Source organism: Streptomyces sp. NPDC026417 (assembly GCF_055567695.1).
The window spans coordinates 86,872-142,483 of the sequence record NZ_JBVHPY010000003.1 but is presented as its reverse complement, the minus strand read 5'-3'; the positions used below and the strand labels follow the sequence as shown (position 1 = coordinate 142,483).

The window sequence follows — 55,612 nt, the reverse complement described above, 5'->3', positions numbered from 1 at the left end:
GCCTTCAGGGTGATGTCCGCGTGCGCGTGCCGGGCCAGCAGATGGCGGGCCGCCCGCAGGATGGCCGCCTTCGTCGTCTCCGCGTCCCGGCGCGGCGATGCGGTCGGCGCGAGGCCGGAGGGCGGGGTGGTCATGGTGCTCATGCTCCTTCGAGTGCCTCGTCCTCCCGGGGCTCACCGGGGGCCGGTGCCCTGCGGCCGCGGGCGGCTGCGGTACGGCCGCCCGTCCGCCGCGTGTCGCCGGCCGCGGATCCCGCCGGGTCGACGGGAATGGTCAGCGCGGCGGCGCAGGCCACCAGGGCGACGGTACCCGCCATCGCGAAGGCCAGCAGGTAGCCGTGCAGGGTGGGGACCGGGACCCCGCCGAGCGGGCGGGTGTGGTGGACGAGCACGGCCGCCACGGCGGCACTGCACACGGCCTGACCGACCGTGCGCATCAGGACGTTGACGCCGTTCGCGGATGCGGTCTGCCCGGCCGGTACGGCGCGCAGGATGAGCGTCGGCAGGGCGGAGTAGGCGAAGGTCGTGCCGGTGGCGACGACGGTGGCGCCCAGAATGATCACCCAGACGTCGCGGCTGTCCGCAATGCGTATGACGTAGCCGAGGGCGATGACCGCCGCTCCGAGGGCCAGCGTCACCCGGGGGCCGCGCGCGGCCGAGATGCGGGCCGAGACCGGCGAGAGCAGGAGCATGGTCACGCCGCCGGGCAGCAGGCACAGACCGGTCGCGACGATCGACAGCCCGAGCCCGTAGCCGGTGGCCTCGGGGGCCTGCACGAGCTGTGCCGTCACCAGGGAGTTGGCGTAGAACGCGAAGCCGGTCAGGAGTGCGGTGAGATGCGGCAGGGCGACGCGCGGCCGGGCGGCCAGCCGCAGGTCCACCAGAGGCCGCTCGGTGCGCCGCTGCTGCACCCACCACGCCGAGAGGATGACCGCGCAGGCGGCGAACAGCCCGAGGATCGTGGGACTGCCCCAGCCCCACTGGCCGCCTTGCGACACACCCAGCAGCAGGCAGACCAGGCCCGCGGCCAGACCGAGCGCGCCGAGCGTGTCGAAGCGCCCGGGCTCGCGGACCGGCGACTCGCGGACGGCCCACCAGGCGAGGGCGAGGCCCGCCGCCCCGAGCACGCTGGTCGCCCAGAACATCATGTGCCAGTTCGCGTACTGGACGATCAGCGCGGCGAGGGGCAGACCTAGGGCGGCGCCGATCCCGACGGTGGAGCTCATCAGCGCCACGGCCGAGCCGGTGCGCTCGGGCGGGAGTTCGTCCCGCAGGATGCTGATGGAGAGGGGCACCACGGCCGCCGCCGCGCCCTGGAGGGCACGTGCGGTGATGAGCACGCCGATGTCCGAGGTCAGGGCGCACAGCACCGACCCCAGGGTCATCAGGGCCAGCGCGGCCAGCAGGACCCGCCGTTTGCCGTACATGTCCCCGGCGCGGCCGAGCACCGGGGTCAGGACGGCTCCGGAGAGCAGGGTCGCGGTGACCGTCCAGGACACGGCGCCAGCGGAGGCGCCGGTCAGACTCGGGAGGTCGGGCAGCAGCGGCACGACGACCGTTTGCATCACGGCCATCAGGATCCCGCCGAAGGCCAGCACCGGGATCGTCAGGCGGTCCCGGACACCGCGCACGTCGCCTGCCGTCATGAACACTCCAGAGCTCGGCACGGAGAAAGGAGGTGAATGGCAATTCACCTTATCGAGTGAATCGCCATTCACCTAGTGCGCCCGTCCGGCAGAGGTGCACCCGGTGCCGTGGCCCGGCGGGCACCCCGCGCCCTGCGCAGGCCGCCGGACTCGGCCACGCGGCGGCCCGGCGGCTCCCCTCAGCGCCCGGAGCGGGCCTGCACCGTGCGGGCCAGCCGCGGTCCGAGCCACCGCTTGAACCGGCGCAGCGTCTCCAGCTGCCCGGCGGCCCGGTCGATCCGGTAGTAGAGCTGCGGCGGGACGTACGGCAGCAGCGGCGAATGCCGCTGTCCGAGCAGGGCGAACATCTGCGCGGGCGGGAGGTTGATGTAGCGCGGCAGGTTCTCGTACCACTGGGCACTGTGCCGGGCGGCGCTCTGGACGGGCAGCAGGGCCGCCTTGCGCTCCCGTTCGTACCGGGCGAGGGCAGGCGCCGGGTCGGCGTGGGCCGCTCCCCGGGCGGCGTGGGCACCGAGGGCCGCAGCCAGCGACATCGCGTCCTCCAGGGCGAGGGTGGTGCCCGCACCGATGGAGTAGTGGGTCGTATGGGCGGCGTCACCGAGCAGGACGAGGTTGTCGCGGTACCAGGTCCGGTTGGTGAGCGTGCGGAAGTTCAGCCACTGGGCGCTGCCGTCGGCCTGCGCCCGCCCGATGAGCCCGTGTCCGTCCAGGAGATCGGCGAACAGCTTCTCCAGCAGGGCCAGCCCGTCCGCCTCGCTCAGCCGGTCGAGCCCGAGGCCGGTCCAGGTCTCCGGGGAGCACTCCACGACGCAGGTGCTGCGGTCCTCACCGAAGGCGTAGGCGTAGCACCAGATCCAGCCGTGCCCCGTCTCGACGAAGGCGAAGGTGAAGGCGTCGAAGACCTTGGTGGTGCCGAGCCAGATGTAGCGGTTGCGCCCGAGCACGATGTCGCTGCCGAAGTGTGCGGCGTGCCGCTCGCGCAGCCCGCTGTTGACCCCGTCCCCCGCGACGACGAGGTCCGCCTCCGGGAGGGGGTCGTCGGCGGCGATCTCGTGCGCGAAGTCGATCCGCACGCCCAGGGACGCCGCCCGCCGGGCGAGGAGGTCGAGCAGCCGGTGCCGGCCGATGCCGAACCCCTCGTCGCCGTGATGCACCGTCGTCCGGCCGCCGACGTGGGCGACCCCGTCGCTCCAGCGGACCGAAGCGTCGGCGACGGCGCCCGCCGATGCGGGGTCGCCCTCGTGCAGCCTGTCGAGCAGACCGCCCCAGTACGTCACACCCCAGCCGTAGGTGGATCCGGCCGGGTTCCGCTCGTGGACGGTGATGTCGTGGGACGGGTCCCGGAGCTTCATCAGGATCGAGAAGTACAGGTTTGCGGGTCCGCCGCCGACGCACGCGATCTTCACGCGCACTCCCCTTTGGTTACGCACGAGTGTGGATTGGTCACGAAGAGTAGCAGCGGAGGGCGGGCGGTCCGCGGGGCCCGGGAAGGGGGTCAGGCGTACGAGCCCCCACGTTCCCGCGGGTCGTTTCCATTCCCCCAGAACGGTGACCACCCGGGGGACCGCCGGGCGTACGATCTCGGCCTCGCCCTCGACCGGCACCAGGAGGTACCGCCATGCGTTCGCCCGTCGCCCCCGTCCTGGCCGCGTTCGACGAGCCGGTGCGTACCGGCGAGAGCCGGGTCGCCGTCCGGCGGCTGGATCTTCCCGAGTCAGGCCTGGAGGTGGGGGCCGCCCGGACCCCGGCGGGCGAGCCGGTCGAACTTCCCGACGGATCCGAGGCCCTGGTGATCGTGCTGGACGGCCACGGCCTCCTGCGTTCGCCGGGCGGCGGCGAGGAGGTGGCAGCGCACACCGCGGTCTGGCTGCCCCGGAACTCGGACGGCCGCCTGTACGCGGGCCAGTCGGGCATGTACTGCCTGACGGTCCGCCCCCGCACGTCCGGGGTCCCGGCCCCGGCACCGACGGCCGCCGAACCGTCCGCGGGCGGCGAGCCCGCCTGCCTGCTGCGCCAGGTCTGCGCCGAGTGCGGACGCATGGCGACGGAGAGTGACGCCCGCTTCTGCACCCGCTGCGGCGCCGCCCTGTCCGACTGAGACAGCCGCACCACCGGGCCGAACGGGCCCCCGCACGCCCGAACTCCTCCGCTTTCCCGTCAGTCTTCGCACGTGAGGCGCACCACCTTCACCTCCCGCCTCCGCAAGATCCTCGGCGCGCAGACGGCCGCGCGGGAGGTAACTTGCCCCCGCACGCCCCCGGCGGGCCCGAAACGGGCAAGATCATCCTGGTTCAACCTTGCACGACATGTGGGTGATTGTCCGGATCGGAGCCAACCGGGTCCCGGCGATTTCTCCCGCTCTCCGTCCCACCGATAGGCATGCCGGGTCAGCAATCAGAGCTGCTCCAGGAGGACTTGACATGCCCGAACTCACCCGTCGCCGGGCACTCGGCGCCGCGGCCGCTCTCGCCGCTGCGGCCGGATCACCGGCCGTCACCGCCCGGGCCGCATCCGCCGCCGGACACCCCGGCCACGGCACGGGACCCGAACCCTTCGACGAGGTCTACCGGGGCCGCCGCATAGAGGGCCGTCCCACCGGAGGCGGGCATCATCACGGCTCCGCCTACGGCGTGTTCGTCGACGGTGCGGAACTGCACGTGATGCAGAACGCGGACGGCAGCTGGATCAGCGTCGTCAGCCACTACGACCCCGTGCCCACACCGCGCGCCGCGGCCCGCGCCGCCGTCGTGGAACTGCAGGGGGCGCCGCTGATCCCCTTCGTCCCCGCCGCTCACTGAACCGCCCGCGACCAGACCGGAAAAGACCCGCTCATGACCGTTCGCAAGAACCAGGCCGCCCTGACCACCGACGAGAAGCGGCGCTTCGTCGACGCCGTCCTGCGCCTCAAGCGCAGTGGCCGCTATGACGAGTTCGTCACGACGCACAACGCCTTCATCCTCGGCGACACCGACAACGGCGAGCGCACGGGCCACCGGTCACCGTCGTTCCTGCCCTGGCACCGCAGATTCCTGCTGGAGTTCGAGCAGGCGTTGCAGGCGGTGGACTCCTCCGTCGCACTGCCGTACTGGGACTGGAGCACGGACCGTTCGCCCCGCTCCTCCCTGTGGGCCCCGGACTTCCTGGGCGGTACCGGCCGCAGTCTGGACGGCCGGGTGATGGACGGCCCCTTCGCCGCGTCCGCGGGCAACTGGCCCGTCACCATACGTGTGGACAGCCGGACCTACCTGCGGCGCGCCCTCGGCGGCGGCACGCGGGAACTGCCGACGCGCGCCGAGGCCGAGTCCGTGCTCGCCATGCCGACGTACGACACGGCCCCCTGGAACAGTTCCTCCGACGGCTTCCGCAACCACCTGGAGGGCTGGCGGGGCGTCAACCTCCACAACCGGGTGCACGTCTGGGTGGGCGGCCAGATGGCGACCGGCGTCTCCCCCAACGACCCGGTCTTCTGGCTCCACCACGCCTTCATCGACAAGCTGTGGGCCGACTGGCAGCGCCGGCACCCGGGTTCGGGCTATCTGCCCGTCGTCGGGACGCCGAACGTCATCGACCTGAACAAGACGATGAAGCCGTGGAACGACGTGCGGCCGGCCGATCTGCTGGACCACACGCCGCACTACACCTTCGACAGCGCCTGAGCTCGGCGCGGGCTCCGCACTCGGCCGGAAGCGGAACGCGGGGATTCGCATCGGATGCGTCGGGTACCCGCGTTGACGCGTCCGGGTGGTCCGGGCGCACGTCCGACGAGGAGGTAACCCGTGTCACAGGTCGAGGAATCCATCGAGGTCGGCGTCCCGGTTCACACCGCCTACAACCAGTGGACCCAGTTCGAGACGTTCCCCGAGTTCATGAGCGGCGTCGAACGCATCGAGCAGCGCACGGACACCCTCACGCACTGGGTCACCAAGGTGGACGGCGTGAGCAAGGAGTTCGACGCGGAGATCACCGAGCAGATCCCGGACGAGCGGGTCGCATGGACCACGGTCGGCGGAGAGGCCAAGCAGGCCGGTGTGGTCACCTTCCATCACCTCGGCGAGGGCCGGACGAAGGTGATGCTGCAGATGGAGTTCCAACCGGAGGGCCTCGCCGAGACCGTCGGCGACAAGCTCGGCGTCGTGAAGCGCCAGACCAAGGGCGACCTGGAGCGCTTCAAGAAGTACATCGAGTCCCGCGGACTGGAGACGGGCGGCTGGCGCGGCTCCGTGGTGTGAGCCGCCCCCTTCCGTCCACGGCCGGGGCCGACCCCGTGCGCCACGTGCGCACTCAGGCGTCGGCCTCGGCCGTACGGCACTCCGGGTGGCCCCAGCCCTGCGCGTTCTTCGCGATGGGCTCGCCCGCCGCATAGGAGCGGCCGCAGACGCAGCGGCCGGGGAACTTCGCCTTGATCGTCCGTGCCGCGCCGCCCGTTCGGCCCCCCGCGCCGCCCGATCGGGCGGACTTGGCGGTGGGACGGCGGCGGGGAGCCCCGGCCGTGGGCGTGTCCGGTGACGGCGGCGGCTGCGGGGACCCGAGATCGCTGCCCGCGGGCTCCTGGACGACGGCCGCCTGGCTTGCGGCGCGGTCCGCGAAGTCGTTCAGGGGGTCGCCGTCCACCTGGTGCGCGGGCACGTAGCGGAATTCGACGGAGCGGCCGTCGAGCAGCGCGTCGATCCGCGCGACGAGTTCCTGGTTGGCGACCGGCTTCCCGGCGGCCGTCTTCCAGCCCTTGCGCTTCCAGCCGGGCAGCCAGGTGGTCACGGCCTTCATCGCGTACTGGGAGTCCATCCGGATCTCCAGCGGGACGTCCGGGTCGACAGCCGTCAACAGCCTTTCCAGCGCGGTGAGTTCGGCGACATTGTTGGTGGCCGTGCCGAGCGGGCCGGCCTCCCAGCGGGTGGGGGTCTCCGCGTCGTCGGCGACCACCCAGGCCCAGCCGGCGGGTCCGGGGTTCCCCTTCGACGCCCCGTCACAGGCGGCCACAACACGTTCAGGCATGCCCCCGATCATGCCACGCCCCGGCGGGCGCTCCGGGCCCGGGGCGCCCGGCCGGAGCGCCGTTCCCGGCGATCAGCCGCTGTCCGAGGGGCGCCGCGGGCAGGACGTGCTCGCCGTCGCGGTGGCCGGCCACCAGTCCCCCGTCCCGCGGGACGCCGATCTGGTGGCTGACGCCGGGCAGCGAGATGCCCGCGGCACGGGCGACCTCGGAGCTCGTCCGGGCCCGCGGCCCGGTCACCGCGTTCAGCACCGTGGCGCGGGTGCGGCCGAGAAGCCCGTTCGAGACCGTCCCCCGCGGTGCGGGCACGGCCGACGGAGGCTCGGCCATCGGATGGACGAGGAACGGGTCGCCGCCGGGGTCCGCGAGTGCGGTGGGCCGCCGCCAGCAGATATAGCCGGGGACGAGGAGCAGGCTGCATCCATCCCGATGGAGATCACGCCGGACGGGGTAGTCCACTTCGAGCACCGGCGGCCCGCCGGGCCGAGACCGTCCGGCAGGGCCCGGGTGCCGCCGTCGAGCAGCGCGAACGTGCGCAGGTCCACGTCGGTGACGACCGCGCTGCGGATCTGCGGCCCGTACGGCTCCAGGAGGGCCCGGAGGAGCGGCCCGGCGCGCGGGTCAGCAGCCTGAGGCCCGTCCGAGCCGGGTCGGCCGAGCGGGACGGCCCAGTCGGGGCCGGACGGCCCTCGGCCGGCCTCGACAGCTCCCGGACCGTTCGCGTGCGCGGCGTCGCGCGCACCTGGTCGAGGCCCGCCGCGAGGCCCTCGCCGGTGACGGGCGGCGTGAGGAAGTCCGGGATGCGTCCGGCGGCGGGAATCAGTCGGCGTAACGGGCGCAGGGCACGGTCCGCGGTCCCGTCGACGGCGAGGCGGGCGCGGGTCCGCGGCGCCAGTGGCCGAATCCGAGCGGCCCCTGCCCGCCTTCCGAGCGGCAGACGGCGCACACGAGTTCCCGGAGCGGATCGGGCTGCCGGGCGGCGCGCACGTTCCGCAGATCGCGCGGGGTGAAGTGAATGCGGAGCACGCGGTGTCTTCCGCTCCCGGTCCCCGTGGGCGTGTGCCGCCCGGAACGGGCGCGGCCGCAGGAGGAGACGAGCAGCCGCTCCGCACGGTTGCCCGCATGAGGCGAACCCGGACACGCCGACAGGCCGTTCCGCAGGCTGAGGAACCGTCCGCGGCGTCCGCAGGAACGGCCGTCCGAGCCCGGCCGGCCGAGCGGGACGGCCCGGCCGGGGAAGGGCCGGGCCTCGGCCCACGGCACGGTCGTGCGGAGCAGTGCCGGGACGTCTCCACACGGCGGACGGCCCGGTCAGGAGACGTCGGATAGCTTGGGCATCTCGCCCTGCGTCGTCTTGACGTCGATCACGGTGAAGGCCGCCCCCTGGGGGTCGCTCAGCGCGGCGAAGCGGCCGAAGGGGCTGTCCATGGGGCCGAACCGCAGGACTCCGCCGCGGTCGGTCGCCTTCGCCACCGCCGCGTCGCAGTCCTCGACGGTGAAGTACACGTTGATGTACGGAGGCACCTCCGGCGGGAAGTCGTCCGTCATCCGCATCCGGCCCAGCACCGGATCCTCACCCACCCGGAAGATCCGGAAGTCCATCTGCTCGTCGTCCATCTGCTGAGCGCGGTACGGGAAGACGGCCGGGAAGAACGCGTCCGACTTCTCCGGCTCACGGGTGAACACCTCGGCCCAGCAGTAGGCGCCCGGCACCGCGACCGCCTCGAAGCCCTCGTGGACCCCGCCCTGCCACACACCGAAGACGACACCGCTCGGATCGCGGGCCAGCACCATGGTGCCGAAGTCGCCGACCTGCATCGGCTCCATGAGGACCTCGCCGCCGTTGTCGCGGATCTTCTGGGCGGTGGCGGCGGCGTCCGGCGAGGCGAGGTACAGGCACCAGGAGGACTGGCCCTCCTGCCCGGGCATCGGCGGCACGACGGCGGCCACCGCCTTCCCGTTCGCGTACGCCTGCGTGTAGTTGCCGAACTCGGACGACGACTCGCCGAACGTCCAGCCGAGCACGTCTCCGTAGAAGCTCTTGGCCCCTTCGACATCGCCGAACATCGCGTCGGCCCAACACGGTGTTCCTTCAAGCTGTACGGCCATGACGTCGACCTTCTCCGATTCGCTGGATGGTTTCGCTCCTCACGCTAGCCAGCCCGGGCCCGTGTCGCGCGCCGAGCGCGGCGACCTGAACGAGACTGGGGCAGCACGGGGAGAGAGCACGGGCGGTCGTCGACGGGACGGGACAGTGATGATGCACGCGTGGGAGGTGGCCCGGCCCGGGCCGATCGAGCAGGAGCCGCTGCGCTTCGTCGAGAAACCGGTTCCGGTACCCGGAGCCGACGAGCTTCTGGTGCACGTTCGCGCCTGCGGGGTGTGCCGGACCGATCTGCATGTCAGCGAGGGCGACCTGCCCGTGCGCAGGCCCGGGGTGACACCGGGGCACGAGGTGGTCGGCGTGGTGGTGGCCACCGGGGCGGCCGTGAACGGCTTCGCGGAGGGCGACCGGGTCGGCGTGGCGTGGCTGCGGAGCGCCGACGGCACATGCGCGTACTGCGTCCGCGGGGCGGAGAACCTCTGCCCCGCTTCCGCGTACACGGGGTGGGACGCCGACGGGGGCTACGCCGAGTACACGACGGTGCCGGCCGCCTTCGCCTACCGCCTGCCGCGGGACATCGACGACGTCGCCCTCGCGCCCCTGCTGTGCGCGGGCATCATCGGCTATCGCGCGCTGCAGCGGGCGTCGCTCCCGCCGGGCGGCCGCCTGGGGCTGTACGGCTTCGGGGGCAGCGCCCATCTGTGCGCGCAGGTGGCGCGCGCCCAGGGCGCCACCGTGCACGTCCTGACGCGCGACGCGGCCTCGCGGCGGCTGGCACTCGAACTCGGCGCCGCCTCGGCCGGGGGCGCGGACGACGCTCCCCCGGAGCCCCTGGACAGCGCGATCCTGTTCGCTCCGGTGGGCGACCTGGTCCCGGTCGCGCTCCGCGCGCTCGACCGCGGGGGTGTCCTGGCGGTTGCGGGGATCCATCTGAGCGACACACCGCCGCTGCACTACGAACAGGAGCTGTTCTACGAGAAGGAGCTGCGCAGCGTCACGTCCAACACCCGGGCGGACGGACGCGAGTTCCTGACGCTGGCCGCGCGGTACGGCGTCCGGGCCACGACGCACGCCTACCCGCTCTCGCGGGCGCAGGAGGCACTGCAGGACCTCAAGGCGGGCCGCTTCGAAGGGGCGGCCGTCCTGGTGAACGACCTGCCGCACCGGCACTGACCGCCCGGCGCCCACCGGCCGGTGCCCGTACGGCGGAGCGGCGCCTGCACCGTTCGAGGCCGGCCCGGTCCCGCGCGGACCGCCCGCGCCTCGGGCACCGGGGCCCAACGGTCCGGCACCAGGGAGAGGCGAAGACCCCGGCATCCCCTGCGCGCCGGCCGCATCGCCGAACGGGGGGACGCCACGCCGACGTCGACGGCCACGCCGTCGCCCGGGCGGTGCGCGCCCGTCCGCACGGCGACCGGATCCGGCTCATCGCCGTCTCCGCGTTCAGCCGGGGTGCCGACCGCGGTGAGTCACGGGCCGCCGGGTTCGACGCCGCCTGGCCAGGCCGCTGCCGCCGGCGGAGCTGCCGGACCTCCTCGCGGAACCCGCACCCGGCGCGTGAGCGTCACAGGGTGCCGAGGTCGACGGCCGCCGCCATGGCCGCGTAACCGGCGTCGTTCGGATGCAGATGGTCGCCCTCGTCGTAGGCGGGCAGGATGCGCAGCGGGTCGGCGGGGTCGCGCACGGCCCGGTCGAAGTCCACGACGTGGTCGAACAGTCCGCCGGTCCGGATGTAGTCGTTGACGGCGAGGCGGGTGGCCTCCAGGGTCTCGTCGTAGACGCGCCAGCCCTTGAAGGGGGTCAGGGTCGCCCCGACGACCTCGATGCCGTGGGCGTGCGCCTGCCGCACGATCTCCCGGTAGGCCGCCGTGATCGCCGCGGGGTCCGTCTGGTGCGGCTCCTGCTGGATGTCGTTGATGCCCTCCATGAGGACGAGGGTGCGGACGTCCGTCCGCGAGAAGACGTCCTCGTCCAGCCGCTCCAGCGCCTTCACCCCGAAGCCGCCGCCGTCCCGCAGCAGCCGGTTGCCACTGATGCCCGCGTTGAGCACCCCGAGCTGCCGGTGACGCGGCAGCTTCTGCAGACGGTCGGAGAGCAGATCGGGCCAGCGGTGGTCGGCGCCCTCCGTGGACCCGTATCCGTCCGTGATGGAGTCGCCGAACGCGACCACCGCGCCGCGGGCCGGGGGGTCGAGGACGTCGACACCCGTGACGTAGAAGCGCTGCCGGCTGGTCGCGGTGAACGCGGCTCCGGACACGTCCGCGGCCCGGTCGGCCGCCCTGGCCACGTACGCGACCTGCCGGGCCAGCGGGTGCACGGTCTGCAACGCCGGCACCCGTGGGAGATGGGCACTCACCAGCAGGTCGCTGTCGGGCGCCACGTCCAGCCGTACGGGCTCGCTCCGCACATCCTCGCCGGGCCGCACGACGTCGCTCCCGAACGTCACGCGGCGCACCGTGCCGGGGACGGCGTCGGCCCCGGCCGCCCGGACCGCCACCGTCACCCGGCCCAGGGCCAGCGGTTCGGACCCGAACGCGTTGGACAGCCGGATGCGGACGCGTGGACCTCCGACGCTGACGTGCACGACCTGGCGCAGCGAGTCACCCGAGGCGACCTCGGACGTGGAGGCGCCCACCACGGCCGGTGCCTGCCACGTGCCCACCCAGCCGTGCGCGGAGGCCGCGGCGGCCGGCGCGGGTGCGGCCGGCGCGGGTGCGGCGGATCCGAGGACGAGCGCGAGCGGCACGAGAAGCGCCTTGGCGCCTTTGATCACGGCGTTCACCCCTGACTGGGACCTGGTGCAACGGCGCCGGGCGGACAGGGGCATTGGATCGGAGGACGGGGCGACCCGTCAACGACGAGAACCCGACACGTCCTCGGCCACGGAGGGCGGGCGGTACACCTGGCCGACGCGGCCCTTTCCCCTCGTGCCGTGGCCCGTTCCCGCCCGGGAGAGCCTTTCGGCGGACGGCGCGGGAGTGGCCGGATGCGGAGGCCGCTCATCGTGGAAACGGCCGGACGGACCGCTGCCGGAGACGGGCCGCACCGCGCTGCACCGCGACGACGACCCGCTGCACTTCTGCCGCGCACCGACGACGTCCCCACCGAAGCCGTGCCCGGTCCGCTCGCCCGGGATCGCCCGGATCGCGCGTGCGAACATCCGGGTGGTCGCCGGTCTCGCGCGCGCTGACGGGGTGGAGGCCGCGTGCCTCAGCCGGGTGGGCCTTGGCGGGTGTCCGAGTCCCGCGCCGCCACCGCACCGGAAACCGGGTCCTCGGCGGGGCCACCGGCCGGAATGCCCGGGACGGCGCCGCCCTGCAGCCGTTCCAGGTCGTCGGGGCGCACCTGGATGACGATCACGGCGATCAGCGCGGCCACCACGGCGAGCACGGCCGCGACGACGAACGCACTGGAGATGCCCGAGGTCAGCACCTGGTCGCTCCAGGGTGGTGGGAGCTCCCCGGTGCGGCGGAACTCCAGGCGCTGGGCGGGGGTGGCCTCGGACATGAAGTTCCGGATCTGATCGGTGGCCTCGTTCCGGCTGGCCGTGCCGAAGACGGTGACCAGCACGCTCAGCCCGAGCGAGCCGCCCACCTGCTGGGTGGCGTTGAGGATGCCGGACGCGGCGCCGGACTCCTGCGGGGACACCCCGGAGACCGCCATCAGGGTCAGCGACACGAACTGCATGCCCATGCCGAAGCCGAAGACCAGCATGGGGCCGAGGATGCTGCCCAGGTAGGTGCTGTCGACATCGGTCAGCGTCAGCCAGCCGAGTCCCAGGGCGGCCAGGATCGAGCCCACCGCCATGAACGGTTTGGGTCCGAACTTCGGCAGCAGCTGCGAGGCGACGCCCGCACCGACGGCGATGATCGCGCTCACCGGCAGGAAGGCGAGGCCGGCCCGCAGCGGGCTGAAGTGCAGGATGTTCTGCACGAAGAGGGTCAGGAAGAAGAACATGCCGAACATCGCCGCGGCCAGGGTCAGCATCATCCCGTAGACACCCGCGCGGTTGCGGTCACGGAACATCCACAGCGGCGTGATGGGCTGCTTCGAGCGGCGCTCGTTGACGATGAACGCGGCGAGCAGCACGACCGCGGCCACGAAGGCGCCGACGGTCACGCTGTCGGTCCAGCCGTCCTCGGAGGCGCGGATGAAGCCGTAGACGAGCAGCACCATGCCGAGTGTGGACGTGAAGGCGCCGAGGAGGTCGAAGTGGCCCGGGTGGCGCTCCGACTCGCGGATGTAGCGGGGGGTCGCGAGCACGATCAGCAGGCCGATGGGCACGTTGACGAAGAGGACCCAGCGCCAGTCGAGCCACTCGACGAGGATGCCGCCCGCGAGCAGGCCGATAGCGCTGCCACCGGCCGAGACGGCCGCGAACACGCCGAATGCCCGGTTGCGTTCCGGGCCTTCGCGGAAGGTGGTGGTGATCAGCGCCAGCGCCGTCGGGGACGCGATGGCTCCGCCGACGCCCTGGAGCGAGCGCGCCGCGAGCAAGTGCCAGGCCTCCTGGGAGAGTCCGCCGAGCAGGGAGGCGAACACGAAGAGCAGGACGCCGAAGACGAAGACTCTGCGGCGGCCGAGGATGTCGCCCAGCCGTCCGCCGAGGAGCAGCAGGCCGCCGAAGGTCAGCGTGTAGGCGTTGATCACCCACGACAGGTTCTCGGTCGAGAAGCCGAGCGAGGTCTGGATGTGAGGAAGAGCGATGTTCACGATGGTGATGTCGAGGACCACCATCAGCTGGCACGAGGCGATGACGAGGAGTGCGATACCGCTGCCGTGGCTCCGCTCCGGGGCCTGGGCAGACGTCGGGGGTGTCGGTTGTGCGGCCGTCATGGAATCACCGTGCGTCGCAGGTCGGCGTGGGGCGCCGACGTTCACTTCCCCAAGGTAAGCCCGGGTCTCCCGGGTCACCAGTCGATCAACGGGGCGCGTGCAGCGGGCCCGGACGGCGCGGGTACGCGGGTCGTGGGGGTGCGGGGACGCGGGGCACGGGTGGCGGGGAGGGTACCCCGCCACCCGTGGTGGTCCGGCCGCGGCGCGTGGTGCGCTACGGCAACAGGTTGATCTTGAACGTGGACGTCGTGTTCCGCACGTCCTGGGCGTTGCCGCTCATCTTCAGGTTGTGGAAGGTGACTTCACCGACGGCGGGACCCTGCCCTGCCTCCGGCATCTCGTTGGCCCAGAGGCCGAAGCCGGACTTGGCGTCGTACGCGTCGCCGCTCTTGCGGGCTCCGGTGATCGTCACGTCCGTGAGCACGGTGTCCTTGATCGGGAACTGCGGCTGTCCTCCCACGTAGTTGGTCTGGAACATGATCCCGCTGTAGGTCGGATCGACGATGTCGACGTTGTTGACGCGGATCCCCTGGAAGACCTTGGAGGCGGAGAACATCCAGATGCCGGGGAAGGTCTGGGAGCCCCAGAAGTGGCCCCCCGCCCGGACGATCGAGATGTTCTCCAGGGTCGTCGGAGCCGTGCCGAAGCCGTTCATCGGGTAGCCGAAGTCGAGCGAACTGACGGTGATGCCGGAGTAGACCAGCGTGTCGGCGATGTGGATGTTGCGGAAGGTGTTGTCGTACCCGCCGTAGACGGCGATGCCCGCCGCGCGCCAGGTCAGGATCGACGTGAGGTTCTCGTACAGGTTGTTCTTCTCGTCGGCCCCGCCCGCGTCGATCGCGGAGAAGAGAGCGAAGCTGTCGTCGCCGGTCGCCCGCGCCTCGTTGTTGACGACGTGGTTGTCCGTGCTTCCGTTGGTCATGTTGATGCCGTCGGCGAATATGTCGCGGATCCGCGAGTTCTTGATGGTGATGCCGTCGGTGTTGGCGCCCCAGTAGAGGCACACCATGTGTTCGTTCCAGATGTTGTCGATGGTGATGTCGGAGACGTTGGAGAAGTCGAACACCTTGCCGGGGCCGTCGATGCGCGAGGTGTAGTTGCCGAAGTACGCGAAGCCGGCGAACGACGAGCCCTTGGCACTGGCCTCGGCCCGGAAGCCGATGTCGGTGTTCTCCTGCGAGGACGGGGCGTGGAAGCGGGTGTACCAGGGCCCCGCACCGACGACCTTGACCGCCTTGCCGTAGACCTGGAACTTGCTCGACGTCTCGTAGTCACCGGCCGGCAGATACACGCCGACGAGCTTGCCGGTGGTGTCCATGCGCACCTTGTCGAGCGCGTTCTGCACGTCCTGGTGGGAGAAGCCGGCGGGCACGGTGTACGTGGCCGGGTCCGGGTTGGGGAGCGCCGAGGTCTGCTCCAGGCTGACGAAGTCGATCGCGTACCTGGAGTCGTTGGCGGCGTCCTTCTGCAGCCGTATCCGGCTGCCCGCCGGGACGGTCTGACCGAGCATCAGGTTCGCCTCGTCGTAGATGTGCCGAGGCGATCCCGAGCCCGGGGAGTTGCCCGGTGCGGTTTCCGCGCCGTACAGCCAGGCGTACTTGGACGTCAGGTCGACGGCCTTGAGGAACTTGCCGTCGACGTAGACGTTCAGGGTGGAGTTCGTTCCGCCGCCTCCGGCGGAGTCCGGGATGGAGAAGCGCGTCACCAGGGTGTTGGCGGCGGCCTTGGTGGTCCATTCCACGTAGTTGCCGGTGCTGTTGAGGGTGACGGCCTTGCGGCCGGAGGCCTCTCCGGCGATGTCACCGACCGTGCGGTTGGGTCCGACGGTCTGGGCGCCGCCGCCGGTGGTGCCGTCCTCGGCCTCGTACATGTCGTACGGCATGTTGGCGCCGCGGCCGACGAACAGGGGTTGGCTGGTGGTGTTGTTGTCGCGCTTGACCGGAAGTTCGTTGGCGTCGGCCGCGACCACCGTCTTCACGGTGAACTTGCCCTTGCCCGCGGTCCAGGTGCCGAGTTTGACCGCGGGTGCGGTGTCGCCGGCCGCGATGACGCCGTCGTGGGAGCCGGTGAGGGTCTTGACGGTGGCACCGGACGAGTCGAGGACGGTCAGTGTGATGCCGTGGCCGCCGCTCGCCGACGCGACCGTGCCCTGGTTCTTCAGGGTGACGGAGAAGGTGACGGTGTTGCCCTCGGCGGGCGCGCTGGGCGACCAGCCGACGGAGGAGGCCACCAGGTCGGAGCTGGAGACGGGTTTGACGACGAGGGAGGTGGGGCTGGTGTAGGAGTTGTTCCCCTCGTTCTGCTCGACGACCTTGTTGCTCGGGTCGGCGACGGCACCGACCTGGTAGGTCCCGGCCTCGCGGGCGCCGATGTCCGCGGTGGCCGTGGTGGAGGCGCCGGCGGCCAGCGTGCCGACGGCGGCCGTGCCGACCTTGGTGCCGCCCAGCCGGAACTCGACGTCGGTGGCATCCGACGCGTCCGTGCCGGTATTGCGCACGGTCGCGGTCAGCTTCACCGCATCGGACTCGACGGGGCTCGCCGGCGTCGAGGTGATGCCGGTGATCTGCAGGTCCGGGTTCGGGGCCGGGGTGCCGAGGACCTGGAATTCGGCGACCTGCCCGGCGGAGGAGCCCGAGTTGGCGGTGAACACCAGCTGGACGTCGGCGACGCGGCCGGTGACGGGGATGCGGACGGTGTTCCCGCTCGCCGGGTCGAAGGTGTAGTCCCGGGCGGCGGACAGGCTCGTGAACGAGGCGGCCTTCTGCTCCCGCCCGAGGACCTGGATCCGCTGGGTCCGTGCCGCCCACGCGGCGTCCGGACTGAGCTTGAGGACCACCGTGCCCACGTCGGCGTTCGCGCCGAGCTTCACCGTGAGGCTGTTCGGGTAGCTGCCCGGCCCGCCCTCCCAGTAGGTGCTGGTCCTGTCGTCGTTGGCGTTCTCCGCGACGAATGTGAACACACTGGAGGAGGCGGTGATCGGCTTGCCGACGGCGAGGTTCACGTCGTCGCTCGTGGAGCCGTTGCGCGTGACCCTGTTGCTGTCGGCGGACTGGTTGCCGGCCGCGTCCTTGGCACGCAGGTGGTACGTCACGGTCGCCGACGCGGGCTGGGCGTCGGTGTAGGTCGTGGTGTCGCCGTCGAGGCTCTTGCGAAGCGTCCCGTTGGCATAGAGGTCGTAGCCGGTGACCTTGACGTTGTCGGTGGAGGGCCGCCAGGTGAGCCTGACCTGGCCGCTGGTGGCCTCGGTGAAGGCCAGGTCGGCGGGCGCGGTCGGGGGCTGGGTGTCGCCCGAATCGCCCTTGCGCGTGACGGTGTTGCTGTCGGCGGACTGGTTGCCCGCGGCGTCCTTGGCACGCACGGAGTACGCGACGGTCGCCGAGGCGGGCTGGGTGTCCGTGTACGTGGTCACGTCGCCGGCGACGGAGGTGCGCAGCTCGCCGTTGGCGTAGACGTCGTAGCCGGTGACCTTGACGTTGTCGGTGGCGGCCTTCCAGGTCAGTTTGATCTGGCCGGCAGCCGGCTCGGTGTAGGCGAGGTCGGCGGGTGCGGTCGGCGCCTGGGTGTCGCCCGTGGTCGGCCCGTAGACCTCGAGTTCCGACAACTGCCCGGCGGGCTGGCCTGTGTTGGCCGTGACGAGTACCCGGACGAAGCGCGTCGTGACGGCGTTGAAGGCCAGGCTCTGCGTGAGGTCGTTCGCCTCGTTGAAGTCGTAGCCCTTGGAAGCGGTGAGGTCACTGAAATCCGAGCCGTTCGTGCTGCCCCGGAGTGTGAGCGTCTGGGTTCGGGCACCCCAGCCGGACGGCAGACGCAGCACGACGCGGTCGACGCGCACGGACGAGCCGAGGTCGACCTGGACCCACTGCGGGAGTTCGCCGTTCCGGCTCTCCCAGTAGCTGGCCCGGTTCCCGTCGCCGGCGTTCGCGGCCACATAGGTCTGCGTGCTGCTGCTCGCGGTGAACTGCTTGCCCGCGGCGAGGTTCCCGGAGGAGTCACTGGCGCCGTGCACCTCCAACTCCGAGAGCTGCGCGGCGGACCAGCCGGTGTTCGCCGTGATGCTGATCCGCACGAAGCGGGCCTGAGTGGCCGGGAAGGCGATGGTCACGGTGTTGCCGGCGCTCGGTGTGAAGGCGTACGACGCCGAGGACTTGATGGTGTCGAAGCCCGTGCCGTCGCCGCTGCCCTGGACCGCGAGCGTCTGGCTCCGGCTCTCCCAGGCCGCGGGGAGCTTCAGAACCACCTCGTCGATCCGGGTGGCGGCGCCGAGGTCGGCCTGCACCCACTGCGGGAAGCCCGAGCCCGAACTCTCCCAGTACGTGGCCGCGTTGCCGTCGGTCGTGTGCGGTGCTCCGTACTCGGTCTTGGAACTGCTCGCCGTGGCGCTCTTGCCGGCGGCGAGATTGGGTCCGCCGGCCGCCGTCGCGGTCGCGGTCAGCGCGGGGAGCCCGATGAGGGCGAGCGCTGTGGTCAGCAAAGCGGCCAGCAAGCGGCCTCTCCAACGGTGTCTGGTCATCCTTCTCCTGCCCTGGAGCGGTGTCACGGGGGGACGCGGAAGTGCACAAGAGAGCAAGGATCGCTTTTTTGCGTTCAGTTGTTGGAGAATTGCATGGTGATGTTGCTCAGTCCACAGTCAGTGCGGAGATAGTTGCCCTTTCTTGTTGAGCAGGACACAAGGGCGTTCCGGGGAGCAGACGGCGCCCCCCGCCGCGTGCACTGCGCACCAGCCCGGGAAGTAAGCGCTTGCCCTTGACACCCGTACCGAGGAGGACGACCTCGATGGCGTTGCCGGAAAGGCCACTTGACCACCACTACCGGGGCGAACACCCGGTCCGCACGCTCGCCTACCTGTTCCGCGCCGAACGCCGTCGCCTGGCCGCCGCGTTCGTCGTCTTCACCGTCGAGCACAGCCCGGTCCGGCTACTGCCGCTGATCACCGCGTCGTACTACGGCGTCCGGGACCTCACGGCCGGGGACGTCGTCATGCTCAGCGCGTTCCTCACCACGCTGACCAACTCGACGACGACGCTCGGCGCCCTGGCACCCTTCATCACCAAGGGACTGGAGTCCGTGCGCTCGGTCGGCGAGGTGCTGCAGGCACCGGAACTGGAGGACAACGCGGGCAAGCGGGAACTGCGGTCGCTGCGCGGCGCCGTGACCTTCGAGAGCGTCGGGTCCGTCTACGACCAGGACCGGGCTGCCGAGCGGGACTTCCCTTTGCGGGTCTCCCCCCGGTGAGACCGTCGCGCTCGTCGGCGCCTCGGGAGCGGGCAAGTCCACGGTGCTCAGCCTCGTCATCGGTTTCATCCGCCCCACGTCGGGCCGGCTGCTGCTCGACGGGACCGACATGAACTCCCTCGACCTGCGCACCTATCGGCGCTTCGTCTCGGTGGTGCCCCAGGAGTCCATCCTGTTCGACGGCACGGTACGGGAGGACGTCGCGTACGGGATGGACGACGCCGAGGTGCGCCGGGCGCTGCGCGACGCCAACACCTTGGAGTTCGTCGACCGGCTCCCCGAGGGACTCGACACCGTGGTGGGCGAGCACGGGGCCCGCCTCTCGGGCGGTCAGCGCGGGCGGCCGGCCATGGCCCGAGCACTGATCAGGGACCCCCGGGTGCTGATCCTCGACGAGGCCGCCTCGGCGCTGGACACCCGGTCGGAAGCGCTGGTGCAGCAGGCCCTCGCCCGGCTCATGCAGGGCCGGACGGCCTTCGTGGTGGCGCACCGGCTCTCCACGATCCGGGGCGCGGACCGCATCGTCGTGATGAGCGACGGGGCGATACGGGAGAGCGGTTCGCACGAGGACCTGCTGAGCCGTGGCGGTGCGTACACGGCGCTGCACGGCGGTCAGGGGGTGAAGCCGATGCGCAGGGCACGGACCGTCCGGGCGTGACCCGGCCCGCCGACCGCCGACGGGGACGGGCGACGGGCTCGGCCGGGGCGCCGGGTGTCACTCCCCGGCGTAGGCCCTGTCCAGCGCGGCGAGGTCGATCTTGCTCATCCCGTACATGGCCTGGGTGGTACGCGCCGCCCTGGCCGGGTCCGGGTCGCCGATCATGTCGATGAGACGGGACGGGAACACCTGCCAGGACACGCCGAACCGGTCCTTGAGCCAGCCGCAGGGACCGGCCTCGCCGCCGTCCTCGATGAGGCGGTTCCAGTAGTAGTCCACCTCCTCCTGGTCGGCACAGGGGATCTGGAAGGAGATGGCCTCACTGAACGTGAACTGCGGGCCTCCGTTCAGGCCCACGAACTTCTGTCCGTTGGCCTCGAACTCGACGACCATCACCGACCCGGCGGGCCCGGGGCCCGCCTCGGTGTAGCGGCCGACCCTGCCGAGGCGGGAGTCCTTGAAGACCGAGACGTAGAAGTCGGCGGCCTCCTCGGCCTGGCCGTCGAACCACAGGCATGTGACGAGTCCGTCGGTGGACATGCGGTACCTCCTCGGGCGGGAACCTCTTCACCTCTGTCGACCGATCCTCGTCCGAAAACTCATCGGCGGCGCGGGGAGCACCTGGCGCGGCGGGCGCCGCGTGCCCCCGTTCGGGTCACCCGGCCGCGTCCCGGGAGGTGATCCGCACGGCGGGGTCGAGGCACCAGTGCAGGACCGATGGCCAGCCGCCGTAGCCCGCGTCGAGGTCCAGATGGGACCCGCCGCCGATCACGTCGGTGTCCAGGCCGAGCGGCTCCCCGTAGACCGCGGCCGCCCCGCCGGGGCAGTACGGATCGTCGTCCGCGGCGACCAGACGGCTCACCTCGGCGGCGGACGCCAGCTGCGCGGCGGTGGCCCCGGCCGGGGCGAACCCGGCCACCGCGTCGTGCCGCGCCAGCACCTCGGCGGACGGCGGTGCGACCAGCAGGACGCGGTCGGCCCGGACCGCCCCACGGGCTGCCGCGTGCAGCCACACCAGAACGGCGAGGCTGTGGCAGACGACGACGCGCTCGGTGCCGGGGCCGTCCCGGGGTGCGTCGAGCAGGGTCCGCAGCCGGGCCAGCCACACCTCCAGGTCGGGGTGGTCGGGGTCGGGCAACTGCGGGTAGTCCACCGGGCTGCCCCGGTCGGCCAGTTCACGGGCCAGCCAGTGCTGCCAGTGGCCCGCCGGCCGGTGGTTCCGCCAGCCGTGCAGGATCAGGAAGGAGGCGGGGGCGGGGGTCGCGGTCATACGGAGGATCGTCGACGCCCGGGGCTCATCAGGTCCAGTTAATCTTTGTGGATGGAACCGGTAAGCGGTGGCTTCACCGTGGACCTGCGCCGACTCGGCACGCTGCGGGAGCTGGAGCGGCGCGGCAGCCTGGCGAGAACAGCGCAGGCGATGCGTCTGACACCCTCCGCGGTGTCGCAGCAACTCGCGGCGCTCTCAGGCGAGTTGGGCGTGCCGCTGGTGGAGCGGCACGGGCGCGGCGTCCGGCTGACCGGACAGGCGCGGGTGGTGCTCCAGCATGCGGACCTGATCGCGGCCCAGCTGGAGCGCGCCCGCGCCGACCTCGCCGCCTGGAGCCACGGCCGGCGCGGCACCCTGACCGTCGGGGCGTTCTCCAGCGCGATCTCCGGGCTCCTGCCCGTCGCGCTGGGCGAGCTGGCGCGCACGCGTCCGGACATCGGCATCGCCGTCGTCGAGGCCGAGCCGCCCGATCTGTTCACCCGGCTCGACGTGGGCGAGATCGACGTGGCGGTGGCCGTGGACTTCGCCGCCGCTCCCCCGTCCACCGACCGGCACTACGCGCGGACCGACCTGCTCGCCGACGTCCTCGATGTCGCACTGCCCGCCGGTCACCGCCTGGCGGAGGCGGACCGCGTACCCCTGCGGGAACTCGCCGCCGAACCCTGGATCGTCGGGGACGCGCACAGTTGCTGCGGCGCGGTGACCCGGTCGATGTGCGCGGCCGGGGGCTTCACGCCGGAGATCCGGCACGCGGTGAACGACTGGCAGTCGCTGGCGGCGCTCGTCGGGGCGGGACTCGGGGTGGCCCTCGTGCCGCGTCTGGTGCAGCCGCTGCACCGGCCGGGGGTGGTCCTGCGGGCTCCCGAGGGCCGGCCGCCCACTCGACATGTCTTCGCGGCGGTCCGGGCAGGCTCGGAGGGCGACCCCGTACTGACCGCCGTCCTGGGCGGGCTCACCGCGGCGGCCGCGACCGTCGCACAGTCCCCCGCCGTCCCCGGATGACCGAGGACTCCCGCCTGCTCGTCGCGGTCACGGCGGGCGGGCCGGCCGCGGGGAAAATGCGTGGCCGGGGTCGGTGGGTGCGGAGATAGCATCCGAAGACATGGTTACGCCGACAGACACCTCCGCCCTCATCCGGCCCTTCCGCATCGAAGTCCCCGAGGCCGATCTCGAGGATCTGCGCCTCCGCCTGGACCGCACGCGGTGGCCGGACGAACTGCCGGACGCGGGCTGGGAGTACGGAGTCCCCCGTACGTATCTGCGCGACCTCGTGCACTACTGGCGGCACGCGTACGACTGGCGAGCTGCGGAGGCGCGGCTCAACGAATGGCCGCAGTACCTCACGGAAATCGACGGAGCCACCGTGCATTTCGCGCACATCCGCTCCCCCGAACCCGACGCGACCCCGCTCCTCGTCACTCACGGCTGGCCCGGTTCGATCGTCGAATTCCTCGACGTCGTCGGCCCGTTGACCGATCCGCGGGCCCACGGTGCGGACCCCGCCGACGCGTTCCATCTCGTCCTGCCGAGCATTCCCGGATTCGGCTTCTCCGGGCCCACGCGGGAGTCCGGCTGGGAATTCCAGCGCGTGGCCCGCGCGTTCGCCGAACTGATGCGCCGCCTGGGCTATCGGCAGTACGGCGTGCAGGGCGGGGACTGGGGAGCGGCCGTCTCCCGTGAGCTTGGCCGGATCCGCGCCGAGGAGGTGATCGGCGTCCATCTGAATCTGCTGCCGTCCGGCTCCGCGTTCGCCGAGCCGACCCCAGAGGAACTGGCTCCGCTGACCCCGCAGGAACGGGAACGCACGCTCGCCTCGTGGGAGCGCGGGCGGCGATGGCTCCGCGAGGAACAGGGCTACGCCGATCTGCAGTCCACCCGCCCGCAGACCCTCGCCTACGCGCTGACCGATTCCCCGGTGGGACAACTCGCCTGGGTCGCCGAGAAGTTCAAACAGTGGACGGATTCGGAGGAGCGCCCCGAGGACGCCGTCGACCGGGATCAGCTGCTCACCAACGTGATGCTCTACTGGCTGACCGGGACCGCCGGTTCGTCCGCCCGTCTCTACTACGAGCGTGCGCACGCGGACTATTGGGGCTCGCCGCCCGACCCCTCGACCACACCGACCGCGCTCGCCGTCTTCCCGTACGACAATTTCATCCCGCTGCGGCACATCGCGGACCGGACGAACACGATCGTGCGGTGGACGGAATTCGACCGCGGTGGGCATTTCGCCGCGATGGAGGAACCGGACCTCCTGACGGGGGACGTGCGTGCCTTCTTCCGGCAGTTGCGGGCGAGCGGGACCGGCTGAATCGGACCTGGCGGGGGTTTCGGTGCCCCGCCCGGCGAGTCCCCGGATCCCTCTGCTCCTGGCGAATCTGCTGCGGGCCGAGAAAGTCGATTCGGCACGGCGTCCGGGCCGACAGTGAAGTGCGCGGCGACAGCAGCCGCACACGACAAGGAGGACCGATGACGCCACCCATCACCGGCTGGGACCCGGCCCTGAGGCCACGGGCCGAGGAGGGGGACACCCCCGCCACCCGCTTCGACGACCATCTCGCGGCGCAACTGCTCGGGCAGCGGATCGTCTTCCTCGGCACCCAGGTCGACGAGATCTCCGCGAACCGGGTGTGCGCGCAACTGCTCCTGCTCTCGGCGGAGGACGCGCGCACCGACATCAGCCTGTACATCAACAGTCCCGGCGGTTCGGTCACCGCCGGTCTCGCGATCTACGACACCATGCGGCTGATCCCCAACGACGTCTCCACGCTCGCCATGGGATTCGCCGCGAGCATGGGGCAGTTCCTGCTGAGCGTGGGTACGCGCGGCAAGCGCTTCGCCCTGCCGAACGCGCGGATCATGATGCATCAGCCGTCGGCCGGCATCGGCGGCACCGCGGCCGACATCGAGATCCAGGCGCAGAACCTGGAGTTCACCAAGAAGGCCATCGAGCGGATCACCGCGGAGCACACCGGGCAGAGCGAGGAGACGGTCTCCCGGGACGGCGACCGCGACCGCTGGTTCACGGCCGAACAGGCGCTGGAGTACGGGATGGTCGACCGGGTGGTGGAGTCCCTCGAGGACGTCCGGCCGGCCGCGTCACGACGACGGATGGGGCTGTGACATGGGTTCCTACACGATCCCGAACGTGGTCGAGCGGACCCCGCAGGGCGAGCGGTCGTACGACGTCTTCAGCCGCCTGCTGTCGGAGCGGATCATCTTCCTGGGCACGGAGATCGACGACGGCGTCGCCAACGTCGTCATCGCGCAACTCCTCCATCTGGAGTCGTCGAGCCCGGAGAGCGAGATCGCGATCTACATCAACTCCCCCGGTGGCTCGTTCACCTCGCTCATGGCGATCTACGACACCATGACCTTCGTGCAGGCGCCGATCTCGACGTTCTGCGTGGGCCAGGCGGCGTCGACGGCCGCCGTGCTGCTGGCGGGCGGCGACCCCGGGCGCCGGTTCGTGCTGGAGCACGCCCGGGTGCTGCTGGGGCAGCCCGCGAGCGGGGGACGTCAGGGGACGGTGTCGGACCTCAGCCTCCAGGCGAAGGAGATGCTGCGGATCCGCTCCCAGGTGGAGGACGTGCTCTCCCGCCACACCCACCACGACGTGGCGACCCTGCGCGCGGACATGGACCGCGACAAGGTCTTCACGGCACAGGAGGCGGTCACGTACGGCCTGGCCGACGAGGTACTCAGCCGCAGGCTCGCCAGGGTCTGAGACGGCATCCCCGGGCCGCGCGGCACCCGGTCGCACGCGGCACGGTCGGCCGCGCTGCGGCCGGGCGGGCGGCAACCGCGCGTCGGCCGCCGACGCTCCGACCGTGCACCCGGCCGGAGCGTCGACCGCTCGCGTCCCGTCAGGCCGCCAGGCAGAGGCCGTTGTACGGCGAGGCCGACGACGCGCGTCCGCCGTGGGCGGGTCGGGAGCCCCTGGACCGGGGCGCGGCGAGGCGGCCCAGTTCGCCCTGAGCCAGGGAGAGCAGGTCGGCGAGGCCGAGTCCGAGGGCGTGGGCGGCGGCCGCGAGGACCTCGGACGAGGCCTCCTTGCGGCCCCGCTCCAGCTCGGAGAGGTAGGGCATGGAGATCCGGGCCGCGTCGGCCACGTCCTGCAACGTGCGCTTCTGGGCGAGGCGTTCGCGGCGCAGCACGTCGCCGACGAGGTCGCGCAGCAGGGGCTCCTTGGGCGCGGGCCCGGCGCCGGGCACCGCCTGCGGCGTACGGGCCGGCCGCGGTCCCTGCGGTGCGCGGGCCGGAGCCGCGGCCGGTGACGGCCCCGCCGCCGGGCGCAGCGGAATGACGCGGGCTTCGTTCGACACGTGGTTGCTCACATCCCTCACTGTAGAAGCGCCGCAGGGGGTACGGACCGGCGTTCCGCTGTCGGTGGAACCGTGCGCCCCGTGGCACCGTGCGGACGGGCCGTGTGCGGGAGACAGAGGACTCGTCACTGTGAAAAGGCCGGCCGCGGCCTCCGCCCGGCCCGTCGGCGCCGCCGACCCGCCCGGCCGTCGGCATGCCCGCCCAGGAGGTCCGCGTGCCGTCGTGCCCCGTACTCCTCCTCACTGCGGCCCCCGGCGCCGGGGGCCGCATACGGTCTCCGGCCGTGTCCCGCAGCCCCGGAACCGGTACCGCCTCCCCGTACAACCCTTGCGCCCCACGCGGCGTCGAACAGGGCGCCGGACAAGGAACGGGCCCTTTCCGGACACCCCCCGGCGCTGCCCGGCCGTCCTTTCTCCAAAGGAGCCGCTCGTGCGCAACCACCGTTCGGCCGCCCTCGCCGCGGCCTCATTCCTTCTCGTGACCGGTGCGGCCATCGCGACCGCCCCGTCCGCCCATGCCGGGACGCCCGGTGGCACGCACGCCGACGACCGCAACAGCGACTTCAACGGCGACGGGTACGAGGACGTCCTGGTCGGCGCTCCGGGCGCGACCGTCAGCGGCCGGAAGGGGGCCGGTCTCGTCACCGTGCAGTACGGATCGTCGAGAGGCATCGGAACCCGGAACGCGGCGCGGTTCAGCCAGTCGACGTCCGGTGTCGCGGGCGCCGCCGAGCCCGGCGACGCGTTCGGCCGGGCGGTGGCCACCGGGGACCTGGACGGGGACGGCTACGACGACGCGGTCGTCGGCATCCCCGGCGAGGACATCGGCACCGTCGAGGACGCGGGCGGTGTCGCCGTCCTGTGGGGCTCCGAGTCCGGCCTCACCGGTGCCGCGAGCGACTGGCTGGAGACCCGGGAGCCGACGGCCGGCGCGCGGTTCGGCGCCGGACTCGCCGCCGCCCACTTCACGAACGACACCCCCGGCGACCTGCTCGCCGTGCTCGACCAGAACAACCTGGAACTGTTCGGGTACGAGTCCGGTGCGCCGAACGCACTGGAGCAGCGGTCGCAGCAGCGGCTCTCCGCGCGGGCGGAGCAGCGCGACATCCTGCCCGCGTCGCTGACCACCGGCGACTACGACGACAACGGTTACGCCGACCTGATCGTGTCGGGCGTGACCGTCGGCGGCGAACCGGGGCACGGCTGGTCGGCGTTGCTGTCCGGGCACGCCGACGGGCTGACGTACGAGCGTGACCTGCGCGGCGGACCGGTCGCCGCGTCCGGCGACGTGAACGGCGACGGTTACGACGACCTGGTCACCGGGGAACCGCACTCCCCCGACGACGGCGGGGAGTCGATGACCGGCGGCCTGGTCGGGGTGCGGTACGGCGGGCCGGACGGGCCCGCGGCCGAACCCGAGTGGTGGACGCAGGACACCTCGGGCGTGCCCGGAACCGCCGAGGCCGGTGACGGCTGGGGCAGCGACCTCTCCGTCGCGGACACCGACGGGGACGGCTACGCGGACGTGGCCGTGGGGGCGTCGGGCGAGGACGTGGGCACGGTGGCCGACGCCGGAGCCGTCTGGGTGCTGCGCGGCACCGGCGCCGGGCTCACCGCGAGCGGGGCCAAGTCGTGGGACCAGAACTCGGCGGACGTCCCCGGTGTCGTGGAGAAGGGGGACAAGTGGGGCGGGCAGGTCCGGCTGACCGACCCCAACGCCGACGGCCGCTTCGGCCTGCTGGCCTCGGCGCCCGGCGAGAACACGGGTGACGGGTTCGTCTGGGTCCTGTCCGCCGGGACGGGCGGCATCTCGGCCACGGGTTCCTGGACGTACGACGCGGCCTCGCTCGGCGCGCCGTCGGTGGACGCCGCGTTCGGGGCGGCCGTCGACGAGTGACGGGCGGGCGTCGCCTCGTGCGGTGGCCCGACCGACGGGCCGGGCCACCGGATGTCCGTCACCCGGGTCGCTTCACCACACGTCCGTGACCCCGAGGGCGGGCCCGCCGTTGTCCCAGCAGGCGGGCCGCGCCCCCGCGGTGTCCGTACCGGGACCGACGTCCCGCGGCCGGAGGGCCGAAGGACCCGTCGCGGTCGGGCCGCAGGACTCGGCTTACGGCGGAAGCCGCCGGGTACATGCCGTCGAGAAAGATCACCGGTTGACGGCCGATCGCCGTCAACCGCCCGTCCGATCAGGAGAACACCGTGCTGATGGCCCACCCCGCAGTTCTGAGCAACCTCGTCGAGCAGTACGACACGCTGCGGGTGCTGCACGCCGAGAGCGGTGGCGCGGAAGTCCGGCAGCGTATGGACGATCTGGCCTACACGCTCTGCGTCGCCACCGGTACCAAGGACGTGGACGCGGCCCTCATCGCCGCCCGCTTCCGGCTGCCCGGAGCTCGCACGACCGACGACTCCGTCCTCACGAGCTGACATCCCGTCAGAAAGTTTGCTCCGAAGAGACGGACATGGGTTCGGACTTACGGGGTAGTCGCGGAACACGATGCTCGGAAGGGCGAACAGTTTCGTGGGAGAGGTAATGGACACCGTCACCGCCGTGAGCCGGTCGAAGGTCACCCAGGAGTCCGCCCGGACCGGAACTGGTCGGGACGCACTGCCCGTCATCGAGGATCCGCGTGCCGTGGCACCGCGCGATGCGAGGGAGTTGTCCCGCCAGTTCTTCCAGCGCCTGACGGAACTCGAAGAGGGCACGCACGAGTACCAGTACGCGCGCAACACGCTGATCGAGATGAACATGTCGCTGGTCCGCTTCGCGGCGGGCCGCTTCCGCCACCGCGGCGACGACCTGGAGGACATTGCCCAGGTCGGGATGATCGGTCTGATCAAGGCCATCGACCGGTTCGAGATCTCGCGCGAGGTCGAGTTCACGTCGTTCGCGCTGCCGTACATCGTCGGCGAGATCAAGCGGTTCTTCCGCGACACTACGTGGGCGGTGCACGTGCCGCGCCGGCTGCAGGAACTGCGTGTGGAGCTGGCCAAGGCGCGGGAGGAACTCTCCAGCCGCCTGGACCGCGACCCGAGCGTGGCCGAACTGGCCACCCTCATGAACCTGTCCGAGAACGAGGTCGTCGAGGCGCAGATCGCCTCAAACGGTTACAACTCCTCCTCCCTGGACGCCGCGCTCACGGGCGACGGCAGCCAGGACGGCGAAGCCGTCCTGGCCGACTTCATCGGGGTCGAGGACGACGGCATGCGCCTCGTCGAGGACTTCCACACGCTGGCACCGCTGGTGGCGGAGCTCAGCGAGCGCGACCGGCAGATCATCCACCTGCGGTTCGTGGAGGAGGCCACGCAGGCGGAAATAGGAGAGCGCCTCGGCTGCTCCCAGATGCACGTCTCGCGACTGATCAAGCGGATCATCCAGCAGCTGCGCAGCGGCATGCTGAGCGATCTGAACCGGGTCGAGCGGGCCTGACCCCCGCACCTTCACCAGCGTCCGAACGGCCGCGCATCCGGTCAGCGCAGCCACTGGTCCTTGTCGGCCGGCCGGTACAGGGTCACGGCCCGCGTCACCTTGTCGAGGACCAGCCGGGGCGCCGCGGCGCTCGCCACCTCTCCGTCGTAGGAGAACCGCGGGTCACCGTCCAGCACTTCGAGCCGCAGGCTGCGGACCTGCGCGGTGGTGAGGACGCGGCTGTTGTGCAGGGTGCCCGTGAGCACGGCGATCAGCAGCCGCGTCCGGGCGAGCGGGGTGCCGCCGTCGACGGCGCGCACGTCCAGCAGCCCGTCGTCCAACTGTGTCCGGTAGGTGGGCGCGAAGCCGGCCGGGTGGTAGATGCCGTTGCCGGCGAACAGGAGCCACAGCCGCTTGGGGCGGCCGTTGACCGACACGCTCACCGGACTGCCCGTGGCGAGCACCTTGGCGAGGCCCACCACGAGCGCGGGCCACTTCCCGATCCGCTTCTCCAGGAGCTCCCGGGCGCTCACCAGGTCCGAGTAGACGCCGAGGCTGAAGGTGTTGACGAACACCTGCTCGGGACCCCCGGGCGTCCTGGCCCGGCCGATGTCCGCGACGACCGCGTCACCGTCCTGCACGGCGCGTGCGACGTCCTCGGCGGTCTGGTTGCCGAGATCCACGGCGAAGTGGTTGAAGGTGCCGCCGGGGAACACCGCGAGCGGTACGCCCAGGCGGGCCGCCACCTCGGTCGCGGCGTTGATCGTCCCGTCGCCGCCGCAGGCGCCTAGGGCACCACCCTGCTCCTTGGCGCGGTGCGCGGCCTCCTCCAGGAGGTCGGGCAGGTTCTGGCCCGGCCCGGGAACGGTCACCTCGGCCTTGGGGAGCAGGGCCCGCACCTGGTCGGCCACGTCGGGGGTGTCGGAGCTCCGCGAGAGACCGGACGAGGGGTTGACCACGACGTGCAGTCCCGCGCCTGACGGGAGCGCGGGTGCGGGCCGTCGCGGGGGCGCCGCCGCGGCGGCCGCCTCAGGTTTGACCGGCCACCAGCGCGCGGTGAGCGCGGCGGCGCCGACGCCGATCGCGACGCCCACCGCCACGTCGCCCGGGTGCCGGACCCGGGACCGTATCCGGGCCATGGTCAGCGCGGTGGCTGCGGGCACGACGAGCAGCCCGTAGCGGGGCGCCTCCAGAACGACCCCCGCCGCGAACGCGGCGGCGGAGGCGGCGTGTCCGGCCGCTTCCAGCGGCTGGACCTTGCGCGCGGCCGGACGCGCGAGCGCACGCGTGGCAGCGGACGCGATGGCGACCGTGCCGAGACCCCGCAGCGCCGCACGGCGCGCGGTGCGGTCGCCCGAGGCACCGAGCGCCGCGGCCGCGGCGGCCCACAGCAGACCGCCCGCCGCGACCCTGCGCCGACCGGGCACGCCGCCGCTCCTGAGCCCCGCCCGCATCACCTTCCGGGCGCCCGGCAGGCCGCGGATCGCGCTGCCCGTCCGCAGCCGTGCTCTACGCCTCGTCATGGTTGGCCCCACCCTTGCGTGTCGACGGATCTCCTGGCCGGCAAGGTCGTGCCGCCTCTCTCACTGTGCCCCGCCACGCCGCATTCATGGACGGCGGGTCCCATGGTGGTGTCACGTCCGTCCTCGGCGCCCGTGGCACTCCGGGCCGGGCCCTGCTCCCGCCCTGGACCTGCTGCGCCAGGAGCTACGGGACTCCCCCCGGGCCGCTCGCCTGGTGGGCGAGGCCCGCGACGCCGCGTCCCACGGCACCACCGCCCCAGCTCCCGCCCCGGAAAGTCGATATGACGACTCAGCCCCAGTCCATCCGGCCCACCGTCACCCCGTCGGCGACCGATCCGCGCACCCGGTGGATCGGGCTGGGCGGCGCTCTGGACCGCGACAGCGCCGACCGTCTCGTGTCGGCCGCGGCACGGCAGCTCGCCGAGCGCCCCGGGACCACGGAACTCCGTCCGGACTGCGCCGACATCACGTCCTGCGACGCCATGGGGCCGTCGGCGCTGCTCATGGTCCGCAGGCTCACCGAGGAGGCCGGCGCGTGTCTTCGGCCGGAAGGCCGGAGCGTCTGCCGGCTCAGACGGGGACGCGGGACCATCTCGTCGCGCCGCCGGTGCCGGCTCCGGACCCCGGAACGCCCGGGGCGGGCCGGCCCGGCGGACGCGGATGACCGCGCGGGGCGGTCAGGTGTTCTTGGGCAGCTTGACCACGGTCACGAAGAAGTCGTCGATCTGGCGCACGGCGGCGATGAACTGGTCCAGGTCGACCGGCTTGGTCACGTACGCGTTGGCGTGCAGTCGGTAGCTGCGCAGGATGTCCTCCTCGGCGGAGGACGTGGTCAGCACGACGACGGGGATGAGCGCCAGTTCGTCGTCCGACTTGATGCGCTCCAGGACCTGGCGCCCGTCGTACTTGGGCAGGTTGAGGTCCAGCAGGATCAGGTCGGGCCGGGGCGCGTCCGCGTGCTGGTTCCGGCGGTAGAGGAAGTCGAGCGCCTCCTCGCCGTCCCGCACCACGTGCAGGGTGTTGCGGATCTTGTTGTCCTCGAACGCCTCACGGGTCATCAGCTCGTCGCCGGGGTCGTCCTCGACGAGCAGGACCTGAATGGGTTCCGCGGGGGAAGTCACGTGCGTGCTCCTTCGTGTGGGCGCGACGCCTCGACGCGGTCGGCGGGGTCCGGCTGCATCGCGGGCAGGGTGAAGCACACACGCGTGCCCTCACCGGCGACACCGTCCAGCCCGATGCCGCCTCCGTGATGCTCGACGATCTTCCGGCACAGAGCAAGTCCGATGCCCGTCCCGTCGTACTCGTCGCGGCCGTGCAGCCGCTGGAAGATGACGAAGACCTTCTCCCGGAACTCGGGCTCGATGCCGATTCCGTTGTCCCTCACGCACAGCTGCCACTTGCCGTCCTCGGGCTCCGCCGTGCAGCTGACCACGACCTCGGGCGCCCGGTCGGGGTGGCGGAACTTCACCGCGTTGCCGATCAGGTTCTGCCACAGCATCGTGAGGGTCGTGGGGTCGCCGGTCACGGTGGGCAGGGGTCCCTCACGCACCACCCGGGCCCCGGTCTCGTCGAGGGAGACGCTGAGGTTGGCGAGTGCGCGGTCCAGTACGTCGTCCAGCGGGACCGCGGCCTGCTCCTCGCCGACCCGCCCGACCCGGGAGAAGGTCAGCAGGTCGTTGATGAGGATCTGCATGCGCTTGGCGCCGTCCACGGCGAAGTCGATGTACTGCTTGGCGCGGTCGTCCAGCTGGTCCCCGTAGCGCTTCTCCAGCAGCTGGCAGAAGGACGCGACCTTGCGCAGCGGTTCCTGGAGGTCGTGCGAGGCGACGTAGGCGAACTGTTCCAGCTCGGCGTTGGAGCGCTTCAGTTCGAGCGTCTGGGCGTCGAGTTCCGACGCCTGCTTCCGCAGCAGGGCCTCGCGGGCCTTGGACGCGGACAGCTCGTCGACGATCCGCCCGCGCATCTCCTCGACCGCGCGGGCCACCGCCTCCAGGTCCCGCGGCCCGTCCAGTTCGATCCGGTGCTTGAAGTCGCCGGCGCTCACCTCCTCCGAGGCCGCCTCCAGAGCCCTCAGCGGGCGTCCCACGATCCGGTGCAGGAGCAGCGTCAGCGCGAGGCCGCTCGCCAGGAAAGCGGCGAGCATGCCGATGAAGAAATAGGTGCGGAGCCGGCGGCTGTCATCTGCCGAGGCGCGGGTGTCGTCGCGCAGTCGGAGGATGTCTTTCTCCAGCTGCGCGAGCAGGGTCCTCGTCTCGTCGAACTTGGCCTTGCTCGCCTCCAGCCTGGCCGTGTCCCGTCCACCGGAGGCGGAGGTCCGGGTGGCCGCGACGAGGGGCTCCGCGAAGTCGCGGCGCCAGGTCTCGCCGGCCCGCTGGACGTCGCGCAGGTCGGCGGCTATCCGGGGATGCCCGGCCAGCTCCGTGACCAGCCGGTCGTGCAGTTCCTTCTCGTCCCGCTTCCCCGACTCGTACGGTTCGAGGAAGCCGGCGTCCTCGCTCAGCACGAAGCCGCGCACGCCGGTCTCCTGGTCGACCAGCGACGTCTCCAGCTGGTAGGCGAGGGACCGTGCGGGCTGGATGCGGTCGGTGAGCCGGTCGGTGCGGTCGTCCGCGCGGGTCTGCAGGACGCCGCCGGCCACGGCGAAGGCGACGACCAGCAGGACGTTCGCCGCCAGCACGACGTGGATCCAGCCCTGCACGCTCAGCCGCGCGACGGCCTTGCGCCGCTCGCCCGTGGCACCGCCCGTCGTGCCGTCGGGCTCCGTGGACACAGCCGGACGCGTCATGAGGCGCCGTCCGTCGTCAGGTGCAGGACGGCCACGTCGTCGGCGAGCCCGCCGTGGGCCGCGGTCAGTTCCCCGACCTCGTCGACCACGGCGTCGACGAACGCCCGCCCGTTCAGGCCTCTGTGTTTCCTCGCCACTTCGAGCAGTCCTTCTTCTCCCAGGCGTCTGTCCTGCGCCACGACGCCCTCGAAGAGGCCGTCGGTGAACAGGGTCAGCGCGCTGATGTCGTGCGCGGGCAGTTCGGTCTCCGGCCACCGGGCGTGGCCCGGGATCAGCCCGAGCGCGGGGCCGGGGGGCGGCTCCAGCAGGTCGATGCCGCCGGACGTGCGTACCAGCATTCCGGGGTGCCCGGCCCGGATCACGTGGAGCCGGCTGCGGTCCTCGCTCAGCCGCAGGACGGTGAGCGTGGCGAAGATGTAGTCGGCGGCCCGCTCGGCGCCGAGGATCTCCTCCAGCAGGCGGAGCTGTTCCGTGCCGACGCATCCGGAGAGGACGGCGGCACGCCAGGCCACCCGCAGGCAGACCCCGAGGGCGGCCTCTGCGGCGCCGTGGCCCGAGACGTCGCCGATCACCGCGTGCACGGTTCCGTCGGCGCTCTCCACGACGTCGAAGAAGTCTCCGCCCAGCAGCGCGTGATCGCGGCCCGGGCTGTAGCGGGAGGCCACGGCGCACCGGTCACCGCGCAGCAGCGGCGTGGGCAGCAGTCCGCGCTCCAGGCGCGCGTTCTCCCGGGCCAGCAGACGGCTGGCCTGGAGCTCGGCGCTCGACCTCTCCACCTGCTTGCGCTGGAGGGCGTACCGGACCGCGCGGCTCAGCGTCTCGGGTCCCAGACCGTCCTTGGAGAGGAAGTCCTGGGCGCCCTCGGCGACCGCGGCGAGTCCCGCCTCGTTCTCCGCCACGCCGGTGAGCACCACGACGGCGGCGTCCGGCGACTCGTCGCGGACGAGCCGTACCGCGCTCAGTCCGTGGGTGTCCGGCAGATGCAGGTCCAGGAGCACGCAGACGGCGTGCCGCGACCGCTTCAGGTACGCACGGGCCTCGGCCAGGGACTTGCACCAGGTGACGTCCATCGGCAGGCCGCTGTCCGCGAGGACCTCGCGCACCAGCAGGGCGTCCCCCGCGTCGTCCTCGACCAGCAGCAGGGTGGGCGCGTCGTCCAGCTCCCAGAGCGGGTCGGAAGTCCCCGGACGGGACACCACGTCGCGTTCACCGATCCCCAGTGGGCGATCTGCCACGCTCATCCCCTCGAATCACCTGCGCCGGCCTTCGGCTTCCGTGAGCCTACTGCGGCGGCGCGGCGAGCGGCCCCACGGATGGCCCATCGGGCGAGGCTCCCGTCACGTTCGGCCGGGCCCCGACAAGGCCGTACTCCCACCGTGGGTCTCCGGTTCAAGGGCGCAGGTCGAGGACGGCTCTGACGCACTTGCCGACCGGGACACGGCCGACCGTGACCTCGGTGGCGAGCGCGTGGACGATCTCGAGTCCGTGGCGGCCGATCCGGTTGGGGTCGCGCGGGAAGCGGCGCGGCAGGGTGGCGCTGCTGTCGTAGACCGTGACGGTGACCGAGCTGTCGGTGCCTTCGAGTTCCAGGATGTACGGCCCCTGGCTGTGCCGGTCCGCGTTGGTGACCAGTTCGCTCACGATCAGCATGAGGTCGCCGCCGGCCTGTGGGGCGACCTTCGCGCACCACTCGGAGCGGAGCTGCTCCAGGAAGAGCTCGGCGAAGGCTCGTGCTTCGGCGATGCACCCCGGCTCGCCTGTGTAGTGCGCCGTCCGCCTGAGCGGTTCGACGGGCACGTCGAAGCGAGTCGTTATCACTGCTCCGCCCAAGTGCTCGATCATGCGTGTCTCTCTCGGAAGCCGGTGGGTCCAGACGCTGCTGCAGACTGCTCGTACCCCGGGAACTCCTTCTCAGTCCCACCGATTTTCGCCGGGTCCCCCGAGGGTGGGGAAGCGCTCGCGCGGGGCCGGCCCGCGACGTTCGTCACAGGATTCCCACATGGGAACGGTGTCATCCCGCAGCAACAGGGCAGGGCCCCTTTTCGGAGAGCGCGAACGGTCACCGGGTGCGGTGCGATCACAGAGGTTGCGGACTGATGGAAGGCCAGACCCCTCAGATACGGGAGGACGTACTGCTTCGTGCGGCGGAGCAGTTGGCGGCCGCCGCGGAGATCCTGGTGGCCGTGTCGGCCCGGACGGCGATGTCGGTCGACAGCCGGCTCTCGCCTTCGCTGTTGCGAGCGCTGACCCTGGTCGGCACCTGCCCCGGTCTGAGTCTTTCGGCGCTCGCCGACCGCGCGCAGATCAGCCGCTCCCGGGCCAGCCGCGTCTGCGACAGCCTGGAAGGGGCCGGGCTGCTGACACGCTCCCTCATCTCCGAGGACCGCAGAGGCGTGTCGCTGGACCTGACACGGCACGGCCGCAGCGTCCTCGACGCGGTGCGGGAACAGCGCGCCGCCTGGATCAGGGAAGCGCTGCTGCGCATGCCGGACGCCGACCTCCGGGCGCTGCTGGCCGGACTGTGGTCGCTCGGCCCGTCGCTGGCCCGCGTGCGTCCGGAGCACGGCCGGGGGCCGTCCTGAGAGACGGTCCGGCGTCGTCGAGAGGCTGCGGGCGCGGCGCTCCGGTGCCATGGGGCGCCGCCGCGCCGAGCCGTCGGTGCCGTGCAGCGTTTCCGTGCGAGGAGGTCCGGCGTCGCCGGGGTCAGTCCTCGTGCGGTTCGTCGGCCTCCAGCGCCTCGGCCACCGTGCCGTACACGGGCAGCGCGTCCGAGACGCCGGTGATGCCCAGCAGCCTGTCCAGGTAGGGCGAGAGAGCCGCGAGCCGCAGCCGCGTCCCCAGCGCGCTGTAGCACCTGAGGACGACGTTGACCGTGGTCGAGTCCGCGAAGGTGACCCCGGCCAGGTCGAGGACCACCGGGCCCGGCCTGGCGGGCGCCGCCGAGGTGATCGCCTCCTCCAGCTGACCCGCGTTGTCGAGGTCGAGTTCTCCGTCGACGGTGATCACGGACGCGCGGCCGGTCTCGCGCACGGACAGTGACATGGCCGCCTGACCTGGACTCCGACCTGAATGCACAGCGATCCTTCTGGATGTCTTCGGGGACAGGGATGTCTGCGGGCATGGGGGTGGTCGCAGGCGGACGGCGGGCGCCGTCGTGGAGCGGTGTTCCGCCCTACCGTAGCCGGTCGTTGACCTCGGGCAATAATTGCCCGACGTAACGATCCGATACCTCTCTCCCGGCGGAATCGCCGCCGCCCGGGCCCCGGCCGCCGCCCGGCCGAACGGTGCATCCTCCGGTCCGCCCGGGGCAGACGGACTGAGCCGGATCGGCCGACTACGGCCGAGAGGCCTCAATGACCGGAGGTGGACGGTGGCCTGGTGGGTGTGGCTGGTCGTCGTTGTCGCTGCGCTGATGCTGCTGGCCGTGGCGGCGGTGTGGGTGCAGTCGAGCAGGCGGTCGGGGACCGTCATCGCGGTGCAGCGCGGACGCGGCTTCGGCAGGAGCGGCAGGAGGGGGGCGCCGTGAGCGAGCTGATGGGCGCGCGCGGCCTGGCCAAACGCCCGGTGGTCACGCTGGGCGGTGATGTGGTCGCCCAGGTCAAGGACACCGTCTTCGACGGTCCGGCGGGCCGGATCACCGGATTCACGCTCAGCGGCCGGGGGCTGCTCGCGGGTCCGCTGAAGCAGAGCCTGCCCTGGAGCGCGGTGCACTCGCTCGGCCGGCACGCGGTAATGATCAGCGGGCCCGACGCGCTCGCCGAACCGGCGGCGGTCGTCGCGCGGGGCGAGGCGGCGCACGGCAGGGTGCTGGGAGCCAGGGTGCTGACCGACGCGGGCGCCGAGGTCGGCACGGTGCTGGACATCGTGATCGAGGGCGGCACCAGCGGGCGTGTGGTCGGTTTCCGGATCGCCGCGCGGGAGGCCCTGGAGCCCGGATCGAAGCGGCGTCGGCACAAGGTGTTCGTCCCCCGGGGCGAGACGCTCGCCGTGTCCGGGCAGGCCCTGGTCATTCCGGCCGACGCGACCCGGTTCGTCGCCGACGACCTCGCGGGCTTCGTCAGCCAGGTCGAGGCGTTCCACATCCGCAGCGCGGCGGACCGGGCACCGGAGCCCGAGGAGAACGCGCACACGGGGGTTCCGGACGGGTTCGAGAAGGGGACGACGGCGTGATGATGTTCTCCCAGGCCCGCGGGCTGCCGGTCGTGACGCTGGGCGAGGCGAACGAGATCGGCGTCGTCGAGTCGCTGACCCTGGACGCAGCGTCCGGAACGGTCACCCATGCCCGGATCTCGGGGGCACGGGGCCGCAAGGAGACGGCGATCGCCTGGAGCGCCTTCCACGCGTTCGGCCCCGACGCCGCCCTCGTCCGGCCCGACCCCGCGCCGGACGCCCCGCCCGCACCCCCGGAGCATCGCGAAGCCCTGCGCGCCAAGGTGCTGACGGAGGACGGCGACGAGCGGGGCACCGTCAAGGACATCGCCTTCGACCCGGCCACGGGCCGCGTCGAGAAGATCTACACCGCGCTGGGCGAGATCCCCGGCGACCGGTTGCTCGGCCTCGGGGACTACGCCCTGGTGGTCCGGACGGGCTGAGCCGGCTCCGGCCGGCCCGTCCGTCCGGAGCCGTCGGTTCAGAGCACCCGGTCACCGGTGACCGGCGGCGGCCCGCCGAGCGAGGATCCGGACTCGGACGTGGCGGCCGACTCCGACGTCGCTCCGGAGGCGGAGGAGTCCGGCGGCGGCTCCGGGGCCGATGACGTCGGCGGGGACGGGGGCGACGGAGGCGCGGACGTCTTGGACGAGGGCGCCGACGGGGACGAGGAGGAGGGCCCGGACGACGTCTCGCAGCCCGACGGCGGCACCCCGTGCGGGGAGACGCACGGCGACGCGGACTCGGAGCTCGACGAACTCACCGACGGGGACGGCCGTTTGGCCGGCGGCTTGGTCTTCTTGTCGTTCTCGCCGGTGTCGCCCTTCTCGCGCCGGAACCAGTCCTCGTGCTCCGGGTCGAAGAGGACGAAGACGTTGACGACCGTCGTCGCCGGGGTGACGAACACGATGTTCTGCGGCCGGTACGAGGGCCAGGCGTCGCCCTTCGTCCTGGGTGCCGTCTTCTGCGGGACCGGCGGGGTCAGCGGGTTGCCGCACGCACAGCGCACCCGCGGCACACCGCGGTCGTCGACCAGCACGGCCGTGCCCGCCTGAAGGACCGCCTGGTAGCTGGTGGCGGCACCGTCGCGGTAGCCGTGGTTGGTGACCCACGTGTCCATGCGGAGCTGGACCGGAGTGAGCGAGCGCAGGTAGGCGGGGACGTCGGAGGGCTGGACCCCCGCCACCGAGGCGAACGCCTTGTTCTTGGCCGGGGCCTTCTGGAGGGCGGAGACCTGCTCCTCCACGTCACAGGCGGCGACCTTGCGGGTCCCGCCGTAGAGGCCGGGTGCCGAACCGTCCACGGCGCGCACCGCTTTCGCGGACTCGGACGTGCCGCTCGGCGGTGCGGGGGTCTCGGGCGTGGTGGAGCTGTCCTTCGCCGTGGACTCCGTGTACGGGTCGGGTCCCGTCTCGGCGGCGGGCTGCAGGAAGACCTCGCCACCGGAGTTCGCCGAGCCGCCGGACGAGTCGTCCGGCCGGGTGAGGACGACGGCCAGGATCACCGCCGCCACGACGGCGGTGGCGATCACCGCCACGCGGGGGGCCGATCGCCACCACGGTCGGTCCGGGCCCCCGCCGCCCCTGCTCGCGCCGCCGCGTCCGGAGGGACCACCCGGTCCGCTGCCGCCACCGTCACCGCCGCCCGGGCCGCCCGCACCCGGATCACCGCCCGACGACCCCTGCGGGGGCCGGGCGTTCGGCTGCGTGGGGCTCGGCTGGGACGGACCCGGCTGCGAGGGGCCCGACAGCGGGCCCGACGGAGGTCCTGTGGGACGGCCGGAGGACGGCGGTTCGACGCTCACGAGCTCTTCTTCCCTGCGTAGAGATCGCGCGGCACCTCGTACCTTCTGTGCCGCTTCATTCCACAATGGGCTCATTGTGTGCCCCGGCCCCGCGTCCCCCGCAAGCGGACGCGGTCCGCCGTCCGGGGCGGCCGGACGCGGTCGGCCCCCTCCGGCGGGCGGACCTCTCCCGTCCTGCTTAGCGTGGCCACGTGAGCCCCCAGACACCGTCCGACCAGGCAGTCGCCCGCCACGGCTGGATCCAGGCCGTCCTCACGGTCCTGGCCGGGCTGATCGTGATGGGCGTGGTCGCCGCCCTCGGGCTGTGGGCGGCCGGTGCGGCCGATCTCCCGGACAACGCGTTCCCCCGAGTGGTCGCGGCGACCGTGGTGACCGCCGTCGGCGGCAGCATCGAGCTCTCGGGGGACGCCGGGGACATCGCGGACACCCAGGCCGGCCTCACCGTCATGCCGCTGTCGGTCACCCTCGCCGGAGCCCTGGTGATCGCCGCGGGGTTCCTGCGCCCGCTGCGGCACCGGGCGGTGGCCGGAGCAGCGGAACTGGGCGGCTGGGCCGCCCGGGTCGCCGCCGTGTGGCTGGTGGGGCTCATCGGGATCGCGCTCGCGGCACGGCAGACCTTCGAGATCTCGCTCGGCGACGGCATCGTGTCCGACCTCGGCGACCTGCTCGGTGCCTCCCCGAAGGTGGGCTTCGAGACGGACCTGCCGGTCACCGTGGTGTTCGGGCTGCTGTGGCTGGCGGGCGTCCTCGTCCTGGCGCTGCTCGTCTCACCGCGGGCTCCGCTGCCGGCCCGGCTGGTGCGCTTCCAGGAGTCGGTGCGCCCCGCCGCCTACGCCATGGTCGCCCTGCTGCTGTGCGCCGTGGCGGTCGGGGGCATCGTCGCCCTGGTGGTCGCGGCCACCCGCGGTCACGTCGCGGAGACCTTCGCGGTGATCCTGCTCGGCCTTCCGAACCTCGTCTGGCTCGCCTTCACGATCGGCCTCGGCGCCTCCTGGGAGGGCCGCGTCGAAGGGCCCTTCGGACTGCCCATGCCGCACGTCCTCGACGAGGTGCTGCGCACCCGCGACATCTCCACCCTCAACCTGAGCACCCTCGCCGAGTACGACGGCCGGGTGTGGTGGCTGGTGGCCGTCGACGCCGTCCTGCTGCTGGGCGCCGCCTTCCTGATGGCGACCCGCTCCCCCGCCCGGGTGCGGACCTGGCAGCACGCCGTGCACATGGCGGCCGCGCTCGCGCTGACCGTGCTCATGATCTGCCTCGTCGCCCGCATCTCCGCCCACTACGGACTGTCGCTGCTGGGCATCGGGGACCTCGGCGGCGGCCTGTCCGGACAGATCCTGCTGCGGCCCCGGATCTGGACGGCACTCGGGTTCGCCGTGCTGTGGGGGCTCGTCACCGGCTTCCTCGGCGCCCTGGCGGCGACCCGGGTGCACCGGCGGGGCGAGGTCGCCGACCAGGCCGGCCGCGGAGGCCACTGACCACCGGGGCGGTCGGCTTCGTCACGGCAGGCGCTCAGCGGACGAAGACCGGTCGTGCCCAGTCCGGCGGCTCGGGCGGGGGGCCGGGCCGCTCGGGCGTGCCGGCGGCACCGTGGTCCACCCGGGTCGGCGTACGCCCTCCCGCCACCCGCCCCGTCACGGCGGCCCGCAGCGCCGCCGTGAACGCGAGGCAGGAGTCGTACCGGTCGTCGGGGCTCTTGGCCAGCGCCCGCGCCAGCACGGCGTCCGCGCCCGAGGTGAGGTCCGGACGCTTCTCGGTGAGCGGCGGCGGCTGGTCGTACTGGTGGGCCCAGAGCAGGGCCATGTCGTCGTCCCGCTGGAAGGGCGGCTTGCCCGTCAGGGTCTCGTACACGACGCAGGCGAAGCCGTAGACGTCGCAGCGTCCGTCGACCGGCCGCCCGGAGATCTGCTCGGGCGCCACGTAGTCGAGGGTTCCGACGAACTGGCCGACGGTGGTGAAACCGGTCAGCGACAGCGACTTCTTGGTCAGCCCGAAGTCCGTCAGGTACACGTGTTCGGGGTGGTCGCTGTCGGTGCCCTGCGCCACCAGGATGTTGCCGGGTTTGACGTCCCGGTGGACGAGTCCGTGCGCATGCGCGGCGTCGAGTGCGGATGCCACCTGCGCGGCGATGCGGAGGGCCGTACCGGCGGGCAGGGGGCCCTCCCGGTCCAGCAGATGACGCAGGTCCTGCCCGGCGACGTACCGCATCGCGATGTAGAGGACGCCGTCCGTCTCGCCCGCCTCGAAGACCGGCACGATGTGCGGGTGGTCGATGGCCGCGGCCACCCGCGACTCGTGGGTGAAGCGGCGGCGGAAGGTGTCGTTGCGCGCCAGCTCGGGAGCGAGCAGCTTGAGGGCGACGGTCCGGTCCAGGCGAAGGTCCTTGGCGCGGTACACGACCGCCATGCCTCCGCGCCCGATCTCGCGTTCCAGCCGGTACCCGGCGATCTGCTTCCCCACCAGGCCCGAGGGTCGTCCCGCGTACAGGCTCGTGTCGTGGGACGTGTCGTCCATCAGACGTCACCTCGCCGGGTGTCGTGCGGTCGCGCGTCCTCCGGGGTGTCCGTCACGCGCGGCACGACCCGGGTCGGTTCGGGGCCGTCGGCGTCGTCGGCGTCCCGTACGAGCCGGGTCGGCTCCCCGGATTCGGGCTCCCGCGCCGGACGGGCCGCTCCGGCCTCCCCGCCCCCCATGAGCCGCGTCGGCTCGTACCCGTCCGCGCCCCCCACGACCCGCGTCGGCTCGTGCCCGTCGGTTCCGCCCGCGAGCCGCGTCGGATCCGTCGGCGTCGGCTCCTGCGCTTCGGGGGCCGCACCGGTGTCCGGTCGCTCCTCGAAAGGGGGCGGCTCGGCCTCGGGGGCGGGTTCCCGTACGACGCGGGTGGCCTCCCGCTGCGGCCGGGCCGGCTGCCGGGCCTCGGCGGAGGGCTCCCCCGGCGCGGCGTACGTGCTGAGCCGCGTGCCGTCGGTGTAGACCCAGCGTTCGTGCTCGGCGTCGTAGAGCCACACGGACTCGCCGTCGACGACCACTCCGGCCCGCATGCCGTGCGTACGGGTCCGGAAGGCCTCGCCGTCGACACGACCGGCGGTCAGGTCCTCCGTCGCGCTCCGGTAGCGGGCGAGCGACTCCTGGACGCGGGTGAGGAGCGGACGCGGGTCCGCCGTGCGGGTGAGCGGACTGCTCGCGGCAGGCGGCGCCTGGGGCACGGCGACCAGCAGCCGGCCGTCGACCCAGGCGGACCAGCCGTTGGCGCAGAGGACCCGCGCCCAGTCCCCGCTCCGGTCGAGGAGCTGGACGGGGAGCAGGGCGTCGAGCGGCACCGTGGGACGCGAGGGATCGGGGCTCTCCCAGGCGGACATTCCGTCCTGGGGGACGACGTGGGTGGGCCGGAAGTCGGGAGCCGTCATCGCACCTACTTCCGCATGACCGCTGGCTCGTGGCGCCTCAGCAGCCGTGCCACCAGGTACCCGAAGACGACCGAGAGCACGACCAGCATCCCGATGTTCAGCAGCCACACGCCGACCGAGTGCTTGAACAGGGGATCACCCGTGAGTTCCCCGGGGACGATGCGGGCGAGTCCGATCGTGCCCGCCATCGCGCCCAGCGCCCAGCGCGAGGGCACCAGCCAGGCCAGCTGCTCGATGCCGGGCACACCGTTCAGCTTCAGCAGGGCGCCGCAGAAGACCACCTGCACGATCGCCAGCAGCACCAGCAACGGCATCGTGACCTCCTCCTTGCGCACCAGCGCGGAGACGAGCAGGCCGAGCATCATCGCGGTGAAGGCGAGCATGGCCACGGCGACCGTGATCTCCACGAGGGGCGGCAGGAGGACTCCCTCGCCACCGGGTGCGTTGAGGTCGACGCCCAGCAGGGCGACCAGGGTCAGGACGACCGCCTGGAGGACCGTGATGGTCCCGAGGACGACGACCTTGGACATCAGGTACGCCGATCTGGACAGCCCGACCGCGCGCTCCCGCTGGTAGATGACGCGTTCCTTGACCAGTTCGCGCACGGCGTTGGCCGCCCCGGTGAGCACACCGCCGACACACAGGATGAGCAGCGCGTTCATCGCCGTCTCCTGGGTCAGCCTGCTGCCGGCCAGCGCCCGGGCCATCGCGCCCATCACGAACGGCAGCGCGATCATGATGATCAGAAACGTCCGGTCGGCGCCGAGTGCTGCGGCGTAGCGTCTGACCAGGGTGCGGAGCTGGGCACCCCAGCTCTGGGCCTTGGGCGGGGGTCCGAAGACGGGGGCCGGCTCCCCCGCCGGCAGGGCGGGCTGGGCGGACGAGTTGACGATGTACCGCCGGTTGAGGACGGAGTCGCGGTACTCCCCCGCCCAGTCCCGGTCGTGGTCCCGCTCGAAGGCCTCGAACGCCTCGGGCCATTCCTGGAAACCGAAGAAGGCGAGGGCCTCGTCGGGCGGCCCGTAGTACGCCACCCTGCCGCCGGGCGCGAGCACCAGGAGGCGGTCGCAGACGTCGAGGCTGAGCACGCTGTGCGTGACCACGATGACGGTGCGGCCGTCGTCGGCGAGACCGCGCAGCATGTGCATCACCGAGCGGTCCATGCCGGGGTCGAGGCCGGACGTGGGCTCGTCGAGGAAGAGCAGTGACGGCTTCGTCAGCAGTTCGAGGGCCACGCTGACCCGCTTGCGCTGACCGCCGGAGAGGCTGTGGATGGGCTGCCCGGCCCGCTCCTGGAGCCCGAGTTCGCGGATCACCTCGTCGACCCGGGCGAGGCGCTCGGCCTTGGCGGTGTCCTGCGGGAAGCGCAGTTCGGCGGCGTAGGTGAGCGCCCGGCGCACGGTCAGCTGCGCGTGCAGGATGTCGTCCTGCGGCACGAGCCCGATGCGCTGGCGCAGCTCGGCGTAGTCCCGGTAGAGGTCGCGTCCGTCGTACAGGACCGTGCCGCGGTCGGCGGGGCGCTGGCCGGTCAGGGCGTTCAGCAGGGTGGACTTGCCGGCGCCGCTGGGGCCGACGACCGCGAGGAGGCATTTCTCGCCGACGGGAAAGGACACCTGGTCGAGGAGGGTCTTGCGGCCGTGGTCGACGGCGACCTCGAGGTCCTGGACGTCGAGGGAGACCTCACCGGTGTCGACGTACTCCTGCAGCTGGTCGCCGACGAGGCAGAAGGCGGAGTGTCCGATGCCGACGATGTCGCCGGAGGTGATGACGGCCGAGTCGACGGGCTGTCCGTTGAGGAACGTGCCGTTGTGGCTGCCGAGGTCGACGATCTCGTATCTGCCGTCGGGGCGGGCGCGCAGTTCGGCGTGCCGGCGCGAGACCACGAGGTCGTCGATGACCAGGTCGTTGTCGTCGCCGCGGCCGATGCGCACGGTGCGCGAGGGCAGTGGCCGTACGGTGGTCGGCTGCCGGAACGTCCCGGTCGCGGACGGGGTCCGGACGGCGGACGGGCGTTCGGGGGTGGGCGGCGGGCGGTCCACGAGCAGGACGCGGGGCCCGTCGGAGGGATTGCCGAAGCGGATCACACTGCCGGGGCCGACGCCCCACTCGTGGACGCGGCGCCCGTCGGCGAAGGTGCCGTTCGTGCTGTCCTCGTCCTCGATGGTCCAGTGATCGCCCGCCGGCCGCAGCACCGCGTGGTGCCACGAGACCCTGATGTCGTCGATGACGACATCGCTCAGTGGATCCCGCCCGACGTGGTAGTCACGGCTGGGACTGATCACCTTGGAGCCCGCCTCGGTTTCGAGGACGAGTTCGGGCGCTGTCGACACGACCGGCCGCTCTCCCATGCCTGAATTCTAGCGATTCATCCGCATGTACGCCTGGGCGGCGCTTCCGAGGGGTGGGCGAAGGCTCCCGTGGCACGAAGCGCCTCGGGCCCGCACGTCGCGGCGTGCGCGCCAGTCCGCGCGCGGGCGTCAGGCGGCGGGTGTGGAGAGCACCGGGACGAAGCGCTGCATGCGCAGCGCGTCCACGGACTCCGCGAGCAGTTCGTACTCGGTGGTGTCGTCGTTCGTGGTGATGCGGACGAGCTTCCCTGCGGCCAACTCCTCGGCGACCAGCTCCTGTTGCACACTGTCGCCGCACCAGGCGCGCAGCATGGCCGGCACGTCGGGGACTCCCGGCCCGACCGGCGCGATGGAGTTCGGGGGGAAGTTCGGGTTGTCCGGGTGCGGGTCGAGGCGCTCGGCGATCCAGGAGGCGCGGTCGCGCATCCACCACAGGGCAAGCGCCAACGTGGGCGCGCGGTAGGTCCCCAGGGGGACACCGACGCGCTGACCGCCGCATATTCCGTACGCGGTCACATGGCACAGGAATTCGTCGTGCACGATCGCTCCCCCATTACGGCGCTCGCTGCCGGCCCGGCCTCTCTTTCCTTGCGGCTCGTGCGGTCCACGGTGGTGCGGGTTGTTCCTCGGTGCGTCGGTGCTCGGCGGGCGTGGCTGAATCGCCCTGTCAATCGAGTATCGTCACTACTGACACTCTGTCACCATGCCATTCCAGCCAGTCTCTTGGCATATTCACGGCCGCGTTTGGCCGAAACGGTTCGGGGCCTCTTACCCCCGGGGTAATCGACGGCGCCGCCGGCCGCCCGGCATGGTTGCGGTACCGGATCCCGGCGGCACACCGCACTCCGGAATCCGGACCCTGACCAGTGCGAACACCTCGATGGAGGCTGATCGACCATGCCCGCAGGAATTGAGCGTCATGCAAGCGCCGTGGCCCGCTACTTCGAGGCCTGGAACGCCCGGGACCCGGAAAGCCGGGCGAAGGCGGTGGCCGCGGCCTGGGCCGTGGACGGCACGTACACGGATCCGCTGGCGGACGTCCGCGGTCACGAACAGCTGGCGGCCGTGATCGCGGCGGCGCAGGAGCAGTTCCCCGGTTTCTCGTTCCGGCTCACGGGCTCGGTCGACGCCCATCACGACGTCGCCCGCTTCACCTGGGAGCTGGTCGGCGACGCGGACGGCGCGGCGCCCGTCGCCGGATTCGACGTGATCACCCTCGACGCGGAGGACCGCATCCGGAGCGTGGCCGGCTTCCTGGACCGGATACCGGCCGCCGCCTGACCGCCGGCGATGAGTTTCTCCGCCCGCGGTGGTCTCTTGAACAGAGGAACCGACGGAAAGCGGAGAAACCCATGAGCACGGCGAACACGCTGGACGAGCATTTCACGGCGGTGCTGCGGAAGAGCCCGGAGAAGGGCGGCTGGACCTACCTCGTCTGGCCGGACTCCGCCGCGTTCTTCCGCACCCGCGGGCTGGTCAAGGTGCGCGGCACCATCGACGGCCATCCCTTCCGCAGCTCCTTCATGGCCCTGGGCGACGGGACGCACAAGCTCCCCGTCAAGGCCGAGGTGCGCAAGGCGATCGGCAAGGAGGCGGGGGACACCGTCGACGTGCACCTGGAGGAGCGTCTCGACGCCCCGGACCAAGGGAGCCCGGCCGGCTGACGGGGGCCGCCCGGGCCCGGGAGCCCGGGCCGTCGCCCGGGTGCCTAGCGGCCGGTCGCGCCGATGATCCGGTCGATCCGGGACAGCTCCTCGTCGGTGAAGTCCAGCGCGCCGGTCGCCGCCACGCTGTCCTCCAGCTGCCGGGGGCTGCTCGCGCCGATCAGGGCCGAGGTGACCCGGCCCCCGCGCAGCACCCAGGCCAGCGCCATCTGGGCCAGGGACTGGCCGCGGGACTTGGCGACCTCGTCCAGGGAGCGCAGCTGCCGCACCAGGTCCTCGGTGACGGTGTCGGCGCTGAGGAACGGGCTGTCGCTCGCCGCCCGCGACCCCTCGGGGATGCCGTCGAGGTAGCGGCTGGTGAGCAGGCCCTGCTCCAGGGGCGAATAGGCGATGGAGCCGACCTGGAGCTCGTCCAGCGTGTCCAGGAGCCCCTCCTGCTCGGGGCGGCGGTCGAGCATCGAGTAGCGCGGCTGGTGGATCAGCAGCGGCGTGCCCAGGTCACGAAGGATCCGGGCGGCTTCCCGGGTCTGCTCCGGCGAGTAGTTCGAGACGCCGACGTACAGCGCCTTGCCCTGGACGACCGCGGAGTGCAGGGCGCCCATCGTCTCCTCCAGCGGAGTCTCCGGGTCGGGCCGGTGCGAGTAGAAGATGTCCACGTAGTCGAGGTTCATCCGGGCGAGGCTCTGGTCGAGGGAGGACAGCAGGTACTTGCGCGAGCCCCACTCGCCGTACGGGCCCGGCCACATCAGGTATCCGGCCTTGGTCGAGATGACCAGTTCGTCGCGGTAGGGGGTGAAGTCCGCCCGCAGCGCGTCCCCGAGGGCCGACTCGGCGGCGCCGGGCGGCGGGCCGTAGTTGTTGGCCAGGTCGAAGTGGGTGACACCCAGGTCGAAGGCCCGGCGCAGGATCTGCCGCTGGGTGTCCACCGGACGGTCGGGGCCGAAGTTGTGCCACAGTCCGAGCGACAGCGCCGGGAGCTTCAGGCCGCTGCGCCCGGTGCGGCGGTAGGGCATGGCCTCGTAACGGTCTGTGTGCGCCGTGAACAACGTGGGCTCCTGGAGAAGAGTGCCGATGGAGACGCCCTCCACTCTCGCGCGACCACCCGCCAGTGGTCCAACAGGAGAATCGGATGGGATTCAGCGTCTAGGCTTCTCAGTCATGGAACTGCGCCATCTCCAGCATTTCGTCGCCGTCGCCGAGGACCAGCACTTCACCCGTGCGGCGGAGCGGCTGCTCGTCTCGCAGTCGGGCCTGTCCGCCTCCATTCGCGCCCTGGAACGGGAGCTGCAGGCCCCGCTGTTCGTGCGGACCACGCGTCGGGTGACGCTGACGGAGGCCGGCCGTGCCCTGCTGGGCGAGGCTGAGCGCATCCTCGCCCAGGTCCGGGCCGCCCACGACGCGGTCGCCGCGGTGCAGGGCGTCCTGCGCGGCACCCTGTCGCTCGGGACCGAGCAGTGCGTCGCCGGGGTGGGGGTGGCCACGCTGCTGGCGGCGTTCCGGCGGCGTCACCCCGACGTGGAGATCCGGCTGCGGCAGGCGGGGTCGGGGGCACTGGCGGAGGAGGTGGCGGCCGGGCGCCTGGACCTGGCGTTCGCCGTCCGGACGCAGTCGGACACCGACCGGCTGCGCTCGGTGCCGCTGACCGGGGAGCCGATGACCGTCCTGTGCCATCCCGCGCACCGCCTCGCCACCGGCGCCCCCGTGACGCCGGCGGACCTGGGCGGCGAGGCCTTCGTCGACTTCCACCCCGACTGGGGGCCGCGGCGCGTCACCGACACCGCCTTCGCCATGGCGGGCGTCGGCCGGACGGTCACCCTGGAGGTCAGCGATGTGCACAGCCTCCTCGAACTGATCCAGCAGGGACTCGGCATCGCCGTCGTCCCGCGCCACTTCGGCCACAAACCCGAGGCGGCGGCCCTCACCGCGCTTCCCCTGGAGGGCACCGGGGACGTGTCCTACGAGACCGTCGCGATGCTCCCTCCCGAGGAGGCCACCAGTCCCGCCGCCCGGGCGCTGATGAGCCTGCTCGCCGACCAGTCGCAGGACGGGGAGCAGGCGCCGGCCGAACCCGCTCTCGTGTGACCGGCCGCGCCCCCTGCCGCTGCCGCCCGCCGGACCGGGCCGCAGCGGACCGGTCCGGCGGACCGCTGCGGCCCCGTCGCCTCACCCGGCGGATCGGCCGAACTCGGCGTGCAGGCGCCTGGTGTGGTCCAGGTACCTCTCGGGGCCGGTCAGCGTGACCGTCGCCGTGAGCCGCGGATCGGTGCTGGACGCGGCCAGCCGCAGCTCCAGGTCGCCCGGCTCCACCACGCGGCGCCCGTCGCGCCCGGTGAACGAGGCGAGGTCGGCCGGTACGGTCACCCGGACCCTTTGCCGCTCGCCCGGCGCGAGCGGCACCCGCGTGTAGCCGATGAGCCGCTGCACCGGTTGCACGACCGAGGCGACCGGATCGTGCAGGTACAGCTGGACGACCTCGGTACCCGCGCGGCCACCGGTGTTGCCCACGGTGAAGGCCAGTGCGAACTCGCCGTCCGTGGGCGCCTCCTTCACGTCCACGGCGAGATCGCTCCACGTGAACGCGGTGTAGGACAGGCCGTGTCCGAAGCCGAAGGCCGGGGTGGGGTCGATGTTCGACACCTCGCTGGCCTGGGCGAGCCGGGCGCCCAGATAGGTGGCCGGCTGTGCGCCCGGGCTGCGCGGCACGCTGACGGGCAGCCGTCCGCAGGGGTTGGTGCGGCCGCTGAGGACACCCGCGATCGCGGTGGTGCCCTCCGCCCCGGGGAAGAACGACTGCACGACGGCGGCGGCCCGGTCCGTGGCGCCGCCCAGTGCGTAGGGCCGTCCGGCGACCAGGACGGCGACGACCGGCGGGCCCGCGTCCAGGACCGCGTCGAGGAGCTGCTGCTGGGCTCCGGGAAGCGCCAGCGAGTCGGCGTCGCACCCCTCGCCGCTGGTCCCGCGGCCGAAGAGCCCGGCCCGGTCGCCGAGGGCCGCGACGACCAGGTCCGCCTGACCGGCCAGGCGCACCGCCTCGGCGAGGCCGGAGGTGTCGCCGTCGTCGATGCCGGTACCGCGGGCCACGGTGATGTCGGCGTCGGGGAACTCCCGTTCCAGGGCGTGCCGCAGGGTCGGCAGGTCGATCCCCACCGGGACCCGCGGGTGGTGCACGCCGACGTGGAGAGGGAAGGAGTAGCAGCCGAGCACGGCGGTCGGCTCGTCCCCGTTGGGCCCCACCAGGGCGATGCGGCGCGGACGGTCCAGCGGCAGCGTCCCGTCGTTGCGCAGCAGCACCACGGCCTGTTCGGCGATCTCCCTGGCGAGTGCGCGGTTCGCCGGTGTGTCGAGGTCGACCGTGCCGCGCAGGCCCGGCGTGTCGTGCGGGTCGGCGGCGGCCAGCGCCGGCGGCGCCGGGCTCCAGTCGGCGTCCAGCAGACCCAGTCGCACCTTCTGCGTGAGCACGCGGCGCAGCGCCCGGTCGACGAGCGCCTCGGGCACCCGTCCGTCCGCGACCGCCTCCCGCAGGGGTGCGCCGAAGGTCTTCACGGTGGGCAGTTCGACGTCGACGCCCGCGTGGAGCGCGGCCCCGGCGGCGTCCGCCCAGCTGTCCGCGACACCGTGCAGGATCTTCAGGAAGGCGATCCCGAAGTAGTCGGCGACGACCGTGCCGTCGAAGCCCCAGGCGTCCCGGAGCAGGCCGGTCAGCAACTGCTCGTCGGCGGCCGAGGGCACCCCGTCGGTGTCGGTGTAGGCGTGCATCACCGACTGGGCCCCGCCCTCGCGCAGCGCCATCTCGAAGGGCGGGAGCAGGACGTCGGCGCGTTCGCGGGGGCCGACCGCGACGGGGGCCAGGTTGCGTCCGGCGCGTGAGGCCGAGTAGCCGACAAAGTGCTTGAGGGTGGCGACGACCCCGGCCGACTCCAGGCCCCGCGCGTAGGCGGTGCCGATGGTGCCGACGAGGTAGGGGTCCTCTCCGATGGTCTCCTCGACACGGCCCCAGCGGGCGTCCCGGACCACGTCGAGCACCGGCGCGAGGCCCTGGTGGACGCCCACGGAGCGCATGTCTCGGCCGATGGCGGCGGCCATCCGGCGGACGAGGTCCGGATCGAACGTGGCTCCCCAGGACAGGGGCGCCGGGTAGGCGGTGGCGCCCCAGGTCGCGAAGCCGGCGAGGCACTCCTCGTGGGCGATGGCCGGGATGCCGAAGCGGTTCGACGAGGCGACGCGCTGTTGGGTGCGCATCAGGGAGAGCGCGCCGAGCGCGGGGTCGACGGGGGCCGTGCCGAACGGCCGGGTCAGCTGCCCCAGGCCGGCCGGCAGGAGGGTGTCGATGTCGACGGCCTCCTCCATGTCGTGCTGGTGGGGCGCCACTTCGCCGCCCTCGTCGGAGGCGCCGACCCAGACGCCGAAGAGCTGGGCGAGCTTCTCCTCGACGGTCATGGCGGCGATCAGGGCCAGGACGCGGGTGTCGGTGTCCTGGGCGGGGTCGTTCCAGACGTGCGGGAAGGAAACGGGGGTGGTCTCAACTGCCACGTTGGCGGTCACTTTCCTCCGACGCCCATGAGTCCCTGGACCAGGGCGCGACGGGCGAACAGGTAGACGAGCAGGACGGGCATCATGGACAGCACCACGGCGGCCAGCAGCCCGGGGATGTCGATGCCGTGCTCGGTTTGGAAGTTGTAGAGGCCCAGCGTGATCAACTTGGTGGAGTCGGACTGGGTCAGGACGAGGGGGAACAGGAAGCCGTTCCACGCCTGGAGGGCGGAGAACACCACGATGGTGGACAGCCCGCTCTTGGACAGCGGCAGCACGAGCTGGAAGAACACGCGCCGCGTGGACGCGCCGTCCATGGCCATCGCCTCGAACAGCTCCTGGGAGATGTCGCGCATGGCGCCGCTGAGGATCAGCGCGGTGATCGGCATGCAGAAGGCGGCGGTCGGCAGGATGACGCCGATGAGGTTGTCGTAGAGGCCGGCTTTGCTGATCAGGTAGAACATCGGGACGATCACGGCCTGGGCCGGGATGGCGAGACCGAGCAGGAACAGCCGGAACACCCCCGAGGTGACCCGGCCGCGGGCGCGCACGATCGCGTAGGCGAGCGGCGGTACCAGCAGGAGCACCAGACCGACGACGCACACGGTGACGATGACGGTGTTGAGGAAGTAGCGCCCGAAGCCGTTGGAGAAGGCTCCGGTGTAGTTGTCGAGGGTGAAGCCGTCCGGGAAGGACAGGGGGCCGTTCTGCGCGTACTCGGAGCGGGGCTGCACGGTCGCGGCGAGCATGACGTACAGCGGCAGGCCGACGAGCAGGAGCCAGCCCACGGAGGCCGCTCCGGCCACGTAGTTGGGGCGTCGTTTCATGACAGACCCTCCGTGGAGCCGCGCATCTTGTCGTAGCCCGAGACCCGCACGACGATCAGCGAGACGATCGTGGCGGCGATCACCAGGACGAGCGCGATGGCCGAGGCGGCCCCGAAGTCGAAGCCCTTGAAGGCCTTTTGGTACATGTAGTAGGCGCTGATGGTGGTGTCGGTGCCGGGCCCGCCCTGGGTCAGGATGAGCACCGTCTCGAAGGTGGTGAGCCCGCCGACCACCATGAGGATCATCGAGGTGATGATGGAGTTGCGGAGCTGCGGCAGGGTGATGTGGAAGAACTGCCGGTAGCGTCCTGCCCCGTCGATCTCCGCCGCCTGGTAGAGCACTTGGGGTACGGCGCGGGCGGCTCCCTGGTAGATCAGGGTGTGGAACGGCGTGAACTGCCAGGTGCTCACGAAGGCGAGCACACCGATCGCGGTGGACTGGTTCCCGAACAGGTTGCCGTCGCCGAAGAGCCACTTCGCCTGGGACGGCACCCCGAAGTTGGGATCGAGCAGCGCCCGCCACAGTACGGAGACGGCGGTGGAGGACAGCAGCAGCGGGACGAAGTAGATCGTGGACAGGACGGCCCGGTTGCGCTGCCGTCCGGCGGCCCAGACTCCGAGCAGGATGCTCAGCGGGGTCTGCAGGGCCACACCCAGCGCGGTGATCAGCAGGCTCAGCCAGATGCTCTCGATCATGACCGGGTCCTCGAAGATCCGGCTCCAGTTGTCCGTGCCGACGAACTCGGGCGACCCCAGTCCGCTCCAGCTGGTGAAGGACAGGACTCCCACCATGATCAGCGGGGCGATCGCGAAGAGGCCGAAGAACACGGTGGCGGGGAGCGCCCAGACGAATCCGGGATGTCCCACGCCGGAGCCGACGGCCCCCTTCGTACGGCGCGGGGCGGCCTTGTCCGCCGGCGTGGGCGGACGGACGCGCGTCATCTGTGTGGTCATGGCGGACTCAGGCGGTGGGGAGGGCCTGCATGGCCTTGATGAAGCCGTCCGCGTCGAGCTGGCCGTTGAAGAACTGCTGGACGGCCTGGTGGATGGGGGTGATGGCGGCCGGCGGGTAGGCCTGGTCCCACGACAGCTGGAAGGTCGGGGCCTTCTTGACCAGGTCGAACTGGTAGCGCGAGTACTCGGGGCTGGCGGCGGTGCCGAGGAACTTCTCGGTGTTCGTGGTGGTCGGCAGGTTGCCGATGGACAGCTGCTTCTTCACGAAGCCGTCGGAGTACATCAGCTTCAGGAACTCCGCGACCGCCTCGGGGTGCTTGGTCTTCTTCAGCACCGAGTAGAAGTTGTTGGTGTTGCCGACGAGGGCCGCCGGGTCGCCCTTGGCGCCCGGGACGCTCGGGAAGGCGCCGTAGCCGAGGTCGTTCTCGGCGAACTTCTTGTTGGCGTCCTGCTGGGTGGAGTACTCCCAGGAACCCATCAGTTCGAAGCCGGCCTTGCCGCTCGCCAGCAGCGCGGGCGAGCCGCCGTCGGTGAACTTCACCGAGTCGAAGTTGCTGCCGAAGGCGCCGGCGTCGATCAGCTCCTTCAGCATGCCGAGCGCCTTCCTGCTGTCCGCGCTCGCCCAGGCGTCCTTGTCCCCGTCGAGGGCCTTCTTGAAGAGGTCAGGCCCGGCGACCCGGTCGTAGAGGTACTCGAACCACATCAGTGTCGGCCACTGGTCGCCGCCCCCGAGCGCGATCGGCGTGACGTCGGCGGCCTTGAGCTTCTTGACCGCGTCGAGCAACTCCTCCCACGTCTTCGGCTGTTCGACGCCCGCGTCGGCGAGCACCTTCTTGTTGTTGAAGAGCAGGACGGGCTGCGTGCCGCGCATCGGTATGCCGTACGACGTCCCGTCGATGACCGCGGTGTCGAAGACGGAGGGCAGGAACTTGGACTTCAGCCCGGGGTCGTCCTTGATCATGTCGTCGAGCGGCAGGAGCAGATCCGCCTTCACGAACGGCTGGATGCTGCCGCCGCCCCAGTTGAAGAACACGTCCGGAGCCTGCGGGGTGCTGATGATCGTCTGCAGCTTCTGCTGGTAGTCGGCCCCGGGGATGGTGTCCAGGACCGCCTTGACCTTCGACGTCCTGTTGAAGTCGGCGACGATCTGCTTCTCGACCTTGTTGGTGGCGTCCCCGTACACGAGGACGTGGATCTTCCCCCCGTCCGAGGACGACGTGCCGTCCCCGTCCCCGCAGGCCGCGAGGCTCAGGGCCAGGGCCATCGTCACGCCTCCGGCGAGCATCCGGGGAAACCGCACACGTGTCTTCATGGCGCACCTTTCGAAAGTTTCGGCCGCATTGCCGAAAGTCGCTGCGATTCCTGGACCGTAAGGGAGGCCTTTCCGGGGGTCAACGGGGGTGCAAGTGCGCGATCAAACCGTTACCGAGCAGCTCGCCCCTGCTTCGCTCCTGCACACAACCGGCCACACTGGAGGGATCTGCGCGCAAGTGGTTGACCGGCCCGAGCCGTGCCCATAAGTTCTGCGCAGCCATTCGGAAACACGCTCGCAACTTTCGAAGGCGTATCGCTGCACTTTCATCCGCCCCACCCTCAGGCACGCTGCCGGACCACTCCGGCGACCCGTAGAAGGGGATGACATGCACATGATTGCCACGGTTCCATCCGTCGACCGCGGGGCCGCGCCGCCGCCGCGACGGCGGTCCCGCACCCGGAGGGCGCTCGGCCTGGTCACCGCGGGACTGCTCGCCACCGGCGGCGTCGGCGCCCTCGCGGACACCGCCCACGCGGCCACCACACTCGGCTCCGCGGCAGCCGCGCAGGGCCGCTACTTCGGCACCGCCGTCGCGGCCAACCACCTCGGCGAGTCGGCGTACGCGGCCACGCTCGACCGGGAGTTCACCTCGGTGACCCCCGAGAACGAGATGAAGTGGGACGCCGTCGAGCCGAGCAGGAACGCGTTCAGCTTCGGCGCGGCCGACCAGATCGTCGGCCACGCCCAGAGCAAGGGCATGAAGGTCCGCGGCCACACGCTGGTGTGGCACTCCCAACTGCCCGGCTGGGTCGGTGGACTGGGCGCCGCCGACCTGCGCACGGCGATGAACAACCACATCACGCAGGTCATGCAGCACTACAAGGGGAAGATCCACTCCTGGGACGTGGTCAACGAGGCCTTCCAGGACGGCGGCAGCGGTGCCCGCCGCAGCTCGCCGTTCCAGGACAAGCTCGGCAACGGCTTCATCGAGGAGGCCTTCCGCACGGCCCGCGCCGCCGACTCCGGTGCGAAGCTCTGCTACAACGACTACAACACCGACGGCGTCAACGCGAAGAGCACCGCCGTGTACAACATGGTGAAGGACTTCAAGTCCCGCGGTGTGCCGATCGACTGCGTGGGCTTCCAGTCGCACTTCAACAGCGCCTCGCCGGTGCCTTCCGACTACCGCGCCAATCTGCAACGCTTCGCCGACCTCGGAGTCGACGTCCAGATCACCGAGCTCGACATCGAGGGCTCCGGCACCGCCCAGGCCACCAGCTACGGCAACGTCGTCAAGGCCTGCCTCGGTGTCTCGCGCTGCACCGGCATCACCGTATGGGGCATCACCGACAAATACTCCTGGCGCAGCAGCGGTACTCCCCTGCTCTACGACGGCAACTACGCCGCCAAACCCGCCTACGACGCGGTGATCTCGGCCTTCGGCGGGACCGGGGGCGGAGGCGGAGGCGGCGGTGCCACCTGCACCGTGTCCTACACCCGGACCGCGCAGTGGAACGGCGGCTTCAACGGCCAGGTGACCGTGACCGCCGGCAGCACCGCCATCAGCGGCTGGACCACCACCGTCACGGTGACACCGCCCCAGAAGGTCTCCGCCACCTGGAACGGCTCACCCACCTGGGACGGCAGCGGCAACGTCATGACGATGCGGCCCAACGGCAACGGCAGTCTGGCCGCCGGCGCGTCGACGAGCTTCGGCTTCACCGTCATGACCAACGGCAACACGTCGGCGCCCGCGATCGGGAACTGCACCGCCTCCTGACCGCGCCGCCCCGGGCCGTCCGGGCCGCCCCCGGGTGGGGGGAAGACGCGGGGGGGGGACCACAAGATAAACCCCACCCCACCAACACGAGCGGAAGAGAGAGACAGACAAACCA

At 71.9% G+C, this 55,612-nt stretch carries 51 protein-coding genes and 1 pseudogene (1 of these 52 cut by a window edge); 22 read left to right on the top strand and 30 right to left on the bottom strand.

Going from position 1 to position 55,612, the window contains the following annotated elements; genetic code table 11:
• From ACZ4NT_RS05845 to ACZ4NT_RS05835, 3 genes are all read right to left on the bottom strand, one after another.
• Positions 1–143: the 5' portion of a TetR/AcrR family transcriptional regulator gene (locus ACZ4NT_RS05845; protein ID WP_121408134.1), read on the bottom strand. 451 nt of this gene lie to the left of the window's left edge; the window shows 143 of its 594 coding nt (coding positions 1–143); the start codon lies at positions 141–143; the stop codon falls past the left edge of the window.
• Positions 140–1,645 carry an MFS transporter gene (locus ACZ4NT_RS05840; protein ID WP_467723735.1) on the bottom strand — a complete coding sequence of 502 codons (1,506 nt, stop codon included), beginning with the start codon at positions 1,643–1,645 and terminating at the stop codon, positions 140–142. The genes ACZ4NT_RS05845 and ACZ4NT_RS05840 overlap by 4 nt, the downstream gene beginning before the upstream one ends.
• 179 nt (positions 1,646–1,824) lie before the next feature.
• Complete coding sequence (locus ACZ4NT_RS05835) at positions 1,825–3,051, bottom strand: FAD-dependent monooxygenase (protein WP_467723733.1); 1,227 nt, start codon at positions 3,049–3,051, stop codon at positions 1,825–1,827.
• A 212-nt stretch (positions 3,052–3,263) separates the two neighbouring features.
• Between ACZ4NT_RS05835 and ACZ4NT_RS05830 the strand changes: the two genes are divergently transcribed.
• The 4 genes from ACZ4NT_RS05830 to ACZ4NT_RS05815 all read left to right on the top strand — a co-directional run bounded on the left by ACZ4NT_RS05830 (position 3,264) and on the right by ACZ4NT_RS05815 (position 5,874).
• Positions 3,264–3,743, top strand: a complete 480-nt coding sequence (locus ACZ4NT_RS05830) for a hypothetical protein (protein ID WP_467723731.1) — start codon at positions 3,264–3,266, stop codon at positions 3,741–3,743.
• A 322-nt stretch (positions 3,744–4,065) separates the two neighbouring features.
• Complete coding sequence (gene melC1 / locus ACZ4NT_RS05825) at positions 4,066–4,443, top strand: apotyrosinase chaperone MelC1 (RefSeq protein ID WP_121408138.1); 378 nt, start codon at positions 4,066–4,068, stop codon at positions 4,441–4,443.
• Between the two features lie 33 nt (positions 4,444–4,476).
• Complete coding sequence (melC2, locus tag ACZ4NT_RS05820) at positions 4,477–5,301, top strand: tyrosinase MelC2 (protein ID WP_467723729.1); 825 nt, start codon at positions 4,477–4,479, stop codon at positions 5,299–5,301.
• Positions 5,302–5,421: 120 nt separating this feature from the next.
• Positions 5,422–5,874 carry an SRPBCC family protein gene (locus ACZ4NT_RS05815; protein ID WP_121408140.1) on the top strand — a complete coding sequence of 151 codons (453 nt, stop codon included), beginning with the start codon at positions 5,422–5,424 and terminating at the stop codon, positions 5,872–5,874.
• A 52-nt stretch (positions 5,875–5,926) separates the two neighbouring features.
• Here the strand turns inward: ACZ4NT_RS05815 and ACZ4NT_RS05810 are convergent, their stop codons facing one another.
• The 4 genes from ACZ4NT_RS05810 to ACZ4NT_RS05795 all read right to left on the bottom strand — a co-directional run bounded on the left by ACZ4NT_RS05810 (position 5,927) and on the right by ACZ4NT_RS05795 (position 8,744).
• Positions 5,927–6,649, bottom strand: coding sequence for a ribonuclease H family protein (locus ACZ4NT_RS05810; RefSeq protein ID WP_467723727.1), 723 nt, complete (start codon positions 6,647–6,649; stop codon positions 5,927–5,929).
• Entirely contained in the window at positions 6,630–7,094 is a 465-nt protein-coding gene (locus ACZ4NT_RS05805; RefSeq protein WP_467723726.1) for a winged helix-turn-helix domain-containing protein, read from the bottom strand. Before ACZ4NT_RS05805 ends, ACZ4NT_RS05810 begins: the two co-directional genes overlap by 20 nt.
• A gap of 360 nt (positions 7,095–7,454) precedes the next feature.
• Entirely contained in the window at positions 7,455–7,661 is a 207-nt protein-coding gene (locus ACZ4NT_RS05800) for a hypothetical protein (RefSeq protein WP_467723724.1), read from the bottom strand.
• A 285-nt stretch (positions 7,662–7,946) separates the two neighbouring features.
• Positions 7,947–8,744, bottom strand: coding sequence for a VOC family protein (locus ACZ4NT_RS05795; RefSeq protein WP_467723722.1), 798 nt, complete (start codon positions 8,742–8,744; stop codon positions 7,947–7,949).
• 151 nt (positions 8,745–8,895) lie between these two features.
• Here ACZ4NT_RS05795 and ACZ4NT_RS05790 point away from each other — a divergent pair, with 151 nt between their 5' ends.
• The gene (locus ACZ4NT_RS05790; protein WP_467724150.1) at positions 8,896–9,912 is read left to right on the top strand and encodes a zinc-binding alcohol dehydrogenase family protein; all 1,017 of its coding nucleotides are present in this window, start codon (positions 8,896–8,898) and stop codon (positions 9,910–9,912) included.
• 391 nt (positions 9,913–10,303) lie between these two features.
• On the opposite strand, the gene ACZ4NT_RS05785 is transcribed toward ACZ4NT_RS05790, so the two are convergent.
• From ACZ4NT_RS05785 to ACZ4NT_RS05775, 3 genes are all read right to left on the bottom strand, one after another.
• Positions 10,304–11,512, bottom strand: coding sequence for an SGNH/GDSL hydrolase family protein (locus tag ACZ4NT_RS05785; protein WP_467723720.1), 1,209 nt, complete (start codon positions 11,510–11,512; stop codon positions 10,304–10,306).
• A gap of 437 nt (positions 11,513–11,949) precedes the next feature.
• Positions 11,950–13,575 (bottom strand): MFS transporter, encoded by a 1,626-nt coding sequence (locus ACZ4NT_RS05780; RefSeq protein WP_121408145.1) that lies wholly within the window; start codon positions 13,573–13,575, stop codon positions 11,950–11,952.
• Between the two features lie 214 nt (positions 13,576–13,789).
• Entirely contained in the window at positions 13,790–18,085 is a 4,296-nt protein-coding gene (locus ACZ4NT_RS05775) for a discoidin domain-containing protein (protein ID WP_467723718.1), read from the bottom strand.
• 425 nt (positions 18,086–18,510) lie between these two features.
• Here ACZ4NT_RS05775 and ACZ4NT_RS05770 point away from each other — a divergent pair.
• Positions 18,511–19,465 (top strand): annotated as a pseudogene (locus tag ACZ4NT_RS05770) (ABC transporter ATP-binding protein); the annotation flags it as partial.
• 57 nt (positions 19,466–19,522) lie between these two features.
• Here the strand turns inward: ACZ4NT_RS05770 and ACZ4NT_RS05765 are convergent.
• Positions 19,523–20,005 (bottom strand): VOC family protein, encoded by a 483-nt coding sequence (locus ACZ4NT_RS05765; protein ID WP_121408147.1) that lies wholly within the window; start codon positions 20,003–20,005, stop codon positions 19,523–19,525.
• Positions 20,006–20,120: 115 nt separating this feature from the next.
• Positions 20,121–20,735: an RBBP9/YdeN family alpha/beta hydrolase gene (locus tag ACZ4NT_RS05760; RefSeq protein ID WP_467723715.1), complete on the bottom strand. Its 615-nt coding sequence runs from the start codon at positions 20,733–20,735 to the stop codon at positions 20,121–20,123.
• 51 nt (positions 20,736–20,786) lie between these two features.
• Between ACZ4NT_RS05760 and ACZ4NT_RS05755 the strand changes: the two genes are divergently transcribed.
• The 4 genes from ACZ4NT_RS05755 to ACZ4NT_RS05740 all read left to right on the top strand — a co-directional run bounded on the left by ACZ4NT_RS05755 (position 20,787) and on the right by ACZ4NT_RS05740 (position 24,462).
• Positions 20,787–21,737: a LysR family transcriptional regulator gene (locus ACZ4NT_RS05755; protein WP_467723713.1), complete on the top strand. Its 951-nt coding sequence runs from the start codon at positions 20,787–20,789 to the stop codon at positions 21,735–21,737.
• Between the two features lie 100 nt (positions 21,738–21,837).
• Positions 21,838–23,046 carry an epoxide hydrolase family protein gene (locus ACZ4NT_RS05750; protein ID WP_467723711.1) on the top strand — a complete coding sequence of 403 codons (1,209 nt, stop codon included), beginning with the start codon at positions 21,838–21,840 and terminating at the stop codon, positions 23,044–23,046.
• A gap of 158 nt (positions 23,047–23,204) precedes the next feature.
• Positions 23,205–23,858, top strand: coding sequence for an ATP-dependent Clp protease proteolytic subunit (locus ACZ4NT_RS05745; protein ID WP_121408151.1), 654 nt, complete (start codon positions 23,205–23,207; stop codon positions 23,856–23,858).
• A 1-nt stretch (position 23,859) separates the two neighbouring features.
• The gene (locus ACZ4NT_RS05740) at positions 23,860–24,462 is read left to right on the top strand and encodes an ATP-dependent Clp protease proteolytic subunit (RefSeq protein WP_121408152.1); all 603 of its coding nucleotides are present in this window, start codon (positions 23,860–23,862) and stop codon (positions 24,460–24,462) included.
• A gap of 139 nt (positions 24,463–24,601) precedes the next feature.
• Here ACZ4NT_RS05740 and ACZ4NT_RS05735 read toward each other — a convergent pair whose 3' ends face one another.
• Positions 24,602–25,072: a helix-turn-helix domain-containing protein gene (locus tag ACZ4NT_RS05735; protein ID WP_467723708.1), complete on the bottom strand. Its 471-nt coding sequence runs from the start codon at positions 25,070–25,072 to the stop codon at positions 24,602–24,604.
• Positions 25,073–25,490: 418 nt separating this feature from the next.
• Between ACZ4NT_RS05735 and ACZ4NT_RS05730 the strand changes: the two genes are divergently transcribed.
• The 3 genes from ACZ4NT_RS05730 (at position 25,491) to ACZ4NT_RS05720 (ending at position 28,493) form a co-directional block, all read left to right on the top strand.
• Positions 25,491–26,957, top strand: coding sequence for an esterase (locus tag ACZ4NT_RS05730; RefSeq protein ID WP_467723706.1), 1,467 nt, complete (start codon positions 25,491–25,493; stop codon positions 26,955–26,957).
• Between the two features lie 305 nt (positions 26,958–27,262).
• Positions 27,263–27,490, top strand: a complete 228-nt coding sequence (locus ACZ4NT_RS05725) for a DUF5133 domain-containing protein (RefSeq protein ID WP_121408155.1) — start codon at positions 27,263–27,265, stop codon at positions 27,488–27,490.
• A gap of 106 nt (positions 27,491–27,596) precedes the next feature.
• Positions 27,597–28,493 carry an RNA polymerase sigma factor SigF gene (locus ACZ4NT_RS05720; RefSeq protein WP_121408156.1) on the top strand — a complete coding sequence of 299 codons (897 nt, stop codon included), beginning with the start codon at positions 27,597–27,599 and terminating at the stop codon, positions 28,491–28,493.
• Between the two features lie 41 nt (positions 28,494–28,534).
• Here ACZ4NT_RS05720 and ACZ4NT_RS05715 read toward each other — a convergent pair whose 3' ends face one another.
• The 6 genes from ACZ4NT_RS05715 to ACZ4NT_RS05690 all read right to left on the bottom strand — a co-directional run bounded on the left by ACZ4NT_RS05715 (position 28,535) and on the right by ACZ4NT_RS05690 (position 34,622).
• Positions 28,535–29,995, bottom strand: coding sequence for a diacylglycerol/lipid kinase family protein (locus tag ACZ4NT_RS05715; protein WP_467723703.1), 1,461 nt, complete (start codon positions 29,993–29,995; stop codon positions 28,535–28,537).
• Positions 29,996–30,284: 289 nt separating this feature from the next.
• Positions 30,285–30,500 (bottom strand): hypothetical protein, encoded by a 216-nt coding sequence (locus tag ACZ4NT_RS05710; protein WP_467723701.1) that lies wholly within the window; start codon positions 30,498–30,500, stop codon positions 30,285–30,287.
• A 172-nt stretch (positions 30,501–30,672) separates the two neighbouring features.
• Positions 30,673–31,116, bottom strand: a complete 444-nt coding sequence (locus tag ACZ4NT_RS05705; protein ID WP_121408159.1) for a response regulator — start codon at positions 31,114–31,116, stop codon at positions 30,673–30,675.
• On the bottom strand, positions 31,113–32,780 hold the full coding sequence (locus ACZ4NT_RS05700; RefSeq protein ID WP_467723699.1) for a sensor histidine kinase: 1,668 nt from the start codon (positions 32,778–32,780) through the stop codon (positions 31,113–31,115). Before ACZ4NT_RS05700 ends, ACZ4NT_RS05705 begins: the two co-directional genes overlap by 4 nt.
• Complete coding sequence (locus ACZ4NT_RS05695; RefSeq protein WP_467723697.1) at positions 32,777–34,021, bottom strand: PP2C family protein-serine/threonine phosphatase; 1,245 nt, start codon at positions 34,019–34,021, stop codon at positions 32,777–32,779. The genes ACZ4NT_RS05700 and ACZ4NT_RS05695 overlap by 4 nt, the downstream gene beginning before the upstream one ends.
• A 148-nt stretch (positions 34,022–34,169) precedes the next feature.
• Positions 34,170–34,622: an ATP-binding protein gene (locus tag ACZ4NT_RS05690; RefSeq protein WP_121408162.1), complete on the bottom strand. Its 453-nt coding sequence runs from the start codon at positions 34,620–34,622 to the stop codon at positions 34,170–34,172.
• Positions 34,623–34,876: 254 nt separating this feature from the next.
• On the opposite strand from ACZ4NT_RS05690, the gene ACZ4NT_RS05685 reads away from it, so the two are divergent.
• Entirely contained in the window at positions 34,877–35,362 is a 486-nt protein-coding gene (locus ACZ4NT_RS05685; protein ID WP_467723694.1) for a MarR family winged helix-turn-helix transcriptional regulator, read from the top strand.
• Between the two features lie 121 nt (positions 35,363–35,483).
• Here the strand turns inward: ACZ4NT_RS05685 and ACZ4NT_RS05680 are convergent, their stop codons facing one another.
• Positions 35,484–35,822, bottom strand: a complete 339-nt coding sequence (locus ACZ4NT_RS05680; RefSeq protein WP_121408164.1) for an STAS domain-containing protein — start codon at positions 35,820–35,822, stop codon at positions 35,484–35,486.
• Between the two features lie 328 nt (positions 35,823–36,150).
• On the opposite strand from ACZ4NT_RS05680, the gene ACZ4NT_RS05675 reads away from it, so the two are divergent.
• Genes ACZ4NT_RS05675 through ACZ4NT_RS05665 form a run of 3 tightly spaced genes read left to right on the top strand, consistent with a single transcriptional unit; the run spans position 36,151 to position 37,372 of the window.
• The gene (locus ACZ4NT_RS05675) at positions 36,151–36,306 is read left to right on the top strand and encodes a hypothetical protein (protein WP_183117163.1); all 156 of its coding nucleotides are present in this window, start codon (positions 36,151–36,153) and stop codon (positions 36,304–36,306) included.
• Positions 36,303–36,950 carry a PRC-barrel domain-containing protein gene (locus ACZ4NT_RS05670; RefSeq protein WP_467723691.1) on the top strand — a complete coding sequence of 216 codons (648 nt, stop codon included), beginning with the start codon at positions 36,303–36,305 and terminating at the stop codon, positions 36,948–36,950. The genes ACZ4NT_RS05675 and ACZ4NT_RS05670 overlap by 4 nt, the downstream gene beginning before the upstream one ends.
• Positions 36,950–37,372: a PRC-barrel domain-containing protein gene (locus ACZ4NT_RS05665; RefSeq protein WP_467724148.1), complete on the top strand. Its 423-nt coding sequence runs from the start codon at positions 36,950–36,952 to the stop codon at positions 37,370–37,372. Before ACZ4NT_RS05670 ends, ACZ4NT_RS05665 begins: the two co-directional genes overlap by 1 nt.
• A gap of 38 nt (positions 37,373–37,410) precedes the next feature.
• Here ACZ4NT_RS05665 and ACZ4NT_RS05660 read toward each other — a convergent pair whose 3' ends face one another.
• Positions 37,411–38,733 (bottom strand): DUF6777 domain-containing protein, encoded by a 1,323-nt coding sequence (locus ACZ4NT_RS05660; RefSeq protein WP_467723689.1) that lies wholly within the window; start codon positions 38,731–38,733, stop codon positions 37,411–37,413.
• A 191-nt stretch (positions 38,734–38,924) separates the two neighbouring features.
• On the opposite strand from ACZ4NT_RS05660, the gene ACZ4NT_RS05655 reads away from it, so the two are divergent.
• Positions 38,925–40,211: a streptophobe family protein gene (locus ACZ4NT_RS05655; RefSeq protein ID WP_467723687.1), complete on the top strand. Its 1,287-nt coding sequence runs from the start codon at positions 38,925–38,927 to the stop codon at positions 40,209–40,211.
• Positions 40,212–40,245: 34 nt separating this feature from the next.
• Here the strand turns inward: ACZ4NT_RS05655 and ACZ4NT_RS05650 are convergent, their stop codons facing one another.
• The 4 genes from ACZ4NT_RS05650 to ACZ4NT_RS05635 form a co-directional block, all read right to left on the bottom strand.
• On the bottom strand, positions 40,246–41,247 hold the full coding sequence (locus ACZ4NT_RS05650; RefSeq protein WP_467723685.1) for a serine/threonine-protein kinase: 1,002 nt from the start codon (positions 41,245–41,247) through the stop codon (positions 40,246–40,248).
• A complete protein-coding gene (locus tag ACZ4NT_RS05645; RefSeq protein WP_467723683.1) occupies positions 41,247–42,140 on the bottom strand; it encodes an SH3 domain-containing protein in 894 nt (297 codons plus the stop codon). Before ACZ4NT_RS05645 ends, ACZ4NT_RS05650 begins: the two co-directional genes overlap by 1 nt.
• A 5-nt stretch (positions 42,141–42,145) precedes the next feature.
• The gene (locus ACZ4NT_RS05640) at positions 42,146–44,488 is read right to left on the bottom strand and encodes an FHA domain-containing protein (RefSeq protein ID WP_121408168.1); all 2,343 of its coding nucleotides are present in this window, start codon (positions 44,486–44,488) and stop codon (positions 42,146–42,148) included.
• A 129-nt stretch (positions 44,489–44,617) separates the two neighbouring features.
• The gene (locus ACZ4NT_RS05635; RefSeq protein WP_121408169.1) at positions 44,618–45,028 is read right to left on the bottom strand and encodes a hypothetical protein; all 411 of its coding nucleotides are present in this window, start codon (positions 45,026–45,028) and stop codon (positions 44,618–44,620) included.
• 357 nt (positions 45,029–45,385) lie between these two features.
• Between ACZ4NT_RS05635 and ACZ4NT_RS05630 the strand changes: the two genes are divergently transcribed.
• Both ACZ4NT_RS05630 and ACZ4NT_RS05625 read left to right on the top strand, forming a co-directional pair.
• Positions 45,386–45,769: a nuclear transport factor 2 family protein gene (locus ACZ4NT_RS05630; protein ID WP_121408170.1), complete on the top strand. Its 384-nt coding sequence runs from the start codon at positions 45,386–45,388 to the stop codon at positions 45,767–45,769.
• Between the two features lie 71 nt (positions 45,770–45,840).
• Complete coding sequence (locus tag ACZ4NT_RS05625) at positions 45,841–46,152, top strand: DUF1905 domain-containing protein (RefSeq protein ID WP_121408171.1); 312 nt, start codon at positions 45,841–45,843, stop codon at positions 46,150–46,152.
• Positions 46,153–46,196: 44 nt separating this feature from the next.
• Here the strand turns inward: ACZ4NT_RS05625 and mgrA are convergent, their stop codons facing one another.
• A complete protein-coding gene (mgrA, locus tag ACZ4NT_RS05620) occupies positions 46,197–47,198 on the bottom strand; it encodes an L-glyceraldehyde 3-phosphate reductase (protein WP_121408172.1) in 1,002 nt (333 codons plus the stop codon).
• A gap of 112 nt (positions 47,199–47,310) precedes the next feature.
• On the opposite strand from mgrA, the gene ACZ4NT_RS05615 reads away from it, so the two are divergent.
• Positions 47,311–48,234, top strand: coding sequence for a LysR family transcriptional regulator (locus tag ACZ4NT_RS05615; protein WP_467723678.1), 924 nt, complete (start codon positions 47,311–47,313; stop codon positions 48,232–48,234).
• A gap of 81 nt (positions 48,235–48,315) precedes the next feature.
• On the opposite strand, the gene ACZ4NT_RS05610 is transcribed toward ACZ4NT_RS05615, so the two are convergent.
• From ACZ4NT_RS05610 to ACZ4NT_RS05595, 4 genes are read right to left on the bottom strand one after another with little or no spacing between them, the layout of a single operon-like run.
• A complete protein-coding gene (locus ACZ4NT_RS05610) occupies positions 48,316–50,694 on the bottom strand; it encodes a beta-xylosidase/alpha-l-arabinosidase (RefSeq protein ID WP_467723676.1) in 2,379 nt (792 codons plus the stop codon).
• Complete coding sequence (locus tag ACZ4NT_RS05605) at positions 50,691–51,509, bottom strand: carbohydrate ABC transporter permease (RefSeq protein WP_467723674.1); 819 nt, start codon at positions 51,507–51,509, stop codon at positions 50,691–50,693. The genes ACZ4NT_RS05610 and ACZ4NT_RS05605 overlap by 4 nt, the downstream gene beginning before the upstream one ends.
• Positions 51,506–52,462: a carbohydrate ABC transporter permease gene (locus tag ACZ4NT_RS05600; protein WP_467723672.1), complete on the bottom strand. Its 957-nt coding sequence runs from the start codon at positions 52,460–52,462 to the stop codon at positions 51,506–51,508. Before ACZ4NT_RS05600 ends, ACZ4NT_RS05605 begins: the two co-directional genes overlap by 4 nt.
• A 7-nt stretch (positions 52,463–52,469) precedes the next feature.
• Complete coding sequence (locus tag ACZ4NT_RS05595; RefSeq protein ID WP_467723670.1) at positions 52,470–53,774, bottom strand: ABC transporter substrate-binding protein; 1,305 nt, start codon at positions 53,772–53,774, stop codon at positions 52,470–52,472.
• 334 nt (positions 53,775–54,108) lie between these two features.
• Here ACZ4NT_RS05595 and ACZ4NT_RS05590 point away from each other — a divergent pair, with 334 nt between their 5' ends.
• Positions 54,109–55,497, top strand: coding sequence for a glycoside hydrolase family 10 protein (locus tag ACZ4NT_RS05590; RefSeq protein ID WP_121408178.1), 1,389 nt, complete (start codon positions 54,109–54,111; stop codon positions 55,495–55,497).
• Positions 55,498–55,612 lie beyond the last annotated feature (115 nt).

What these genes read in the sequence shown, in the direction of transcription:
- ACZ4NT_RS05665 (WP_467724148.1), top strand. Translation starts at nt 36,950, where the DNA reads ATGATGTTCTCCCAGGCCCGCGGGCTGCCGGTCGTGACGCTGGGCGAG.
- ACZ4NT_RS05700 (WP_467723699.1), bottom strand. Translation starts at nt 32,780, where the DNA reads ATGACGCGTCCGGCTGTGTCCACGGAGCCCGACGGCACGACGGGCGGT.
- ACZ4NT_RS05630 (WP_121408170.1), top strand. Translation starts at nt 45,386, where the DNA reads ATGCCCGCAGGAATTGAGCGTCATGCAAGCGCCGTGGCCCGCTACTTC.
- ACZ4NT_RS05690 (WP_121408162.1), bottom strand. Translation starts at nt 34,622, where the DNA reads ATGATCGAGCACTTGGGCGGAGCAGTGATAACGACTCGCTTCGACGTG.
- ACZ4NT_RS05590 (WP_121408178.1), top strand. Translation starts at nt 54,109, where the DNA reads ATGATTGCCACGGTTCCATCCGTCGACCGCGGGGCCGCGCCGCCGCCG.
- ACZ4NT_RS05595 (WP_467723670.1), bottom strand. Translation starts at nt 53,774, where the DNA reads ATGAAGACACGTGTGCGGTTTCCCCGGATGCTCGCCGGAGGCGTGACG.
- ACZ4NT_RS05840 (WP_467723735.1), bottom strand. Translation starts at nt 1,645, where the DNA reads ATGACGGCAGGCGACGTGCGCGGTGTCCGGGACCGCCTGACGATCCCG.
- ACZ4NT_RS05710 (WP_467723701.1), bottom strand. Translation starts at nt 30,500, where the DNA reads ATGAGCAGCGCCGACGGCCCCATGGCGTCGCAGGACGTGATGTCGGCG.
- ACZ4NT_RS05650 (WP_467723685.1), bottom strand. Translation starts at nt 41,247, where the DNA reads ATGGACGACACGTCCCACGACACGAGCCTGTACGCGGGACGACCCTCG.
- ACZ4NT_RS05695 (WP_467723697.1), bottom strand. Translation starts at nt 34,021, where the DNA reads ATGAGCGTGGCAGATCGCCCACTGGGGATCGGTGAACGCGACGTGGTG.
- ACZ4NT_RS05600 (WP_467723672.1), bottom strand. Translation starts at nt 52,462, where the DNA reads ATGACCACACAGATGACGCGCGTCCGTCCGCCCACGCCGGCGGACAAG.
- ACZ4NT_RS05685 (WP_467723694.1), top strand. Translation starts at nt 34,877, where the DNA reads ATGGAAGGCCAGACCCCTCAGATACGGGAGGACGTACTGCTTCGTGCG.
- ACZ4NT_RS05740 (WP_121408152.1), top strand. Translation starts at nt 23,860, where the DNA reads ATGGGTTCCTACACGATCCCGAACGTGGTCGAGCGGACCCCGCAGGGC.
- ACZ4NT_RS05615 (WP_467723678.1), top strand. Translation starts at nt 47,311, where the DNA reads ATGGAACTGCGCCATCTCCAGCATTTCGTCGCCGTCGCCGAGGACCAG.
- ACZ4NT_RS05605 (WP_467723674.1), bottom strand. Translation starts at nt 51,509, where the DNA reads ATGAAACGACGCCCCAACTACGTGGCCGGAGCGGCCTCCGTGGGCTGG.
- ACZ4NT_RS05780 (WP_121408145.1), bottom strand. Translation starts at nt 13,575, where the DNA reads ATGACGGCCGCACAACCGACACCCCCGACGTCTGCCCAGGCCCCGGAG.
- melC2 (WP_467723729.1), top strand. Translation starts at nt 4,477, where the DNA reads ATGACCGTTCGCAAGAACCAGGCCGCCCTGACCACCGACGAGAAGCGG.
- ACZ4NT_RS05795 (WP_467723722.1), bottom strand. Translation starts at nt 8,744, where the DNA reads ATGGCCGTACAGCTTGAAGGAACACCGTGTTGGGCCGACGCGATGTTC.
- ACZ4NT_RS05790 (WP_467724150.1), top strand. Translation starts at nt 8,896, where the DNA reads ATGCACGCGTGGGAGGTGGCCCGGCCCGGGCCGATCGAGCAGGAGCCG.
- ACZ4NT_RS05640 (WP_121408168.1), bottom strand. Translation starts at nt 44,488, where the DNA reads ATGGGAGAGCGGCCGGTCGTGTCGACAGCGCCCGAACTCGTCCTCGAA.
- ACZ4NT_RS05810 (WP_467723727.1), bottom strand. Translation starts at nt 6,649, where the DNA reads ATGATCGGGGGCATGCCTGAACGTGTTGTGGCCGCCTGTGACGGGGCG.
- ACZ4NT_RS05720 (WP_121408156.1), top strand. Translation starts at nt 27,597, where the DNA reads ATGGACACCGTCACCGCCGTGAGCCGGTCGAAGGTCACCCAGGAGTCC.
- ACZ4NT_RS05755 (WP_467723713.1), top strand. Translation starts at nt 20,787, where the DNA reads ATGGAACCGGTAAGCGGTGGCTTCACCGTGGACCTGCGCCGACTCGGC.
- ACZ4NT_RS05625 (WP_121408171.1), top strand. Translation starts at nt 45,841, where the DNA reads ATGAGCACGGCGAACACGCTGGACGAGCATTTCACGGCGGTGCTGCGG.
- ACZ4NT_RS05645 (WP_467723683.1), bottom strand. Translation starts at nt 42,140, where the DNA reads ATGACGGCTCCCGACTTCCGGCCCACCCACGTCGTCCCCCAGGACGGA.
- ACZ4NT_RS05745 (WP_121408151.1), top strand. Translation starts at nt 23,205, where the DNA reads ATGACGCCACCCATCACCGGCTGGGACCCGGCCCTGAGGCCACGGGCC.
- ACZ4NT_RS05830 (WP_467723731.1), top strand. Translation starts at nt 3,264, where the DNA reads ATGCGTTCGCCCGTCGCCCCCGTCCTGGCCGCGTTCGACGAGCCGGTG.
- ACZ4NT_RS05715 (WP_467723703.1), bottom strand. Translation starts at nt 29,995, where the DNA reads ATGACGAGGCGTAGAGCACGGCTGCGGACGGGCAGCGCGATCCGCGGC.
- ACZ4NT_RS05760 (WP_467723715.1), bottom strand. Translation starts at nt 20,735, where the DNA reads ATGACCGCGACCCCCGCCCCCGCCTCCTTCCTGATCCTGCACGGCTGG.
- ACZ4NT_RS05765 (WP_121408147.1), bottom strand. Translation starts at nt 20,005, where the DNA reads ATGTCCACCGACGGACTCGTCACATGCCTGTGGTTCGACGGCCAGGCC.
- ACZ4NT_RS05750 (WP_467723711.1), top strand. Translation starts at nt 21,838, where the DNA reads ATGGTTACGCCGACAGACACCTCCGCCCTCATCCGGCCCTTCCGCATC.
- ACZ4NT_RS05775 (WP_467723718.1), bottom strand. Translation starts at nt 18,085, where the DNA reads ATGACCAGACACCGTTGGAGAGGCCGCTTGCTGGCCGCTTTGCTGACC.
- melC1 (WP_121408138.1), top strand. Translation starts at nt 4,066, where the DNA reads ATGCCCGAACTCACCCGTCGCCGGGCACTCGGCGCCGCGGCCGCTCTC.
- ACZ4NT_RS05680 (WP_121408164.1), bottom strand. Translation starts at nt 35,822, where the DNA reads ATGTCACTGTCCGTGCGCGAGACCGGCCGCGCGTCCGTGATCACCGTC.